Origin of the sequence: Shewanella vesiculosa, assembly GCF_009994065.1 — a bacterium.
GTDB classification, from domain to species: Bacteria; Pseudomonadota; Gammaproteobacteria; order Enterobacterales; family Shewanellaceae; genus Shewanella; species Shewanella vesiculosa.
The window spans coordinates 346,029-403,699 of record NZ_JAACSD010000003.1 but is presented as its reverse complement, the minus strand read 5'-3'; the positions used below and the strand labels follow the sequence as shown (position 1 = coordinate 403,699).

46 protein-coding genes and 3 pseudogenes (2 of these 49 cut by a window edge) are annotated in these 57,671 nt (G+C 40.1%); 41 read left to right on the top strand and 8 right to left on the bottom strand.

Annotated elements, in window-relative coordinates:
• The 29 genes and pseudogenes from tssM to GW828_RS01650 form a co-directional block, all read left to right on the top strand.
• Positions 1–3,060, top strand: partial view of a type VI secretion system membrane subunit TssM gene (tssM, locus tag GW828_RS01790; RefSeq protein ID WP_182757118.1) — the 3' portion only. 489 nt of this gene lie to the left of the window's left edge; only the last 3,060 of its 3,549 coding nucleotides appear in the window; the start codon falls outside the window, past its left edge; its stop codon occupies positions 3,058–3,060.
• A complete protein-coding gene (gene tagF / locus GW828_RS01785) occupies positions 3,042–3,773 on the top strand; it encodes a type VI secretion system-associated protein TagF (protein WP_182722282.1) in 732 nt (243 codons plus the stop codon). The genes tssM and tagF overlap by 19 nt, the downstream gene beginning before the upstream one ends.
• The gene (locus tag GW828_RS01780; protein ID WP_273057008.1) at positions 3,764–4,537 is read left to right on the top strand and encodes a PP2C family protein-serine/threonine phosphatase; all 774 of its coding nucleotides are present in this window, start codon (positions 3,764–3,766) and stop codon (positions 4,535–4,537) included. The genes tagF and GW828_RS01780 overlap by 10 nt, the downstream gene beginning before the upstream one ends.
• Positions 4,538–4,825: 288 nt before the next feature.
• A complete protein-coding gene (gene tssA / locus GW828_RS01775) occupies positions 4,826–5,932 on the top strand; it encodes a type VI secretion system protein TssA (protein ID WP_124015786.1) in 1,107 nt (368 codons plus the stop codon).
• Positions 5,933–5,973: 41 nt separating this feature from the next.
• Entirely contained in the window at positions 5,974–6,474 is a 501-nt protein-coding gene (gene tssB / locus GW828_RS01770) for a type VI secretion system contractile sheath small subunit (RefSeq protein ID WP_124015787.1), read from the top strand.
• Positions 6,474–7,967, top strand: a complete 1,494-nt coding sequence (gene tssC / locus GW828_RS01765) for a type VI secretion system contractile sheath large subunit (protein WP_182697093.1) — start codon at positions 6,474–6,476, stop codon at positions 7,965–7,967. The genes tssB and tssC (GW828_RS01765) overlap by 1 nt, the downstream gene beginning before the upstream one ends.
• Positions 7,968–8,018: 51 nt before the next feature.
• Positions 8,019–9,554, top strand: a complete 1,536-nt coding sequence (gene tssC / locus GW828_RS01760; RefSeq protein WP_182697094.1) for a type VI secretion system contractile sheath large subunit — start codon at positions 8,019–8,021, stop codon at positions 9,552–9,554.
• A 14-nt stretch (positions 9,555–9,568) separates the two neighbouring features.
• A complete protein-coding gene (locus tag GW828_RS01755) occupies positions 9,569–10,357 on the top strand; it encodes a type VI secretion system accessory protein TagJ (protein ID WP_124015789.1) in 789 nt (262 codons plus the stop codon).
• Positions 10,358–10,363: 6 nt separating this feature from the next.
• On the top strand, positions 10,364–10,855 hold the full coding sequence (gene tssE, locus GW828_RS01750; protein ID WP_371697234.1) for a type VI secretion system baseplate subunit TssE: 492 nt from the start codon (positions 10,364–10,366) through the stop codon (positions 10,853–10,855).
• Entirely contained in the window at positions 10,852–12,681 is a 1,830-nt protein-coding gene (gene tssF, locus GW828_RS01745; RefSeq protein ID WP_124015790.1) for a type VI secretion system baseplate subunit TssF, read from the top strand. Before tssE ends, tssF begins: the two co-directional genes overlap by 4 nt.
• On the top strand, positions 12,678–13,685 hold the full coding sequence (gene tssG, locus GW828_RS01740) for a type VI secretion system baseplate subunit TssG (RefSeq protein WP_273057016.1): 1,008 nt from the start codon (positions 12,678–12,680) through the stop codon (positions 13,683–13,685). The genes tssF and tssG overlap by 4 nt, the downstream gene beginning before the upstream one ends.
• 19 nt (positions 13,686–13,704) lie before the next feature.
• Positions 13,705–16,311, top strand: coding sequence for a type VI secretion system ATPase TssH (gene tssH / locus GW828_RS01735; protein ID WP_273057018.1), 2,607 nt, complete (start codon positions 13,705–13,707; stop codon positions 16,309–16,311).
• Between the two features lie 373 nt (positions 16,312–16,684).
• On the top strand, positions 16,685–17,164 hold the full coding sequence (locus tag GW828_RS01730; RefSeq protein WP_124015793.1) for an Hcp family type VI secretion system effector: 480 nt from the start codon (positions 16,685–16,687) through the stop codon (positions 17,162–17,164).
• 74 nt (positions 17,165–17,238) lie between these two features.
• Entirely contained in the window at positions 17,239–19,095 is a 1,857-nt protein-coding gene (tssI, locus tag GW828_RS01725; RefSeq protein WP_273057021.1) for a type VI secretion system tip protein TssI/VgrG, read from the top strand.
• A 2-nt stretch (positions 19,096–19,097) separates the two neighbouring features.
• Positions 19,098–19,451: a hypothetical protein gene (locus GW828_RS01720; RefSeq protein ID WP_124015795.1), complete on the top strand. Its 354-nt coding sequence runs from the start codon at positions 19,098–19,100 to the stop codon at positions 19,449–19,451.
• A 41-nt stretch (positions 19,452–19,492) separates the two neighbouring features.
• A complete protein-coding gene (locus GW828_RS01715; RefSeq protein WP_124015796.1) occupies positions 19,493–19,783 on the top strand; it encodes a PAAR domain-containing protein in 291 nt (96 codons plus the stop codon).
• A gap of 21 nt (positions 19,784–19,804) precedes the next feature.
• A complete protein-coding gene (locus tag GW828_RS01710; RefSeq protein ID WP_273057024.1) occupies positions 19,805–20,905 on the top strand; it encodes a hypothetical protein in 1,101 nt (366 codons plus the stop codon).
• Positions 20,902–21,843 carry a hypothetical protein gene (locus GW828_RS01705; RefSeq protein ID WP_182743013.1) on the top strand — a complete coding sequence of 314 codons (942 nt, stop codon included), beginning with the start codon at positions 20,902–20,904 and terminating at the stop codon, positions 21,841–21,843. The genes GW828_RS01710 and GW828_RS01705 overlap by 4 nt, the downstream gene beginning before the upstream one ends.
• A gap of 6 nt (positions 21,844–21,849) precedes the next feature.
• Positions 21,850–26,304, top strand: a complete 4,455-nt coding sequence (locus GW828_RS01700) for an RHS repeat-associated core domain-containing protein (protein ID WP_273057028.1) — start codon at positions 21,850–21,852, stop codon at positions 26,302–26,304.
• Entirely contained in the window at positions 26,291–26,623 is a 333-nt protein-coding gene (locus GW828_RS01695) for a hypothetical protein (protein ID WP_182722289.1), read from the top strand. The genes GW828_RS01700 and GW828_RS01695 overlap by 14 nt, the downstream gene beginning before the upstream one ends.
• 322 nt (positions 26,624–26,945) lie before the next feature.
• A complete protein-coding gene (locus GW828_RS01690) occupies positions 26,946–27,710 on the top strand; it encodes a peptidoglycan-binding domain-containing protein (RefSeq protein ID WP_273057031.1) in 765 nt (254 codons plus the stop codon).
• On the top strand, positions 27,710–28,240 hold the full coding sequence (locus tag GW828_RS01685; protein WP_273057033.1) for a hypothetical protein: 531 nt from the start codon (positions 27,710–27,712) through the stop codon (positions 28,238–28,240). The genes GW828_RS01690 and GW828_RS01685 overlap by 1 nt, the downstream gene beginning before the upstream one ends.
• A 384-nt stretch (positions 28,241–28,624) precedes the next feature.
• The gene (locus tag GW828_RS01680) at positions 28,625–29,653 is read left to right on the top strand and encodes a hypothetical protein (RefSeq protein ID WP_273057035.1); all 1,029 of its coding nucleotides are present in this window, start codon (positions 28,625–28,627) and stop codon (positions 29,651–29,653) included.
• 497 nt (positions 29,654–30,150) lie between these two features.
• A pseudogene (locus GW828_RS01675) lies at positions 30,151–30,570 on the top strand (hypothetical protein); the annotation flags it as partial.
• Between the two features lie 98 nt (positions 30,571–30,668).
• A pseudogene (locus GW828_RS01670) lies at positions 30,669–30,809 on the top strand (RHS repeat-associated core domain-containing protein); the annotation flags it as partial.
• 42 nt (positions 30,810–30,851) lie between these two features.
• Complete coding sequence (locus tag GW828_RS01665) at positions 30,852–31,232, top strand: hypothetical protein (RefSeq protein WP_273057036.1); 381 nt, start codon at positions 30,852–30,854, stop codon at positions 31,230–31,232.
• A gap of 589 nt (positions 31,233–31,821) precedes the next feature.
• Positions 31,822–32,322, top strand: a complete 501-nt coding sequence (locus tag GW828_RS01660) for a hypothetical protein (RefSeq protein ID WP_182756730.1) — start codon at positions 31,822–31,824, stop codon at positions 32,320–32,322.
• Positions 32,323–33,255: pseudogene (locus GW828_RS01655) on the top strand (N-acetylmuramidase domain-containing protein).
• Positions 33,242–33,679 carry a hypothetical protein gene (locus tag GW828_RS01650; RefSeq protein ID WP_273057038.1) on the top strand — a complete coding sequence of 146 codons (438 nt, stop codon included), beginning with the start codon at positions 33,242–33,244 and terminating at the stop codon, positions 33,677–33,679. The pseudogene GW828_RS01655 and the gene GW828_RS01650 overlap by 14 nt, the downstream one beginning before the upstream one ends.
• Positions 33,680–34,358: 679 nt before the next feature.
• On the opposite strand, the gene GW828_RS01645 is transcribed toward GW828_RS01650, so the two are convergent.
• Positions 34,359–35,645, bottom strand: coding sequence for a citrate synthase (locus GW828_RS01645; RefSeq protein ID WP_124015805.1), 1,287 nt, complete (start codon positions 35,643–35,645; stop codon positions 34,359–34,361).
• A 429-nt stretch (positions 35,646–36,074) separates the two neighbouring features.
• Here GW828_RS01645 and sdhC point away from each other — a divergent pair, with 429 nt between their 5' ends.
• From sdhC to GW828_RS01600, 9 genes are all read left to right on the top strand, one after another.
• Entirely contained in the window at positions 36,075–36,449 is a 375-nt protein-coding gene (sdhC, locus tag GW828_RS01640) for a succinate dehydrogenase cytochrome b556 subunit (RefSeq protein ID WP_124015806.1), read from the top strand.
• On the top strand, positions 36,443–36,790 hold the full coding sequence (sdhD, locus tag GW828_RS01635) for a succinate dehydrogenase, hydrophobic membrane anchor protein (protein WP_124015807.1): 348 nt from the start codon (positions 36,443–36,445) through the stop codon (positions 36,788–36,790). Before sdhC ends, sdhD begins: the two co-directional genes overlap by 7 nt.
• A complete protein-coding gene (gene sdhA / locus GW828_RS01630; protein WP_124015808.1) occupies positions 36,791–38,557 on the top strand; it encodes a succinate dehydrogenase flavoprotein subunit in 1,767 nt (588 codons plus the stop codon). It begins immediately after the preceding gene.
• Between the two features lie 16 nt (positions 38,558–38,573).
• Positions 38,574–39,281 carry a succinate dehydrogenase iron-sulfur subunit gene (locus GW828_RS01625; protein WP_124015809.1) on the top strand — a complete coding sequence of 236 codons (708 nt, stop codon included), beginning with the start codon at positions 38,574–38,576 and terminating at the stop codon, positions 39,279–39,281.
• A gap of 203 nt (positions 39,282–39,484) precedes the next feature.
• Entirely contained in the window at positions 39,485–42,307 is a 2,823-nt protein-coding gene (gene sucA, locus GW828_RS01620; protein ID WP_124015810.1) for a 2-oxoglutarate dehydrogenase E1 component, read from the top strand.
• Between the two features lie 28 nt (positions 42,308–42,335).
• Positions 42,336–43,529 carry a 2-oxoglutarate dehydrogenase complex dihydrolipoyllysine-residue succinyltransferase gene (gene odhB / locus GW828_RS01615; RefSeq protein ID WP_124015811.1) on the top strand — a complete coding sequence of 398 codons (1,194 nt, stop codon included), beginning with the start codon at positions 42,336–42,338 and terminating at the stop codon, positions 43,527–43,529.
• A 75-nt stretch (positions 43,530–43,604) separates the two neighbouring features.
• Entirely contained in the window at positions 43,605–44,771 is a 1,167-nt protein-coding gene (sucC, locus tag GW828_RS01610; RefSeq protein WP_124015812.1) for an ADP-forming succinate--CoA ligase subunit beta, read from the top strand.
• Entirely contained in the window at positions 44,771–45,643 is an 873-nt protein-coding gene (gene sucD / locus GW828_RS01605; RefSeq protein ID WP_124015813.1) for a succinate--CoA ligase subunit alpha, read from the top strand. The genes sucC and sucD overlap by 1 nt, the downstream gene beginning before the upstream one ends.
• Positions 45,644–45,760: 117 nt before the next feature.
• Positions 45,761–46,687, top strand: a complete 927-nt coding sequence (locus tag GW828_RS01600) for an AEC family transporter (protein ID WP_273057043.1) — start codon at positions 45,761–45,763, stop codon at positions 46,685–46,687.
• A gap of 161 nt (positions 46,688–46,848) precedes the next feature.
• On the opposite strand, the gene fur is transcribed toward GW828_RS01600, so the two are convergent.
• Entirely contained in the window at positions 46,849–47,280 is a 432-nt protein-coding gene (gene fur / locus GW828_RS01595; protein ID WP_124015998.1) for a ferric iron uptake transcriptional regulator, read from the bottom strand.
• Between the two features lie 348 nt (positions 47,281–47,628).
• Between fur and cobB the strand changes: the two genes are divergently transcribed.
• Both cobB and GW828_RS01585 read left to right on the top strand, forming a co-directional pair.
• Entirely contained in the window at positions 47,629–48,351 is a 723-nt protein-coding gene (cobB, locus tag GW828_RS01590) for a Sir2 family NAD+-dependent deacetylase (protein ID WP_273057045.1), read from the top strand.
• A gap of 31 nt (positions 48,352–48,382) precedes the next feature.
• A complete protein-coding gene (locus tag GW828_RS01585; RefSeq protein WP_273057369.1) occupies positions 48,383–48,829 on the top strand; it encodes an AAA family ATPase in 447 nt (148 codons plus the stop codon).
• A 112-nt stretch (positions 48,830–48,941) separates the two neighbouring features.
• On the opposite strand, the gene GW828_RS01580 is transcribed toward GW828_RS01585, so the two are convergent.
• The 6 genes from GW828_RS01580 to ggt all read right to left on the bottom strand — a co-directional run bounded on the left by GW828_RS01580 (position 48,942) and on the right by ggt (position 57,151).
• Positions 48,942–51,041 (bottom strand): bifunctional 2',3'-cyclic-nucleotide 2'-phosphodiesterase/3'-nucleotidase, encoded by a 2,100-nt coding sequence (locus tag GW828_RS01580; protein ID WP_273057047.1) that lies wholly within the window; start codon positions 51,039–51,041, stop codon positions 48,942–48,944.
• A 588-nt stretch (positions 51,042–51,629) separates the two neighbouring features.
• Entirely contained in the window at positions 51,630–52,025 is a 396-nt protein-coding gene (locus tag GW828_RS01575) for a type 2 periplasmic-binding domain-containing protein (protein WP_182697112.1), read from the bottom strand.
• Between the two features lie 11 nt (positions 52,026–52,036).
• Entirely contained in the window at positions 52,037–52,360 is a 324-nt protein-coding gene (locus tag GW828_RS01570; protein WP_273057049.1) for a hypothetical protein, read from the bottom strand.
• Between the two features lie 51 nt (positions 52,361–52,411).
• The gene (locus tag GW828_RS01565; protein WP_273057051.1) at positions 52,412–53,260 is read right to left on the bottom strand and encodes a hypothetical protein; all 849 of its coding nucleotides are present in this window, start codon (positions 53,258–53,260) and stop codon (positions 52,412–52,414) included.
• An 83-nt stretch (positions 53,261–53,343) separates the two neighbouring features.
• Positions 53,344–54,960, bottom strand: a complete 1,617-nt coding sequence (locus GW828_RS01560; RefSeq protein ID WP_273057053.1) for a methyl-accepting chemotaxis protein — start codon at positions 54,958–54,960, stop codon at positions 53,344–53,346.
• 439 nt (positions 54,961–55,399) lie between these two features.
• Positions 55,400–57,151, bottom strand: a complete 1,752-nt coding sequence (gene ggt, locus GW828_RS01555; RefSeq protein ID WP_273693294.1) for a gamma-glutamyltransferase — start codon at positions 57,149–57,151, stop codon at positions 55,400–55,402.
• A 112-nt stretch (positions 57,152–57,263) separates the two neighbouring features.
• Between ggt and GW828_RS01550 the strand changes: the two genes are divergently transcribed.
• A protein-coding gene (locus tag GW828_RS01550; RefSeq protein WP_273057056.1) for a GNAT family N-acetyltransferase crosses the window boundary here: on the top strand, positions 57,264–57,671 show its 5' end (the start). It continues 765 nt past the right edge of the window; only the first 408 of its 1,173 coding nucleotides appear in the window; the start codon lies at positions 57,264–57,266; its stop codon lies off the right edge, out of view.

Here is a 57,671-nt window from a genome sequence, read left to right as displayed (position 1 = left end):
GGTGTAGACATGATTGAAGGTGTCGGCGGCACAAGACACTGCGATTGGTGGTTTACTAATAAAGCAGTATTAATTGATACGGCCGGTCGTTATACCACTCAAGATAGCCATGTAAAACAAGACTCTCGTGCATGGCAAGGATTTCTGGGATTATTAAAAAAATACCGTCCAGTTCGCCCCATTAATGGTGTCATCATCAGCATGGGCATGTCTGATCTATTAAACCAAACTAAGACAGAAAGAAACTTACATGCTCGCGCAATCAAACAGCGATTACAAGAGCTGCAAAATCAGCTTGGTATGACTTTTCCTGTGTACGTATTGTTTTCTAAATCTGATTTAGTTGCAGGTTTTAATGAATTTTTTGACGATTTAACTAAAGAAGATTGTGAGCAAATTTGGGGTATTACCTTCCCTCTCAATGCCGATACCGAAGACACTGATATCGTCAGTTCATTTAATAAGGAATTTCACGATTTATTACTTAATTTAAACGCACGACTCAATAGCCGTTTGAAAAATGAGCGAGACCTAGAGCGCCGTGCTGCAATTTATGAATTTCCTAAACAGCTGAGATTATTACAAAGTTCTGCTGATGATTTTTTGAAAGAAATTTTTGCTCCCAATGCCTATGAAGAAGCCCCATTATTACGCGGTGTTTATCTCACCAGTGCGACTCAAGAAGGCACCCCAATAGACCATCTTTCTAGTCATTTATCCAGTGGGATCAAGAGTAAAACAAAAACATTTGCAGCCAATAAACAACGAAGCTACTTTATAAAACGACTGTTAGAAGACGTTATTTTTCCTGAGAAAAACTTAGCATCAACCAATCGTAAACATACCAATCATAACCGACTGTTACGAAAAGTCTCAGTGGGCGTGGCCGCTGGCGTCACCTTGCTTGCAAGTTATTTTTGGTGGCAAAGTTATGATTGGAATCGCAAGTTGATTGATGATACTTATCAAGGTGTTAGTGCCTATAAAACCATTACAAATGGTGGGTTAAATGCTAAGTCAGATGTGATTACATTAACCAAAGGCTTAACCTTAATTCGTGATCTACCTGTGGGGTTTGGAACCGATAAGGCCGAGGACGCACAAACCTTTGGTTTGTACCAAGGCGATAAGCTCAAGCAGCCTGCTACAGCCGCTTACCATCGCGCACTAGAAACGCATTTGATGCCTTTCTTACAAACCGTGCTAAGTGATGAAATGGATGCCAATGGTGATCATCTTAATTATTTATATGAAACATTAAAAACATACTTAATGCTCTATTTCCCTGAGCATTTTGATAAGAGCGATGTTCAAGTGTGGTTTTCCGCTTATATTGATAGAAACCTTGTTGGTGATGTTAATCGTGATGTGCGGGTACAACTCAACCAGCATATTGATACCTTGCTTTCTTTGGGGATTCGAGGTCATCAGTATGACAGTTCGACAGTTGATAGTGCTCGAGTTAATTTAACCATGTTGCCACTGGTTGAACGAGCTTATCAGCGTTTGAAAAGTGATTTTGCAAATAGCAGTATTCCAGACTTTAAGCTGGTCGACATGTTGAGTTTAGACAGTTTAGATGGGCTGATGTTCATCAGTGGCCGTCAATTCAATCAGGGTATCCCAGGGCTTTATACCTTCAATGGTTTTCATGGCATTTTTAATATAGAAAAGAATAAAATAGTTAAGAATCTAACTGCCGACAGCTGGGTTTATGGAGACGATTTAGTTGATTTAGATGAGCAAGCTAAAGCGCTGATAACCCAAGAGTTAGAAAAGAGATATATTCGTGATTATATTTTTTATTGGGAAGATTTCTTAAATGATATCGCGATTAAACCCTATTCTACCCGCGAAGAAGCTGAGCTCGTTACGGCAGCGCTTGCCAGTCCTGATCAACCGATAAAGACCATTATTGCCGCAGTACAGAAAAATGTGAATTTAACCAAACTGCCGGCAGAGTCGAATAATTTAAAGGCTGCAGCTGAAGTGGCAGATAATCTGTCGGATATCGCCTTTCGTTCTAAAAAAGCACGCTTAAATCGCCTGTTACCAGACACTGATATTACATCAGAGGAGGATTTACCTGGCCAAGATGTTGAATATGCTTTTGCTGAGCTACTTAAAATTAATCTTGCAGACATTGATAAGATTCAAACCACCTTACGAGCACTTAATCGAAATTACACTAAGTTATCATTGCAAGCTGATGGGCAAGGTAATGTAATCAATCAAGCCACAGAAGAAAGCTTTGCTCAATTAGGCATGGCTTTATCTGAGCAATTGATTGATTTACCAAGTCCAATCAATAATTTACTTAGTGATGTTGCATCCCGTACACGCTCATTTGCCAAATCAAATCAAAGTCAGCGATTTAACGGTATTTGGCGGTCGCAAGTATTGGCTGAATTTAACCGAGCCATTGCTGGACGATACCCATTTGATCGTAAATCTAAAGAAGATGTCAGGTTAAAAGATTTTAGTAAGTTTTTTGGTTACGGCGGTACTTTAGATAAATTTTGGGATCAATACTTAGCCGCTCATGTGGATACCAGCAAAAAACCTTGGCGTTTTAAGCGTAATATTGGCATTCGTAATGACATCTTGGAAATGTACCAGCGCGCTGAAACCATTAAAGAAGCATTTTTTGAGCCAGGCTCTAGGCAGCCTATTGTCAATTTTTCATTGGAACCTGAATTATTAGATCAGAATGTGAGTATGTTTTTATTTGAATTAGACAGCCAGCAGCTTAAATACCGTCACGGTCCTACTCGCAAAGAGTTATTTGTTTGGCCAGGTCCTGGGGCAAATAACGAAACTCGAATTGCATTTTCACCGCCTAATGGTGGTCGCTCAATCAACAAGAAGTATGAAGGTGAATGGTCATTCTTTAAGTTATTGGATGAGTTAAGTAAAAAGCGTCCACAAACTAAAAAAGATGGCAAATTACTTATTGACCTTAAAGGTTACAGTGCTGTACTTAAATTGACAGCAAACAGTGTTAACAATCCATTTTGGATGGCAAATATGGAGACGTTTAGATGTCCTGCGAACCTTTAACATCAGTAGGTTACTGTGGAAAAGTCCCGTCAAAAGGTGACTTTATTCAGCAGAACTTGAATGTTGATTTTCTAAAAAATTGGAATGACTGGCTACAAGCTGTTATTGCGGTGAGTAAAGAACAAACTGAACATAATTGGTTGGACTATTACCTCACAAGCCCTATATGGCACTTTTCGTTATCTGCAGGTGTTTGCTGTGATCAAGCTGTTGTAGGCACAGTGATTCCTAGTATCGATCATGTTGGGCGCCACTATCCATTTACGCTGGCCGGATTGCACAACCAATCTGCTTTAAGAGGATGGCAAGAAAATCAGTGGGTTGATGTTTTTGAAAAACATATATTGCAAGTTCTTGAAGATGAAACTGTTCTAGAGCATTGGCTCGAAACTATTACTAAAGAGCCTCTTTCTGTTGCTGCTAATAACGACAGATTTGTCGAAAATGAATCTCTAGACCGAAATAAGAAAGCATGGGTATTTCAGGGGGATAACTCACCTGATGTACTGTTATTACTGGATCAGCAATACCGAAAGCGCTTTGATTGTTACAGTATATGGTGGACTGAAGGATCTGATGAAGTAGGGCCATGCACTATCATCACAGAAGGCTTACCGCAAATAAGTCAATTTATCTCTATGTTAAATGGTCAATGGGGACAACGTGGTTGGAATACTGCGGAGCTTATTAAGGAGCAAACTCCATGCACTTAAGTCACGCATTAACTCATAGAGGAACCGTTAGAGAAATTAACGAAGATGCTTACCTTGAGTTACCACATTTAGGTGTCTGGGTCGTTGCTGATGGAATGGGTGGACATGCCGCCGGAGATGTCGCCAGTCAGTTAGTTATCGACGGCATCCAGCAGGCTGTTGAGCACCTTGAAGCAGAAACAATTACTTTAGAGGTGTTAAAAAAATCACTAATTGATAGTAATCGTATATTACAGCAAATGAGTGAACATGATTTTGATGGCAAGGTAGCTGGCACCACAGTCGTTGTGCTGTGGCTATATCAAGATAAATATCATTTGCTATGGGTTGGCGATAGTCGGATTTATTTGATGCGTGATCAGCAAATGAAGCAAATGACTAAAGATCATAGCCAAGTTAATGACATGATTGATGAAGGGCTTCTTTCTCCTGAAGAGGCGGAGACACACCCTTTAGCTAATGTGATCACGCGAGCGGTAGGTGTTGATACTCAATTGGACATAGACTACCGAACCGATAAGGTAAAAGATGGTGATGTTTTTTTACTCTGTAGTGATGGTTTAAACAAAGAACTAAATGATATTGAGATTGAAAGAACAATAAAATCTGGAAATATTATTGATTCAGGATTAGCACTACTTCACGCTTCATTGGTCAGAAATGCAAGAGATAATGTTACGTGTATTTTAGTCAAGAACTCACATAAGAACATTAATATTATCGATGATAGCGATAAAACCATACCGATATTTAGTCACACTTAATAAGTTGTCCTTATAATAGAGAATATAAATGGGTTGTAACGTTAATATTTATTATAAGTGTTATTGTTTTTTGTATGGACAACATTACTTATGATGTAATTCTTTTGGGTGTAATTATTTCGAATGTAATTACATAGGATGTTTTTTGTTTTCTTTATTATCCATTGTGATTAGGTGTGGGCAATATATCTTATTTTAGTTCTATTAAAGACTATTAAGTATTGTTTTTGAAGTTCTATACTTTTATTATTGCACATTAAATCATTTTTATTCAGGGATTGAATTAGATTGAGTAAGCTAAAGAATTTAACTATCGATGAATTAATTCTTCCCATTACCATTGATGCGGAATCTGGAGTTGATCCTCGCGAAGATATTAGTCCAACCTCAACGTATTATTTACTTAAAGACGTGCGCAATATTGCACGCTCTAAAGAACGAAAAGCGTTAACCGATGAAGAAGATGTGTTATCCGTCTCGGTTGAGTGGCGACCGATATTTGAGCAAGTTCCGAATATTTTAAAACAACAATCAAAAGATATCGAATATGTTGCTTGGTTTATCGAGGCTGCATGTCGATTACATGGGTTCAAAGGATTGTATTTTGGTTTTACCCTAGCAGCAGAATTAATCGAGCGCTATTGGGACACGCTTTATCCCACTCCAGAGCCAAATGATTTAGCGGAGCGAATTGCACCGCTGATTGGTTTGAATGGTATCGAAAGTGAAGGTTCCCTAATTCATCCAATAAGAACGATCCCTATCACCGATGGCGGAATTGTTTACTCGACTTGGCAATATGAACAGGCGCTAGATACAAGTCGCTTAGATAAAGATAAGCAAGAAAAGCGCTTCGATTCTGGTTCAGTCTCACTTGAAGACGTCGAGCAGAGCATCAAGGAAACCTCCGACAGTTTCTTTATCGAGCTTGATCGCGATGTACAAAATGCTATGAGTGCATTTAGCCGTTTGTCGGCTTCAATGGATGACGCGATGAGCGGTGATCCACAACCGACGAGTTATATTCGCAAAGCGTTAGAAGCCTGTGCACTGCAAATTAGTTCAATTACAGCACCAATAATTGCAAAGAATAAAGCTAACTTAGCGCAAGAACAACAGATTGACGAACAGCAAGACGGTGATACTACTGCTCATCATTCAACGCCTTCAGGTGTTGAAGGACAACTTAATTCTAGGGCACAAGCTATTAGTCATCTTGAGACGATAGCGGACTTTTTTCGACGTACTGAGCCACATTCGCCAATGTCTTATGCTATTGAGCAAGTCATACGCTGGAGTGACCTAAGTTTGCCCGAGTTATTACAAGAATTAATCCAAGATGGTGAAGCAAGAAATGGCTTTTTCAAGTTATCTGGAATAAAAACGGAAGAATGATCTGTAGTTGATTACTCAACATATTATTGAAAGGAGTTCATATGAGTGTACATGATAAATTAAAGCGAGTAAGAAAACCCCGTGTCCATATTACCTATGATGTCGAAACCGAAGGTGCTGTAGTAAAAAAAGAGCTGCCTTTTGTTATTGGTGTTACGGGTGATTTTGCTGGTCACAACACCGCAGATTTAAAGCCATTAAAAGACCGCCGTTTTGTACAAATCGACCGTGATAACTTTAATGATGTGTTAAAGCGTATGAGCCCTAAGTTAAATATTTTAGTGCCTAATACTCTTGCCGGCGATGATTCTGAAATGAATGTAGCATTAGAGTTTAATAGCATTGAAGACTTTGAACCTGCTGCCATTGTTAATCAGGTTGAACCATTAAGAAAATTAATGGAAACCCGTAACAAACTTCGTGATTTGATGACAAAAGTTGATCGCTCTGAGAATCTCGAAAATATCTTAGAAGAAGTGTTAAATAACACTACCAGCCTAGACAAGTTGGCTGGTGAACTTAACCTCAAAGGAGCGGAATAATGAGCATGGAAGCCGCGTCATTAGATGCTGTATCTGAAGAGCAAGCACAGAGTGTTTCTATTTTAGAGCAAGCTATCGTTGCTACAAAGCAAACCGATTCTTCTCGTGCAGAAGAATTAATTCGTTCGTTAACCGAAGAAGCCCTTAAAGGTACTGTTCAGTGGGATAAAAACCTCACTGTGACATTCAATAAGGCTATTAATCGTTTAGATGACGTTATCTCTAAACAATTAGCTTCAATTATGCACAATGAAGAACTGCAAAAACTTGAAGGTAGCTGGCGTGGTTTGCACCATACCGTTAAAAACTCTGAAACCAACGAAACACTTAAAATTCGTGTAATGAGTTTGTCTAAAAAAGAACTGCATAAAGATTTAAGTAAAGCGGTTGAGTTTGATCAGAGCCAAATGTTTAAAAAGATCTATGAATCAGAGTTTGGTACTCCGGGTGGCGAACCTTATGGTTGTTTAGTGGGTGATTATGAATTTACTAATCATCCAGAAGATGTTGAATCATTGTCATTAATGTCTAATGTTGCCGCTGCTGGTTTCTGTCCATTTATTTCGGCTGCAGGTTCATCTTTATTTGGTTTTGATGAGTGGACTGAACTGAGCAAACCTCGCGATCTTGAAAAGGTATTTGAATCTCTAGAATACACTCAGTGGCGCTCTTTCCGCGACAGTGATGATTCTCGCTTCGTGACTCTAACTATGCCTAGAGTGCTGGCTCGCCTTCCTTATGGCTCAGCGACCAAGCCTGTAGAAGAGTTTTGCTATGAAGAGTTTGAAATAGACTCAGAAAGTGGCCGTTCTAAAGTGGCTGATCATAATGATTATTGTTGGATGAATGCGGCTTACGTTATGGCTACCAATATGGGCCAAGCATTCAGTAAATATGGCTTCTGTACTGCTATTCGCGGCGCCGAGGGCGGTGGTAAGGTTGAAGGCTTGCCTGCACACGTATTTACCAGTGATGACGGTGATCCAGATTTAAAGTGTCCAACGGAAATTGGTATTACTGATCGCCGTGAAGCAGAGTTAAGTAAATTAGGTTTCTTACCTCTTTGTCATTATAAGCATACTGATTATGCCGTGTTCTTTGGTTCTCAGTCATGTCAAAAACCAAAAATAATGACAAGCCATGATGCTACCGCTAATGCTGCAATTTCAGCACGTTTACCTTACTTAATGGCAACGTCTCGTTTTGCTCATTACCTTAAAGTGATGGCCCGCGACAAAATTGGTAGCTTCATGGAAGCAGAAGATGTTGAGTCTTGGTTAAATCGCTGGATTTTATCTTTTGTTAATGCATCTGAAGGTGGCGGACAAGACATTCGCGCTAAGTATCCATTGGCTGACGCTAAAGTTGTGGTGAAAGAGATCCCTGGTCAACCGGGCTCATACAATGCCGTTGCCTGGTTACGTCCTTGGTTGCAGATGGAAGAGCTTACGGCGTCTTTACGTTTAGTCGCAAAAATCCCTAAAGTAGGATAATCACCCGCTAACGCAGTGACCCTCATTTGTTTTCAAGGATAGAAACAAACGATGCCTCAAGAAACCATTTCATTTGTAACAAGTGAAATTTTCAAAGAAGATACTGGAATTAAAAAGCCAGTATCTTCAACGACAAAGGCACTAAAAAATAAACACTTAGTCGAACGATTCTTACGAGAGTCGGATTCGACTAGGTCGTTATTGCTTTGGTTAGAAAACTCGAGCCATTCGCTGACTCAATTTGATAAAACCTCCGTATTACCTTTTCTGCTTAAGGCTATTGATCGTATCGATAGACAGCTAGAACAACAACTCAATGCCATCATTCATCACAATGCTTTTCAAGCTTTAGAGGCTAGTTGGCGTGGGGTATTGTATTTAGTTCAACAGCAAGATTTACATGACAAAGACCAGAAAGTAAAAGTTAAAATGCTCGATTGTTGTTGGACAACACTGTCTAAAGACATTAATCGGGCGATTGAATTTGATCAAAGTGATTTTTTTAAACTGATTTATAACAACGAATATGACATGTCTGGTGGCGAGCCCTTCGGCACGTTAATTGGTGATTATCAAATCACCCATAAGAACCGCCCAGGTGTGTCCACCAACGACATTGATATTTTAAAAGAAATTTCGCGTACTGCTGCGGCCGCATTTGCGCCATTTATCACTTCTGCCAGTCCTTCATTATTTGGTGCAGATGACTTTGCTGATTTATCTGCTCATATGAACATGGGCAAAATTTTTGAGCAGCATGAGTATATTAAGTGGAACTCGTTACGAAAAATGGATGATTCTCGCTTTATTGGCTTAACTATGCCCAACATCCTAATGCGTTCCCCTTATCTTATCGATGGTAGCCGCAGCGAAGGTTTTAAGTTTAAAGAATCGATTAAAAATCCCAAAAAAGACCATTTATGGGGTAATGCTGCTTATGCCTTTGGTGGTGTATTAATCCGCGCATTTAGCGAATCAGGTTGGTTTGGCCATATCCGCGGTTTAGAACCCGGTGCGCGTAAGAAAGGCCTAGTATGTGACCTTGCGGTCAGTCAATACGAGCCAGATTTATATCGAAAACGCAAGAAACCTTCAGTGGATTTGTTAATCAGTGATAGGGCTGAAAAGTCGATTTCTGATCAAGGTTTCATCCCTTTATCTCCAGTATCAGGTTGTGAACACTTAGTGTTTTACAGTAATGCCTCTGTGCAGAAACCACCAAAATATGAACAACTTGAAGATAATATTAATGCAAAACTATCCTCAATGTTGCAGTACATTTTGTGTGTATCTCGTTTTGCCCATTACATTAAAGTGTTAGGCCGTGAAAAAATTGGTTCACTTCATTCTGCCGAAGCTTGCCAGCGCGAACTGCAATTGTGGCTGCACAAATATACCACCGCTTCAGACGTATCTTCAGATGATGTAAGAAGTAAATATCCGCTGCGAAGTGCCCAAGTTCAAGTAAAAGAAATGCGCGGTAAGCCCGGGCACTTCTATTCGATTATTCAGTTACAACCTCATTTTCAGTTAGATCAAATGGTGTCCAGCATTAAATTGGTCACTGAGCTGACATCAAGAAATTAACACAAAGGTATCAAATGAAAAAGATTCAAGAAATGCTGCAAAATGGCCAGCTACAAGAAGCCATTCAGTTAGTTGAGACACAGCTAAAAGACGACCCAATGAACATTGATTTAAAAGGTCAACATATTGAGTTGTTGTGTATTAATGGTGAGCTTGAACGGGCTGACAAACAGTTAAACTTTTTAGTGCAAAAACACCCTGATTTTTTAATCGGTGCAGCTAACTTACGTCAGTTGATCCGAGCAGAACAAGCCAGAATTGATTTTATGGCAGGCAAAGCTGTACCTCAGCTTTTTGCTGAATCTGATGCTTATGTTGCAGCATTAATGAAGTTACGTTTAGCGATGGTCGACTCCCAAGATGATGTGACTCAATGCGCCAATAGTCTTGAAGATTTACGTCCGCAAGTCAGCCTGCTTATAAACGATAAAACCAATCAAGAAATAAGAGATCTTGATGATACCTTAGGCGGTTTTATTGAGATTTTCGGTACTGACGGTAATTTCTATTTAGCTCAGTTATCTGAAATCGATTACATCAACTTTAAGCCGGTGACTTCGCTACTGGAAATGGTTTGGCGTCGAGTTGATCTAGCGATTAAAGATGGACCGTGTGGTGAAGCGCATATACCGATGATATATGCAGGTAGCGAAACTGATGCTCAAAAATTGGGACGAGAAACTGATTGGCATGAAGTTGCTACTGATGTGATTGCTGGCAAGGGCTTAAAAATGTGGCTCGCTGATGATACTGCAGTCGTACTCAATCAAATTACTAAAATATCCACCCCAGTCTTGCAGTAGGCGATAGTGTTGAGTAAAAACCAGCAACCCATAATGGCATCCATTCTTGACCGATTGATAGATGATTCGCCCGGTGAACAGGATGTCAAAGATAGCCATCGAGGCCTTAACTTACGTCAGTTAAGGTCTAATGTTCGTCGTGATTTAGAGAATCTTCTTAATGCTAAATTACAGTGGCAAACTTGGCCGGAACATTTAACTGAACTTGACAATTCATTGATGAATTATGGTTTGCGTGATTTTTCATCCATGCCAGTAGCGAGTTTAGACGGTCGACAGATCCTCTGTAAACAGGTCGCCGATACCATAAAGCGATTTGAACCCCGTTTTATCGAAGTGATGGTTGAGACGGTCGATAATGAACAGCCTTTGGATCGTGTTTTAAGATTAAAAATCAATGCACTGCTTTATGCAGAACCTGAGCCTGAATATATTACATTTGACTCAGAGGTTGAGCCGGTCCATTTAGCGATGATAGTGAATGAGGGAATTGTGTGAATCAGGAATTATTGGAGTATTACAATCGTGAATTGGCTTTCATTCGTCATATGGGGGCCGAATTTGCTGAGCAATATCCTAAGGTTGCAGGTCGTTTACGATTAAGTGATGAGCATGTTGAAGATCCTCATGTATCACGCTTAATTGAAGCATTTTCTCTGCTCACCGCACAAATTAGACAGAAACTTGATGATAGCTTTCCTGAACTCACTGAAGCGCTATTAGGTCAATTGTACCCTGATTATCAAGCGCCTATTCCGTCAATGACGGTGATTAAGGTGACGACTGAAAACTTATCGACCACAGGGGTATTATTGCCCAGGCTAACGCAAGTCGATACTCAAGTTGAGGGGATGAAATCCTGTCATTTCCAAACGTCATACGACATGAAGTTATGGCCTATTGAAGTTCAACAGGCTCAGTTTCAAAATGCACCGTTTAATGCGCCTGAACCTCAGTGGCCAGAACGGGCAAAGGCAATAATCAAGCTGGATATCGCGTGTGAGTTTGACGAAATTAGTATGCCAAGCCTTGGTGTAGATAAATTACGTTTTTTCTTAAATGGCCAAGACCATCAAACTTTTCAACTTTATCAATTACTGTTTGAGCATAGTCTGGGTTTTGCCTTAGTTAACGAGCAGCAAACTGTGTGCAAATTTTTAACTAAACGGCACTTAAAAGCCGTTGGATTTGAAGATGAGCAACAAGTTATTCCTTATAGCCAACGGACCAGTTCTGGTTACCGGTTATTGCTGGAGAATTTTATTTTCCCTGAAAAATTCTTATTTTTTGACATAGATGATTTAGAGGGAAGTTGGCAAGGAATAGACAGTAAGTTCTCACTGTATATTTATTTAAAGGAAGGCTCTCAAGATTTAGAGAAGCAAGTGAGTGCAAATCATTTTCTACTCGGTTGCACTCCAGTAATCAACTTATTTGAGCAAAAATTAGAACCAGTAAGTATCGATGCTTCGCAATACGAATATAAATTAGCTGCTCGTTATTCTGACTCTGAAGTGACTGAGATCATCAATATCCAAGAGGTTATTGCTTATGATCCGAAAGACAATAAAGTTGAAGTCACACCATTTTATGGCGAATCACATCCGCAGTACCTTGGTCACAATAATTTATTTTGGCATGTTAGAAGAGAGTCGGCGAGTTGGTCAGGGGGCTATGCTGAACTAGGAACTGAATCATTTTTATCTTTAGTTGATCATAATTTTAAAGGCTTTAAGTCGGAAGATGATTATGGCGCTTGGATATTAAGTATTACCGCTCAGTGCAGTAATCGAAATTTACCGGCCCATCTTCCGTTTGGCAACAATGAACCGAAAATGTTTGTCCCTGAACGCGCTGATATCATCAAGCATGTAAAATGTTTGCTTGCGCCAACATTACCCGTTCGCGCATCCCTTAGTGACGCTTCTCGATGGCAGTTAGTGACTCATCTATCAATTGACAGTTTTAGTGGAAAAGATGCACTTCATAATTTAAAAGAAACCCTTAAATTATACGATTTTAAGTGTTCACCAGAAAATAAAAATTTAATCGAGAATATTCACTTTGTTGAAGTCACTCCTGATACTGCACGAGTCAACCAACATGGTCGGATTAGCTTTTGCAGTGGCAGCCATATTGAAATAACCTTTATTAAAGATCATTACTCTGGCAGCGGAGTGTTCTTCTTTTGCACAATATTAGATCACTTCTTTGCACAATTTGCTGCAATCAATAGTTTTACCCGTTTAAGTATGCGCTTTAAAGACCATAATTCAGTCGCTTATACCTGGCCTGCACGTTCAGGACAAAGGCCGTTGTTATGACCCAAAATGCGATGCATCATCAGTTGCAGGCCATAATTGAAGCGCCCTCTGAGCATGATTTCTATCAAGCTGTTTATCAGTTTCAACAGCAGTTATCTCAAGGTCGCGAGCAAGGCTTTAAAGTTGGTTACGATACGATTCCAAGCAAAGAGCTGTTGCGGTTTAAATCAGATCAGCACCTTGGTTTTCCGGGGCAAGCCATCAGTAAAGTAGAGGCTAAACATACCAGTCAAAAGGCTAAAGTTGCCGCTGATATGCATATATCATTTATGGGGTTGACTGGGCCAAGCGGGGTATTACCTTCGCACTATACTGAGTTAGTCTTAGAGCGTTTACGTCATAAAGATAGCGGTATGCGTGATTTTTATGATTTATTTAATCATCGAATTATTTCACTATTTTATCGGTCATGGGAAAAGTATCGCTTCTCAGCTAACTATCAATCCCATGAAGATGGCGCTACGGATAGTTTTACTCATGTTTTGAGTTTACTCAGTGGTAATAAATCATTAAACCGCTATTACGCTGGTTTTTATCATAATAAAACTCCTACGGCAGAGTCATTACGAAGCATGTTGAATGACTTTACTGGCTGTAATGTCCAAGTTTGTTCTTTTCAAGGTCGTTGGCAATCTCTGGCTAAGACAGAGCAAACCCGATTGGCTAGTCGAAGCATGCTAGAAGGCCAATATGCGCGTTTAGGTATCGATGCCAGTATTGGCAGCCGAGTATGGGATATCAACTCCAGTATCAGTATTCATATTAAGCCTAAAGAAGGTGCGTTGGTTAATGCATTTATGCCAGGGACAGCAAATTGTAAATCACTTAAAAAACTGGTCTCAAGCTATTTAGGTCAGTCAGTCAAATATAAGATTTTTCTAGAAATAAAACAAAAAGATGCACCGAAAGCACAATTATCCAAGTCTGCAATTGGCTTGGGGCTTGGTTGTGGTTTGATCAGCCGTGCAGAGTATGGTGAGCAAATAAAAAGCTTAATGATTTAATTAATAAAGGACTATGAATATGTCAGCGATGACTTTGAGTAAATTGGTTGGAAAACTTAATCCAGTATGTCGACAATCTTTAGAAACTGCTGCCAGTGTATGCCATAGCCGCAGTCAATTTAGTGTTGAAATTGAGCACTGGTTACTAGCATTATTAGAAAATGGTTCTGGTGATTTAGACATCATCATGGCCAGTTTTTCAGTGCAAAAAGATCAGTTGATCAACGACATTCGTCAGGGATTAGAAAAATTTAAAACGGGTAATAGTGCGGCTCCGAGTCTATCGCCACACATTGTCAGTTTATTACGTCAAACCTGGTTAAATACCAGCATTGAATTTAATGATAATGAGACCAGAACGGCCTATCTTATTTTTACGTTATTGACGGATGATTCGTTAAACTCCTTAGTATCACGCTCTGCTAAACAGTTACTCAAAATCGACCCTGCGCAGCTAAAACATGCTTGGCCACAACTTGCGCGTCAATCTACAGAGCATAAAGTGTCGAGTACCGATATTGAAGAAACTCAGGCAATGCAATCTGCGCCAAGCAAAACACCAAATCTAGATCAATTTACGCAAAACTTAACCGAACAAGCTGAATTAGGCAAGATTGATCCTATCCTTGGTCGTGATAATGAAATAAGGCAAATGATCGATATTTTAACTCGCCGTCGTCAAAATAATCCTATTTTAACCGGTGAGGCCGGCGTCGGTAAAACAGCCGTAGTGGAAGGTTTAGCACTTAAAATTGTTCAAAAAGAAGTGCCAACTGCATTGCAGAATGTCCGTATTCATGTGCTGGACTTGGCTTTATTGCAAGCTGGAGCTGGTGTAAAAGGTGAGTTTGAAAATCGTTTAAAAGCGCTTATTAACGAAGTTAAACAATCGGTTAAACCAATAATTTTATTTATTGATGAAGCACACACTATGATCGGTAGTGGTGGACAAGCAGGGCAAAATGATGCCGCTAATTTATTAAAACCCGCCTTAGCCCGCGGCGAATTACGTACTATTGCGGCAACAACCTGGGCTGAATACAAAAAGTTTTTTGAAAAAGATGCAGCCTTGACTCGTCGTTTTCAGGTTGTAAAAATTGATGAGCCATCTCCTCTACAGGCGATTGCAATGATGCGAGGACTATTACCTGTAATGGAAGGCCATCATAAGATTCTGGTTTCAGATCAAGCGTTATGTGCCGCGGTAAATTTATCTCATCGTTATATTACTGGACGTCAGTTGCCAGACAAAGCCGTGAGTTTATTAGACACAGCTTGTGCCCGTGTGGCTATGAGCCAAGCATCGACACCGGGAATGGTTGAGTCCTTACAGCGACAAATTCAGCAACTCGATACCCAGATTAATATTCTCACTCGCGAACAAAAAACCGGTGCAGATCATAAAAAATCCATTACTGAATTAACCAAGAAGCATAAGTTACTCTCAAAAGCACTTGAGCCATTAATGATCCAGTGGCAGGAAGAGTTGAGCACGGTGAAGAAAATTGCTGATTTAGTGACGCAAATCCAATCATCACAGACTGATACTGTTGCTCAATTACAGGAACTGACAGAGTTGAAGGCTAATTTAGCTGTCAATAAACAGCCTATGGTGCATTGGCAAGTTGATGAACAACTTGTTGCCGAAGTGATTTCCGACTGGACTGGGATTCCTGCAGGAAAAATGCAAAGTGATGAAATTAAAACGATTTTGAACTTGAAAGAAACCATGTCTAAGCGGGTTATCGGGCAAGATCATGCATTAGATTTAATTGCGAAAACGGTACAAACGTCGCGCGCCCAATTAGGTGATGAAAAACGCCCAATCGGTGTGTTTTTGCTGACGGGACCTAGCGGTGTAGGAAAAACTGAGACCGCACTAACCCTAGCAGAGCAAGTTTATGGCAGTGAAGATAATGTCACCGTTATCAATATGTCAGAGTTTAAAGAAGAGCATAAAGTATCCCTACTATTAGGCTCACCTCCTGGTTATGTCGGCTATGGCGAGGGTGGAGTATTAACCGAAGCTGTTCGCCGTAAGCCCTATAGCGTTATTTTATTGGATGAAATGGAAAAAGCGCATCCTGGTGTTCAAGATATTTTTTATCAGGTTTTCGATAAAGGTATGATCAAGGATGGAGAAGGGCGAGATATCGACTTCAAAAATACTATTATCATTATGACCTCAAATGCTGGAACTGAAACCACCATGGGGTTGTTTGAAGATGAACAAATTGCGCCCTCTATTACTGGTTTGCGTAAGGCGCTTCAAGATGATTTATTGGGCTACTTTAAACCCGCATTTTTAGGCCGCTTGAATGTGATTCCTTATATTCCTCTTACTCAATATATGCTTAATGAGATCACGAAATTACAATTACAGCGAGTTGCCCATCGCTTAGCAGAGCATTATCAAGCTAAGTTCACTTACAGTGATGATGTCGTTAGCCAAATCGTGTCTATGTGCCAAGATGCCGGTTCTGGCGCTCGAAATGTGCACAATATTTTACAGAATACAATGTTGCCAGATCTTTCTGTTAAGATTTTAAACAATATGGCGAATAATAAAAAAACAACTAATGTAAAAGTTAATGTCGTAAAAGAAGAATTTGTATATAAAATTTAGGTAAACATAAAGGGTATATAACCGGAAATATAAATAATCATTTAGTATTATTAATTAGATTTTCAACATTACATTTGAGGTCTATATAATAAGGTATATACCCTTTGTGATGTTATGTAGTTATTACTGATGTGATAATAACTATATAATATTTATATTTTTTATTTATCTAAACGATTAGTTGATTATCAAAGAACCTTTGATATAATCCTCATGCTTAATAATGAGGACTCACTATATTTAAATGAATAATACAGTTATGTATTATTTGTCGATATGTGCATTTTTAATAAATTGAAATATTAAGTTTGAATTGTTGAACTTATAAAACTGTCCATTAATGGATGACATCCACGCAAAAGGAGCATTAATAATGCAAGCGAATACATATTTAAACTATGAAGGGATTAAAGGCGAAACCACTGCTGAAGAATTCAAAGACATGATTACTGTGTTATCAGTCGATTGGAATATTAGCCGTGAGATCAGTTCTTTCACTGGTACTGCTAAAGACCGTGAAGCAAGCTCTACTCGTTTAGGTGACGTTACCATTACTAAATTGCAAGATAATTCTTCAACTGACTTGTTCAAAGAAGCAACTATCGGTAAAGGTAAAAAAGCGGTTTTTCACATCACTAAACAAGGTGACAAAATCGAAGAAATCATGCAAATCGAATTAACCGATGCAATGATTTCTAGCTACAGCGTTTCAGTTCATGGTGACCGTCCAGTTGAGACTATCACTATCAGTTACACTGAAATGATGATGGCTGTTACACCTACTGATGACAAAAACAACATTACTGCAGCGCTACGTTATGGCTACAGCGGTGTTAAAGGTCAACAAATGTAAGTTGTTTGTGATCTTAAATCTTGGGGGGAACTTGTTTCCCCCAAGATCTTTATTCTTAACGACTGAGGCAAGGAATGCTTAAGGCCACTCAAAAAAATAATATCATCAGTATCACTACGCCATTAGGTAAGGATGTTCTGTACCTAACGCATTTTACTGCCACTGAAGCTATTTCACAGTTATTTTCAATCAGTGTATCAATGTTTACTGTTGGTACTCAGATTAGTCTCGATAGTTTAGTGGGTAAAAACGTCTGTATTACATTACGTAATGCCGAAAGTGATGGTGCTGCTCGGTACTTTCATGGGGTCATAAGTCATCTCGAGTCTGCAGGTATGCGGACGGCTGCTTCAGATGATGCGCAAAATTATATTGATTATCAAGCTGTTATTGTGCCTCAAATGGCACTAATGAAAAAACGCAGCAACTGTAGAATTTTTCAAAATAAGTCTGTAATTGACATTATTAAAGACTTATTTGGTCAACATAAAGTCGAATTTCAAAATAAAACTACCAATACTTATCCTCAGTATGAATACTGCGTGCAGTATCTAGAATCAGATTTAGATTTTGTTTGTCGCTTATTGCAACAAGAGGGTATTTTCTTCTTCTTCGAGCACAGTCTTAGTGCCCATACCCTTGTACTTGCTGATGATATTAACGCCTATAAACCTTGCGCAGAAGAGAAAGTCCGATGTTTTTCAGGACATTTAGCTGAGTCACATGTATCAAACTGGCAAGGTGGAATGAGCATGGTCAGCGGTGGCTTTATTCAAAAAGGCTATGACTATGAACAACCTAAGCTTTATCCATCAGGTAATCATAATAAAGCGGATCTCCCAGAACAAAGTGCCCTTGAAGTGTATGACTATCTAGGTGAATCAGAATTTAATAAACGTGCTCAGCCCTTTGCCAATAATCAGCTTGAAGCCCTGCAAAAAGATATGAACAAATGCAGTGGTCAAGGTGATTGCCGCAGTTTCATGATAGGCAAATTTTTTACATTTAAAGATCACGAAAACGTCAGCTATAAAGGTAAGAGCTTTGTTATAAGTTCTTTAAGAACCTCAGCGACACAACCTAATCAGTCTGGCGCAGGTCAATCTATGTCTGGGTGCGTGTATCAAAATGATTTTGAATGTGTTCCAAAAAGTACCCCATACCGTTCACAACTTCATTTGCGCAAACCATTAATTAATGGTGTGCAAACTGCTGTGGTTACTGGTGAGCCTGGTGACGAGCAACATATTGATAAATTTGGCCGCGTTAAAGTGCAGTTTCACTGGGATCGTGAAGGTGAATTTAACAGTAAAAGCTCGTGTTGGATCCGTGTCGCACAGAGTTGGGCGGGTAATAAATGGGGCGCATTTTTCTTTCCTCGCGTTGGTCAAGAAGTGCTGGTTGAATTTATTAATGGTGATCCGGATCAACCAATTATTAGTGGTGCTGTGTATAACGCAGACTTAATGCCACCTTATGCCTTACCAGCTAAAAAGACCCAGTCTGGTATTAAAACACACAGTACTAAAGACGGTGGTGCAGACAATTTTAATGAATTACGTTTTGATGATGAAAAGGGTAAAGAGTTACTATTTTTTCAAGCAGAAAAAGATCACCATCTCAATGTTAAACATGATCAAAAAGATACCATAGGTAATGACCGTTTTACTGAAGTGGTTAATAACGATAACGTTAAAATTGGCAACGATCGCTTAGAAGATATTGGTAATAATGACAGTTTAAACGTTGGCAAAGTGCTCAATATTGAAGCTGGCAAAGAGATTGTGATTAAAACGGGCAGTGCATCTATCAAAATGAGCAGTGATGGTTCTATTTCTATCGAAGGGACAAACATCACCATAAAAGGCACCAATGTTAAGGTTAACGGCACCAGCATTGCCTTAAAAGCTGCTCAAATTAAGTTGAATTAGTCATGTCATCATCTCGTTATCCTGGAGTCGGCCTGTTAGGGCCTTTTTGTCGAGGCCATGAAATTACCTGTCAATTTGGGTATCGACACTTAATCTGTAAACCGGTCGATAAACCGCAAGATCCACTGCTTAATACACCGAATATGACCTTGTGGGTTAGTGCAACATTTGGAGAACAGTTTTTAGTAAATCGACACAGCTGGAAGAATTCACCAGATTTGTTGTATCTAATTTATTGCTATTTACACAATGATACCTATTTGGCTGTTCAACAATCTGAAGCGCAAATTATCAGTATCATTGCATTGGCGTTGGAACAGCGTGCTTTATTGGTTATCCCTTTAGATAACGAATAAACCTCTGGAACAACACATTACAACAAATAAAGGAATATTTGATGGGAATGCCCGCAGCAACGCTTACATGCATGCATCTTTGTCCTAAAACCAATCCCGGTCCTGTACCTCATGTTGGCGGTCCTATTGTAATGGGGTCTGGCAATGTTCTTATTGGTTCATTACCCGCAGCACGTAAAGGTGACAAGTTAATTTGTGTTGGGCCGCCTGATACGATTAATGCAGGTTCAAGTTCGGTATTGATTAATGGCAAACCCGCAGCCCGAATGGGAGATGGTACCGCTCACGGTGGGAAGATTATTGTAGGTAATCCTACAGTGATGATTGGCTAGAACGAACAAGGATTGTGGTAAATGAATTTGATTGAGAGTTTTAATCTTCTGCTGGCGCAACGACAAGTTATGTTGTCGTCGTTTCAGTGCATGCCAAAAAACATTGAAGATAATACTCAATCGTTAACGGTCATTTTAAAGATGATCCAGCAAAAAAAAGATCCTAATTGGCCGTTACTCTGTGCCAATACTCAGGAGCAAATTGTTGATGCTTTTGAAACTGATGTGCAGTTTAGCCCAACTGACAAGGTAGTCATTTTATCTCTGTTGTTACAACTGCACTACAAGGCTCAGCCTACAGCGCAATCACATATCGTTGAGGCATTATTTGCCAGTAGTCTTGTTGATGCTAGCCAATATAGCCCTGCATTTGCATTAATGGCCAGCCAACTTCAATTTGATAAGGTCAGTTTTACTGCAAGCAATAAGACTCCTGAGCAAATTCAGCAATATATCTTGTTGTGCATCTATCGTGGTAAACGCTTAAAGCGTAACGATGGCATTAATTCACTGAACATCCCTCGGTCGTCACTGACGTCTTTATACATTGAAATGCTGATGTCTAGCATTAATGAACCAATAGAGCTCTATGGCTTATTCAGTCAATTAGATTATTGCCACAGTGCTCTTTTTGAAGTGTTTATTATTTCATTAGACGAAGCCATATTAACCAAAGTGTTCAATTTAATGAGTCAGAATGTTGATTTGACATTAAGGGTCATCGAGCTAATGGGCTATTCAGGTTTTAGTAAATTTGTGCCTTTTTTAGCTCGAGCTATGCAGCAACCAAATCAAACTTTAGTGGCTTTTAGCGCATTGAGAACTATTTTAGGCCCCGAGTTAGATCAATCGGTCCCTTATCAATGGCAGTTTGAGGAAGATGAAGCCGAACGTTGTGAATATTTACAATTTTACAGTGCTAAATTATTGCATCGTTGGATGCTATTAGCCCTTAAAATGCCTGAAGTTAGATTGATTAATGGTATTGAAGTCAATCCTGCTAGTATCGATAAAATCATTCGTTACTCTAGTCCTGTTCACCAACGAATCGCTTATTTACACAAGCTTAGGCTCAATAATGTAGTCAATCACAGCCCACAACGAGTGAAAGTCGCCTTATGATTATGCATGCAGAGGCCATTGAAATCGTTGTGGGGACCTATCAAAATCCACTACAGTTGCTCAACCTACCTTTATCTGAGGCGGTTGATTTCGAGTATCAATTTGATGGTCAACACATCGCTGCGGTAATGGCTCAAGGCCTGGCTACTGAGTCTCAATTAAGCCGTATCATCGATATGTTACACAAGTTGCCGATCCATGACGAAGCTCAGTGGCAGCCTTACCGAACTCAGCCGATTTTTTGGATTTTACCCCATTTAGAAAAACAACAACTTGTGGATTGGGTAAGTCGTTTACATGCACTTTTCCCACATTGCTTTGAACATCCTCATAGCCGATTTTTTCCTATGGGAAGTGCTGGGTTTTTCTCTGCATTGAGCGCATTAAAGGCATTACCAGTCGATAGTCAAAGTGCGATATTTATTGCTGTAGACAGCCTGTATTTTGCGCTTTCAGATTTGCAAAATGAGCAAGAGCTGATTACCCAGCAACAAGATAGTGGTCGTTGTCCTGCTGAAGCGGTCATCATGGCCAACATCAATGTTGCAACTGATGGTATGCACGTTTTGGATTTATTCCAAGAGTCATGCAGCTTGGTTCAGCAAACTCAGGCCATAAAAACCTTATTTAACCGAGCTTGCCAAGTCGATGATATTGATCAACTGTCGCAGCTTTATTTACCCGGTAACCATTCGACAGTGACAGACAATTGGCTTAATGCTTACGAGCAATTAGCGGGCAAAATTAATCAAGACACACAAATTACCCAATCCAGCTATTTTACTGGCGACATAGGTTGCGTGGTAGGATTATATAACTTTTTACACATCTATAATCGCTATCAACAACAGACAGTTACAGGAATAAGTTTACAACTTGAAGTGTCTCAACAACTTCATCTTGGTGTGGCAATGTACTCATGGATAGAGAAGGCATAAACGAACATGGCGGTCAGTAATTTCTATTTTAAAGGTCATAACCGTTACATTGTTATCGCGCCTGCCAGCGCGTCAACCCCTGCTGGGTTTCAATTATCTACGTTTGAACAAAATAATAATATTAGTACCATTATTAATGAAATCTCGCCTCATTTAGTCCGCGACCGTAACGCTTTAATTCATGCCCGAAGTTTGGTGATGAACGCCGGCGTAAACGTGACTTTATCTGCCAGAGATATTACTCATAAACTCAGTGACATTATTGGGCGTAATTTACTCCGAGTGTATCTCGAAATGCCCAAACAACAGATTCAATCCTCAACAGAAATCGCTAGCGTTGGGGCGACTTCGACGAATAAAAAATCCCCCAAAGCCAGCAAGGGTAAACAAACCTCTGTATCAGTTCAGTCTGGTACTGTGACCAATCATTCTCCGACGGAAGTGAGCATCGATAAACAAGAGTGCCGCAGCGATCCGGTGTCGATGCTAAGTGGCGAAGAAATTTTACCATTAGTCGATTTTGAGCTTAATGGCTTAATGCCGCTAACATGGCGCCGTTTGTATCGTTCGAGTAAAGTTGGTACTAACGTTGGTATGGGGTACGGCTGGCGTCATAACTTTTGTGTACAGCTAGATCATCAATATCAAGCACCTGCGAAAGTAGGGCCTAAAAAACCGGGTAAATATTGGTTTGAATTAACCGACGATGAAGGCCGAGTGCATGTTTTTGATTCGGTCAAACGTGGCCAGACCAGCATTCAACTTTCAACAGGTTGGTCGTTAGTTCATCAAGCCGATGGTCGTCAAGTACTCATCAAGCCAGATGACAGTCATTGGGCTTTTGTAAAGCAACAGGTTGGAGGCAAAGATGTTTGGCAATTAGAAAGCATTAGTAATCATCAAGGCCAATATTTTCAGCTGTATTATGATCATCAAGGTCGTTTAACCCAAATAACCACAGGCCCAAAACGTGGCGTATTGTTATTTTATAATGCACAGAGCAACTTATTAAAAGTGGCTTCGTACATGTTAGATAACCAAGGTAACAAACAAGTTCATCAAAATTTGTTAGCCAGTTATCAATATGACGACGCTCAAGCACTTATTGCCGCCACTGATATTAATGGCCGAGTAGAGCGCTACAGTTATGTCAAGGTCAAGTCAGCCGACATCACATCTGACAGTGATCATCAATATAACCCTAAAAGTACCACTTATTTATTGCAGCGCCGAACACGCGCATCTGGCTTTAGCCATCACTTTGCATGGGACGGACAAGATCACCAAGCCAAGTGCATTGAGCAATGGGGTGATGATGATATCTATCATTATCATTTTGAATATACAGCACTCGTTCACGGCGTAAAAAGCCGTTGTACTGACTCTTTAGGTCATAGCGAAACTTTTATTCACAATACACAAGGGCTGTTGACTGAACACCACAACCCGAATGGCAGCATAATACGTCATCAATATGATGCAGTTGGTCGTAAAGTGGCCACCATTGATGCCTGTGATAATAAAATACAATATAACTATAACCATCAAGGACAGTTACTGGCTGTTATTCAAGCCGATGGCGGCACTACGCGGTTTGAATATAATCGTTTAGGTCAAAGAATTGTTACCCGAGACGCCATCGGCCGAACAGCTAAAAGACATTATGATGCCACTGGGCGATTACTGTCTGAAACAGGTTTTGATGGTCGTCCAAGTCATTATCAATACAATGATGCTGGGCAGTTAACCCAAAAAATCGATGTTAATGGTGTAACACATCGCTACCATTGGGACCGCGACGGTGAGTTACTTGCTACACAAGTCGGTGATGCGCTTACCCGTTTTAGTCATGACAGACTCGGGCGTGTTAATGCCACTATTAATCCCCAAGGCTTAGTCACTGAATTTATTCGTGACAATAAAGGTCAGATTATCGAAAGTAAATCTTACCCACAAGATAATCAAGACAAGCCTGAAGAAGCCATTAGTCATTATTATCAGTACGATGATGCCGGACGTATTATTCGTCAGCGTCAACAGGCTGATCTGGCAGGCGATCACGAACTTAGTAACGATAGTGAGTACATTGAAAACATCATCGACTATGACGGTTTAGCCCAACCGCGCCAGCAAACGTTTGCCGATGGTAGTTGGCTGAAGTTTTTTTATGATAAAGAACGTAACTTAAACCGCATCGAGCGCAGTGATGGGGCGCAATACCGTATTGAATACACGCCAACAGAGCAACCTAGAACCTTAATTGGTTTTGATGGCCGCGAGCAACATTATCAATATGACGCTAATGACAAATTAGTTGCCGTGAACGACAGTGATATTCGGTTTGTTGAGCTTAAACGTGATGCCATGGGGCGAATTTGTCAGCAAAGTAGCCATGTCAAACTTGAGCCAAGTGCCACATCAGCGCTACTGAACACTCAGAACTTTTATCAATATAATCCTATAGGGCAAATCACTCGTGCCCATAACCAACACCGTACTGTGCAGCGACACCTTGACCCACAAGGGCGAATAAAACGGGTATTGCAAAGCCAGTGGCAACTTGACTATCAATATGATGACTCAGGTAACCGCAGTGGCTTAACCTTACCTGACGGGCAACAGATTGACTATCAATACAATAAAAACAGTCAATTAAGTGGCATTAGCGTTACAGGCAATGGCCCATCAAAGCAGTGTGTACAGCTGGCTCATTATCACTATCTGCCATCAGGTTTATTGCATAAAACGATACAGGGTAATCAGCTTGAACTCAGTCATGCCTATGATAGCCATTCAAGATTAATTGAGCAGACATGGCGACATGCGAGCTCAGATAGCGCAGCACCAGAGCTTGCCTCATCAGAGTCAGCACTATTTGCATCAAGACGTTATCAATACGATAAACAACATCAATTACTTCATTGTGAGAGCGAAGTAGTCGAGCAGGGCGCAACTAGTGAGGTTCAAACCACCCAAGGGCCTGAAACCAAAAGCGCGCCAGATGTTAAGCAATTTCGCTATAACAACATCAGCCAACTCGTCAGTGACAGTCATACTCGTGTATCGGATAACCCTACTGGTAACAAAATCCGTGTTCAGCAACAATACCAATGGGATGGATTCGGTAATCCTACCCATTCACTTCGTGCTGACAATAACAGTGCAGATGCCAGTGTTAACAGCCCAACAGCTGGCTTAGAGCGTGCAGAACACATTCAACACTCAGCGTCATCGGCTTTATCATCCGATACTCTAAGGCCCAATAAAAACAATCATGATGTAGTGGTAAACAATGACCGCTTAATGAGCATGGCTGGTGTCGATTACCGCTATGATGCCAGTGGCAACCAAATCAGCCAAATTGGCACTGGCGATAAACAACAGCGCAGTTTTAATGGCTTAAACCAACTGGTGCAAATCAACGTTAATGGCAAGCTGACACAATACGAATATGATGCATTAGGCCGTCGCAGCGCAAAAATCACTGAGCTTGGTCGCACCGACTTTATTTGGGATAATCACCAGCTAATTGGCGAATGCACCTTAGGTGAATACAGCTGGTATATCTATCAGCCCGACACTTTTACACCAGTAGCACTGATTAAAGCAGGGCAGGTTTATTATTATCACCTAGACCAACTCGGCACCCCAATTTGCTTAACCGATGAAAACGCTAAAATTGTCTGGCGCAGCCAACAAGACGTGTTTGGCCAAAGCATTGATCATGTGGATAGCGAGCATCAAATTGTTAACCCAATCCGTTTTCAAGGCCAGTACTTTGATGACGAATCAGGGTTACACTACAATCGTTTTAGGTACTATAGTCCTCAGCAAGCACGATTTATACATCAAGACCCTATCGGATTAGTGGGTGGGATAAACCATTATCAATATGCGCCTAATCCAGTGAATTGGGTGGATCCATTTGGGTTGAGTTGTAAAGAAATATCTTCAGAAGATACAGCGCATTTAAAAGAGTTAATAGAGAATAGTCCTGAGCGAGCTTTTTATGAGATTAGAGCTTTAATTCGTAATGGAACCTTTGATTTTTCAACAAGTAAAAATGGTGCTGTATTCTGGGGAACTTCTATGCATAAAAATATTAATAATATGGAGATAGCCCAGAATTGGGCTCGACGCTGTGGTAAAACTACTTTAGAACAAACAACTGGAGGTCAAGTACTAGAGTTACTTGATTTATTTTCGCCTAATCATAAATTTGAAGCTTGGAGGGCTGCAAAAATATGGAATATGGCATCAACCAAGTTTGCTGAAGGTGCTAGTGGTGATATCAATGTCTTTAATACAGGCGCGAATAGATTTGGACCTTGGGGTGAGCGTACATGGTGGCGTATAGAAAAACCTATACTTCAAAATAACGATTCAGTAAGCTTAATTACTAGGCGGAAAAAAGATGGTAACCCAGCTAAAACAGGACATATAAAAAATGGAAAGAGTTAACCCTGATTTATTTGTTAAGGTTGTGATCAATCGATATATAAATAAAAATAAAACTATAGAGGTACTTCGTAAATTTACTCATAGTTCTATTGGTACAATTATTGAAAACCTTGAAAATAAGGATTCAATTTTTGAAGTAAACCTTGTTAGCACAGATATTTATCGAGGCTCAACAGAATTGTCTTTAATTATTGACGCTTTGCAAGCAATAGGAGCGATTTTGTTAGTCTCAGTTAATGGGGAGTATGTTGAAACTAAATGCTTTCTATCTGAACTTAATACAAAACTTAAAAATGTAGAAAGAAAGGATATTTATTAGAATTAGCTATAGATTTATACGAAGAACTATGTGTTTTATTGAAACAGAATTGAACTGAAAAATAATAAACTACCTAATACTAGGGCAACCACATGAGTGTGCGTTTTTTGAACACTACGAATGATTTCAGTACGTTATCACTTCCAATCATTCATGAAGTGATAACGTACTGAACAAATATAGCTCTAAAAACATACTCAATCTGTATGGAAAACGTTCAAGATCTTGCCCTATACCTAATTACAGTCATGATTATTCATAATTTTAAAGTTAATGATCTTATTTTTTTAGATCTAAATATAACAAAAACAGGGAAGTTACGATGTCATCTATAAAAATAACTCAAGCTGTCGGGCTGGGTGGCGCTAACAATTTAAACGATGTAAAAGCTGTACAAACGACATTAAACAAATTACTCAAACTCATTCCTCCTACAAAATCATTAATTGTTGATGGCCGTTTAGGCTCTAGCCCTGAAAGCTCTAAAACCGTTGCAGCGATTAAGTTATTTCAAAGCAAAGTACTTAATATGCTACGTCCAGATGGCAAAATTGATTTAAATGGTCGAACTCTTCGAAAGATGAATGAAATGTTGATAGTAAAGAGCATTCAGATCGCGGGCATGCAAGACCCTAAACTTTTCATGACAAATGTAATAAAGCCGGCTCTTTTGAAAATAGATTTAGCCTCCAGAAAAGCAGAAATGTTACTACTAGGAACCGCCATCCAAGAGAGCCGTTTAAAATACCGACAACAATTAGGTGGCGGGCCTGCTTTAAGTTATTTTCAAATAGAACCAGCCACACACGATGATATTTGGGATAATTATCTAGCATACAGACCTGAGCTTGCAAAGAAAGTCAGCGAATTGTTGAACAATGATGACAAATTACAAGAGCTAAAAGATAATGATCTATATGCATGTGCTATGGCAAGAGTGCATTATTTAAGGGCTCAAGCAGGGTTACCATCAGAGGATGATCTTCATGGTCAGGCAGCGTATTGGAAATCCTATTACAATACGCCGTTAGGTAAGGGAACGATTCAAGAGTATGTTCATAATTGGCAAACCTATGGGGTTAAGTAATGAAGTTATATAAATCTATTTTTGCAGTCTTATTATTGACCGGTAGCCATTTTGCTGCAGCGTCAGATTGTATTCAAATAAAAGTGATAAAGCCGATAGTAGTGCAATTTAGTAGTGATGATGTTAAGTCAAAAAGATTTGATCAAGTTAAACTTTTACATGAAGATAAATCGGGCATTTGTTTACCGACTCTTGACACCTATGTTTTAGCATATAATGAAGGTGTTCCATTTATTGCTGCTCGTTTGAAGGGACACACGCCAAATATCACATTGATAAAAAAAGATGATATTGAGTATGCCTTGATTAAATATCATACGGGGAACAAGCTTCAGGTATTGAAAGGGTACCAATATGTAGACTCTGATTTAATTGAACTTCCAAACTTTACCTTAAGTAGTAATTTAAGCCAAATCAATATCGTTAATGGAAGTATTGAAGTTAACAATACCGAATTAGTTAAAAATAAGGTAATAAGCCAATTAGCATACTATGATTTTGACCTAACGGGTATACATAAAAAGCGTTAAAATAATATCATTGGCATTCATCTCAGTTGCTGTACTGTCAGCCGATAAGGCTACTGAATTGAATAGTATTTTCAGACCCAAAGGCACCATCGTTAGCGTAGAATATATTCCTTATTATCACCGTTTTTCGCGAGTGGTGGTTAACGCTTTTCTGTGTGGCATTTAACTCGAAGAATAACGTTGACACACATAGGGTTCTATAAAGAATGGTAAATTTAACAAAGATTTTCTTTTATCTTTTCAACTATTAATTATTTCATTGTCTTGGTGATTAGTGGTCTTATTACCCACATTAAATAATAAACTTATCACCGTAATATCTGACGCCTAGTTTCCTACAGAAATTAGGTGGAATTAACATCATTAACAAAGTAAAGGAATACTATGCACGATATATTTGGCGAGATTAGACGCGAATTTTACACTCAAACAATCAAGGAGTGGTTAGGTTGGATTGTGGGGACATTTTTACTGGTCGTGTTGATTAAATGGTTTGCTCAACAATATGACGTCCCAGAATTTGAATTCCATGTTTGGGTATCAGCAACTCTCTATCTTTGGTATGTCTCTACCATTAGCTTATTAATCGGTAGCACCTATTTTATCGCCCGTAATGCCCAAACCATGTTAGAGAGGCGAGCAACACATCCGCAAAAGCCTGACAGTATTGATTTAACCAATGACTTAGTCCGAGTTAAAAAAATTAAGATTAAAGCCGGAGTAATTGCAGTTGTTGCGCATATTATCAATGCTGGCGTTGTTTACTTTGTTACCGGTCACGTACCTGGCATGACGTCAGAATATCAATTGTATGCTGTTATAGGAGTATTTTCGATAGCCGCCATTAAACCTGCGATGTTAGCGGTAAACGCTATTCGTATGGAGATTTTTGGCATGATTGAAGAGGCGGATTATCCGCAGAAATCGGTTGCTGATTTATGGCGAGTGGTGAATGACTTTAACGACTATGAAGAACGATTAGAAAAAGTATTCGAGCGTATAGATGACGCTAAGCAGGAGTTCAGCCGTGAAAAAGAGATGACTATTGCTGATATTGTTGAAAAATTAGCACTGTATAAAGCAGAATTACACTCTGCATTTGATGAAAAAATAACACTTTTCTCATCATCAGACAGCGCAAGGGAAGCGTCTTATAACGCGTTAAAAGAAGCACAAGCACCATTAAGTAAAGAAGTCAGTAAAATATTGGCTGAACTGCAAAATTTACAAAGCTTTGTGATTGATTTACGTGATAAAAATATCAAGGGAGAGCAATTGATGTCAGCATTAAAAGAATTTGGTATTGAGTCATTAGCTGATTTAAATGTGAGTTTTCAAAAATCGATTGTGACGCATAATCCACCCTTACGAAGTGTGCTATCGCCAATTGTAGATGAAGGAATACGCAGCTAAATGTCGTTTTGGGGTCAAGATTATCAATTTAGTGATTGATGGACCCACGGCACTGTACTTTAAAGATTGAATCATTCCTTTAGTGTGAAACCCTGTTTAGTTCTTTAAAAATGGATAGCCAAAATATAGGTGCATTACTGGTTAACGCACCTGCTTTTAATTGGGGGTAAAGTCTTGGCTATACCTTAGATGATACGCCTGTCGAAGGTTGTTGTTTAGTCGTTAAAGAGGGCAATATTCTACCTCATGCCTATGGTTTATGTATGAAAGCTCATAGTTACTGGCAGTAGTATTTCAACAATAAAACTGTCAATTAAGTGGCATTACATTAATAGACAGTCGCTTTACAGGCCATGGCCCATCGAAGCCGATTGTGCAGCTGGCTCATTATCACTATCTGTCATCAGGCTTATTGCATAAAACGATACAGGGTAATCAACTTGAACTCAGTCATGCCTATGATAGCTATTCAAGATTAATTGAGCAGACATGGCGACATGTACAAAAAGAGACTCAATTATTTGTGTCCAGACGTTATCTATATGATAAGCAACATCAATTACTTCGATTATCGTTACGACGCTAGTGGCAATCAAATCAGCCAAATTGGCACTGTCGATAAACAACAGCGCAGCTTTAATGGCTTAAATCAACTGGTGCAAATCAACGTTAACGGCAAGCTGACGCAATACGAATATGATGCCTTAGGCCGTCGCAGTGCAAAAATCACCGAACTCGGTCGAACCGACTTTATTTGGGATAATCATCAGCTGATTGGCGAATGCACCTTAGCTGAATACACCTGGTTTATTTATCAGCCTGATACTTTCACACCTGTAGCACTAATTAAGTCCGGGCAGGTTTATTATTACCATTTAGTCCAACTCGGCACGCCGATTTGCTTGACCGATGAAAACAACCAAATTGTCTGGCGCAGCCAACAAGACGTGTTTGGTCAAACTATTGAAGGCTTAGATTTTGAGGTGGGGATAATGAGCATGTTGATTATTCAGCTCTGCAAGACAAAATTACTAACCCAATCCGTTTTCAAGGCCAATACTTTGATGACGAATCAGGGTTACACTACAATCGTTTTAGGTACTACAGCCCTCAGCAAGCTCGATTTATACACCAAGACCCTATTCGTTTGGTGGGCGGTATAAACCATTATCAATATGCCCCAAATTCAGTGAATTGGGTGGATCCGTTTGGTTTAAGCTGTAAAGAGTTTACTGCTTCTGAAGAATCAGCATCTTACCAAGGGCAAGAGCCATATATCGGAGTTGATAATCTCGAAAACATCGCTATTCCAAAAGGAATGTTACTAGCGCATATAACTTGGAAAGAGCAAGGTGGGATCACTGGAAATTATTTTACAACTCAAGGTGCTGTTGAAATAGCAAGGGCTAAAGATGGTTTTGTTAGCTCTAAAGCGTTGAATCAGGGAGTGCAAGTTTATGCGGGTGATGGTCGTGATGAGTATAAAAAATATGTACAGATATTTGAAGTTAAAGAAGATATTCCTCTCGGGGCTGCCGCTGTTGGGTCGATAAAAGCAAACCCACAATTTAACCCATGACGTTATTAAACACACGAACAGTACTTTATTCAAGATAGTCAGTTGAGTAAATTGGCTCCGGTTCGAAACTCACTAGAAAAAATGAAAGATATTAATGCTCCAGATATAAGTCAAAAATTAAATATACTAAGAGCAAAGGGTAATAAATAATGAATAAAACAAAAGTTTTGCCTTATCCTAGAGATGGGGAACCTAGCTGTTCTCACTTGCAGCCTGTAGTTGATTACTTAATTAACAATGGTAATAAGTCAGTAAATACATATGTTTGGGGTAATAATAGAACGGGATATTTTTGTCATTTACGATATGACATCGATTTTAATGAATTAAAAAAAGTATTCGACTTTCCTGAGAGTATTAAACTAAATGAAAAAAATCAGACGATCGATTGTTTTAACACCTACTCTTCAATAAATATAACATAAAAGTCAATTAAAAAATGAGGAGATAACTGATAAATAATCATATTTAGTCAAGTTCTGGTGGTTTTTCTAAAATATTTGGTCTGTTAGGGGAAATAATTCGCCAACCATTGCTGAAATGAAAAATGTGACCACTATTCATTTAACATCGATTAAAGGATAAACACTTGAGCAATGTAATATGTAAACCATTGGGATTAATAGATCATCGTAATCTTAAAAGTGATGAGGAAGTATTGTTAATGGTTGATTATGAGATGTTTTCTGATGAGACAACTTTACTCATTAAAAAGGGTAGCCACTTGGTTATATCGACTGATTTTTATTCAAAAATGAAAAAGAAAAGAAGATATTCACAGTCCGAATATCCGTTAACCGCATTGCCGTGGATTATTGACCGAATAGAAAATGGTTTTTTTAAAAATCCGGATGCAGGAGGTTTTTCAGACTTTGAACGCAATACTACTGCGGAATTTGAAACCGAAACCATTGGCATTAATGCCATGGCACATTGTTGCACTGAAAACTTACCTGGCTTAAATATTTGGAATGGTAATAGGAAAAGTTATATTTCTAATATAACACCTCACGAGTGGAATATTCCTAATTATATGTTGAAAGATGGTTTGTTAGATAAACTAAAAATAATAGCCGATAAATACTCATGAATGTATTACTGTAGCTATTATACTAATGACAAGGATAATACGATGTCATCGATAAAAATAACTCAAGCTGTCGGGCTGGGTGGAGCTAACAATGTAAACGATGTAAAAACAGTTCAAAGCGGTTTAAACAAACTACTTAAATTCATTCCTCCTACAAAATCATTAATTGCTGATGGCCGTTTAGGCTCTAGGCCTGAAAGCTCTAAAACCGTTGCAGCGATTAAGTTATTTCAAAGCAAAGTACTTAATATGCTACGTCCAGATGGCAAAATTGACGCGAATGGTCGAACTCATCGAAAGATAAATGAAAAGTTAATAGCCGTATCAAGCAAGTTTAACTATAAGTTACCGATAGCATCTATTGATATTCCAACATTATCAGAGTCTGATTATCTAGATATTGCGAATCAACTTGGCTGTAAAGTCGCTGCAGTCAAAGCTGTTGCGGACGTTGAGTCTTCTGGTGATGCATTTTTTTCAAACGGAAAGCCAAAAATTTTATATGAAGCCCATATTTTTTCTCATTTGACAAATCACAAGTATGATCAGAGTAACCCATCTGTATCCAGCAGAACTTGGAATCGAAGCTTATATAACGGTGGCTCCCAGGAGTATGCAAGGCTTGAAATTGCCATGACGTTAGATTCTTCAGAGGCTTTGAAGTCGACTTCATGGGGGCGCTTTCAAATTATGGGCTTTAATTATAGTGAGTCAGGTTTTACTAGCGTAGAAGCATTTGTTAAAGCAATGTTCAGCTGAGAAAGAAAACAGCTTGATGCTTTCGTTAGCTTTGTAAAGAATAAAGGGCTAGAAAAGTACCTAATAACGCTAGACTGGGCTTCATTTGCTAAAGGTTATAACGGGTCGCAGTACGAACAGAATAAGTATGATGTTAAATTACAGAAGGCATTTGAAAAATATGACAAAAAGTAAACTCTCTAACGCTTTGCGGGTTTTACCCTTATTTTTAGTTGCATCGTGTAGTGCCTCTCAGCGTGATGAGGCAGAGATTATATTTAAATGCCACGCTGAGCAGCCCAAATCGATTGATGTTGTTATTAGTAAAATGGATAACACGTTTAAATTAGAGCAATTTAACATTGCAAGTTCAAAGCTTGCTAATGCAGAGCTAATTAGTGATGTGAGTAAATCGAGCTTCCACCGCTCTTTAGTCACTGAGCACAGTATGACTTTTACACACGGCGATAGTGAATTCATCGTGAGTGACTACTACAGCGAAGAACTTAATATGATTACTAAAGAAACATCAGTAACAATACAAAAAATTGCTAAAAAAGAATATTGGCTTTGTGATGATTCAGGTTTTAGTAAGTTGGGCTCTGTTGAAGATTTCTAGTAAATTAAAAATGTTCATTATCTTGCTAAAATCAAAGTGGTTAAATTGGAATAAATGTACAAAGATGATGAAGTAGAAAAGCAGGTCTATTTTGCTGAACAGGCTCATTCATACCTTCGCCTATGCTTTCTTTTACAGTTTATATTTCTCAAAAAAGAGTTCTTCAGAAGAGACTTTGGCATGGGGTGGGGGAAACATTTTTGTTTGCTTTGTCATTGTTATATCTTTCACCAACGCAGCAGGTCCGAGGTGGAATAATTCAATTGATATAGATGATCACAACTTAACAATTAATGTTGCAGTTCAACAGTGCCAAAAAAACTTAATTAATGCTCCTAAAAGCTGGAGCTATTGTGTAAAAAAAGCCATTAATATGGGTTCTTGGAGAGGTTTAGTACCTCTTAGCTTGCACACAGGTGATCTGGATTGTAATAGAGTCATCAACAAAGACTAGTTTGAGTTTAATTACCACCAACTCAAACTGATTACGGTAATACGACTTTGATCTGTTAACACTTGTAATATATAGGTTCTAATAAACATAGCTTCTAACAGATTATAAATTTTCAGAAGGTGTTTAGTGTTGATTTATACAATGCGTTGAATAGTAGCTGATGTTTAAATCTAGATAACAAAAAAGCGCCTTTCGGCGCTTTTTTCTGTTTGGTTAATCAGATGATTAACGCTTATCAACGCTCACAAAATCACGCGCAGATTCACCAGTGTATAACTGACGAGGACGGCTGATTTTATGGCCTGGTTGATCTAACATTTCTTTCCAATGTGAAATCCAACCAACAGTACGAGACAATGCAAATAGCACTGTGAACATATCGTTAGGGATACCAATGGCTTTCATGATGATACCAGAGTAGAAATCAACGTTCGGGTATAGCTTCTTAGAGATGAAGTACTCATCTTCAAGAGCGATACGCTCAAGTTCCATTGCCACGTCTAATAATGGATCAACCACTTTCAGTTCTTTAAGCACTTCATGACAGGTTTCACGCATCACTTTAGCGCGAGGGTCGAAGTTCTTATAAACACGATGGCCAAAGCCCATTAGACGAAATGGATCGTTTTTGTCTTTCGCTTTCTCGATAAACTCAGGAATACGATCAACGCTGCCGATTTCTTCTAACATTTCTAAGCAAGCTTCGTTAGCACCACCATGAGCTGGGCCCCACAACGAAGCAATACCCGCTGCAATACATGCAAATGGGTTAGCGCCTGAAGAACCGGCTAAACGGACGGTAGATGTAGATGCATTTTGCTCGTGATCAGCATGTAATACAAAAATACGGTCCATTGCTTTTTCAACAACTGGGTTGACTTTGTACTCTTCACAAGGAGTAGCAAACATCATCGACAAGAAGTTACCTGCGTAACTTAAATCGTTACGTGGGTAAACAAAAGGTTGCCCCATTGAGTACTTGTAGCACATCGCTGCGATTGTCGGCATTTTCGACACTAAGCGGTAAGCTGCAATTTCACGATGCTTTGGATTGTTAACATCAAGAGAATCTTGATAGAAAGCAGATAATGCACCCGTTACACCACATAGCATTGCCATTGGGTGTGCGTCACGGCGGAAACCTCTGAAAAAGAATGCAATTTGCTCGTGAACCATAGTGTGTTCTTTCACTGTGGAAACAAATTGTTCGTAATCAGCTTTAGACGGTAATTCACCATACAATAGCAAGTAGCATAAATCTAAGTATGTCGATTCAGTAGCAAGTTGGTCAATTGGATAACCACGATGCAACAAGATACCTTGCTCACCGTCGATATAAGTAATTGCTGACTCACAAGATGCAGTAGCTAAAAAGCCTGGATCGAAGGTGAAATACCCTTTTTTTCCAAGTGTACTGATGTCGATAACGTCAAAACCTTCAGTACCTTTCTTAATAGGTAGGTCGATTGAATCGTTTCCTGGTAACTCTAATTTGGCTATATTATCAGCCATACCCCGTTCTCCTTACTTCATTCTTCTATATGAGTGCGGCATGTTAAGCGGTCATTACTTTACAGTGGATCGGGATCACAGATCAATTTAAATAAGCGTTTAAATTCGTTAGACCAAGGTATATGTCTGCTGTAAACCGCTCTAGGCTTGAATTAAATTAAAAAAACAGTAAAAAAACTTATTTTGCATAATGTGATGTTTGTATTTGACAATTCCCGCGAGTATACTTGCCTGCGTCCCTAAGGGAGACTAACGTCACAGTTTAGAAACGATTAATTTACGCACTAAATAGTGGTTTCTCAACTGATTAGATGTTTTAGAGTGATCTGTTATTTGTTTTAAAACGTAAGCTAAGTGTTAGCGTTAGTGGTTAAACAAATAACAGATATATAACAAAAATAATGCTCGACGGAGCTGAGTGAGCAGAACGTGAAAAAGCAAAGACCTGTCCATCTAGACCTGCAGACGATTCGCTTTCCTGCAACAGCGATCGCGTCAATCCTACACCGTGTTTCCGGTGTTATCATGCTATTTGCTATTGGTATTCTTCTATGGTTGTTAAATTCGACTTTAACATCAGCAGAAGGGTTCGCTAGCGTACAATCCTTGTTCGATGGTTTCGTGATGAAGTTCATCCTTTGGGGCATTCTAACCGCGTTAGGTTATCACTTGTTAGGTGGCATTCGTCATCTGATTATGGATACTGGTCGCTGGGAAGAGTTAGCTTCGGGTACAGCATCAGCTAAAGCTACGTTTGCTTTAGCAGCGGTTCTATCAATCATAGCGGGGATTTGGGTATGGTAACAAATGCAGCAAGTTTTGGACGTAGTGGTGTTCATGACTATATTCTATTACGCGCAAGTGCAGTGATCCTCGCTTGTTATACTATTTTCTTAGTAGGTTTTATCGCGTGTAGTGCCCCGTTAACTTTCGAAATTTGGAGTGGCTTATTCAGTTCACTTCCAATGAAAGTCTTTACTCTTATAACGTTGGTTGCTTTGCTTATCCATGCTTGGATTGGTGTATGGCAAGTGTTGACTGATTATGTCAAAAATACAGCGTTGCGTGGTGTACTACAGTTTACTTTTGTTGTTATCGCATTGAGTTATTTAGCTTCAGGCATAGTAATAGTGTGGGGTGTTTAAGTGAGTATTCCAGTACGCGAATTTGATGCAATTGTGATCGGCGCCGGTGGCGCAGGTATGCGAGCAGCATTACAGATTTCTAAAGAAGGTAAGAGCTGCGCGCTGTTATCTAAAGTATTCCCTACTCGTTCACATACCGTTTCTGCTCAAGGTGGTATCACCGTAGCATTAGGTAATGCACACGAAGATCATTGGGAACAACACATGTATGACACGGTTAAAGGTTCCGATTTTATCGGTGACCAAGAAGCCATCGAATTTATGTGTAAAACAGGTCCTGAAGCCATCATCGAACTTGAGCAAATGGGTTTACCTTTCTCTCGTTTTGAAAACGGCACCATTTACCAACGTCCGTTTGGTGGTCAGTCTAGAAACTTTGGTGGCGAGCAAGCCGCTCGAACTGCCGCTGCTGCTGACCGAACAGGCCATGCACTGCTTCATTGTTTATATCAACAAAACGTTAAACATAAAACTGACGTTTATTCTGAGTGGTATGCCTTAGATTTGGTTAAAAATGAAGATGATGTTGTTGTCGGTTGTACAGCGATTGAAATCGAAACCGGTGATATTGTTTATTTCAAAGCCAAAGCTACTATTTTAGCCACCGGCGGTGCAGGGCGTATTTACGCTTCTACCACCAATGCTCATATCAATACCGGTGACGGCGTTGGTATTGCAGCTCGCGCTGGTGTTCAGTTACAAGATATGGAAATGTGGCAGTTCCACCCTACGGGTATTGCTGGTGCAGGCACATTGGTGACTGAGGGGTGTCGTGGTGAAGGTGGATATCTTTTAAATAAAGATGGCGAACGTTTCATGGAACGCTATGCTCCTAATGCGAAAGATTTGGCATCTCGTGACGTGGTAGCACGTTCAATGATGACTGAAATTCGTGAAGGCCGTGGTTTAGACGGTCCATTAGGTCCGCATTTGTTGCTTAAACTTGATCATTTAGGTAAAGAAACCCTTGAAGCACGTCTTCCTGGTGTATGTGAATTATCCCGTACTTTTGCCCACATTGATCCAGCTGATGGTCCAATTCCTGTGATCCCGACTTGTCATTATATGATGGGCGGTTTACCGACTAAAGTGAGTGGACAAGTTATTCGCCAGAATAACGATGGCACCGAGCAAGATGTATTAGGTTTGTTTGCTGTGGGTGAGATTGCCTGTGTATCAGTACATGGTGCAAACCGTTTAGGTGGTAACTCACTACTTGATTTAGTGGTGTTTGGACGTGCTGCCGGTCAGCATTTAGGTAAAGCGTTAGACGAAACACCTGAGCCTAAAGCGGCGACAGACGAAGAAATAAGTGCATCACTTACACGTCTTAATCGTTGGGAAAGCAACAAAGACGGTGAAGATCCTTCGGTTATCCGTAAAGACCTTCAATTGTGCATGCAGTTAAATTTCTCTGTTTTCCGCAGTGGCGAAGCCATGGCAGAAGGTTTAGAACAGCTTCAAGCAATTCAAAAGCGTCTTGAAAATGCCAAGTTATCTGATAATTCAACAGAATTTAACACTCAACGTATTGAATGCTTAGAATTAGACAACTTGATGGCCACCGCGCTGGCAACGGCTTATGCAGCTAACTTCCGTACTGAAAGCCGTGGTGCGCATTCTCGTGAAGATTATTTAGATCGTGATGATGATAATTGGTTATGTCATAGCATATTTGACCCAGTCACTACCGCTATGAGTAAACGTGATGTCAACATGACACCTAAATTGCGCGATGCGTTTCCACCAGTAAAACGTACCTATTAGGCAGGAGTTGCAAAAGATGAAATTAACATTTGCATTGTATCGTTATAATCCTGATGTAGATACCAAGCCTTATATGAAGGATTACACCCTAGAAGTGCCAGATGGCTCTGATATGATGGTGTTAGATGCGTTAATTAAACTGAAAGAACAAGACCCAACGCTTGCGTTCCGTCGTTCATGCCGTGAAGGTGTGTGTGGTTCTGACGGTGTTAACATGAATGGTAAAAATGGATTGGCGTGTATTACACCAATTTCAACCTTTAAAGGGAAGAAAATTGAAGTCCGTCCATTACCAGGCATGCCAGTAGTTCGAGATTTAGTCGTCGACTTGACTCAGTTCTACAAGCAATATGAAAAGATTAAGCCTTTCCTGATTAATGATGAAAAGGCACCTGTTCGCGAACATTTACAATCACCTGAAGAGCGCGCTCATTTAGATGGTTTATACGAATGTATTTTGTGCGCATGTTGTTCAACTGCTTGTCCATCATTCTGGTGGAATCCGGATAAATTTATCGGACCAAGTGGCTTATTACATGCTTATCGTTTCTTAATTGACAGCCGCGACACGGCAACTGAAGAGCGTTTATCTGATCTAGATGATGCGTACAGTGTGTTCCGTTGTCATGGCATCATGAACTGTGTTGATGTTTGTCCTAAAGGATTAAACCCAACGAAAGCGATTGGTCATATTAAGTCGATGCTGCTAAAGCGGGCAGTTTAATGCACCAAGAAGAGCAAAATAGTCTGACTTATTAGCTCTATTAAGAGTCATCTCCAATAACGGGGATGGCTCTTTTGTGTGTTTATGCAATACCTCCTGAAATTAGGTTTTTTAAGATAGTTTCAGTCTACGTGTGATGTAACTTATGTTACTCACTGTTATGTTTATGGCTAGCACGTGTATCAAGTTTGAAAGGAATAACAATGCACCAAGGCATCATGAAAGCTTGGCTCGAGTCGTCGTATTTAAGTGGTTCGAACTCGACCTACGTAGAAGAGATGTATGAAGCCTATCAAGAAGATCCGCAATCAGTTACTGCTGATTGGCAGCTTGTTTTTGATAATCTCCCTCCCGTTAACGGTGCTTCAGTAGACGTACCCGAAACAGCCCACTCTAAAGTCCGTGACTATTTCCGTAGCTTAGCCCTAGAAGGTCGTTTTAAAAACGCAAACAGCGTAACCGATCCAGAGCTAGACGCGAAGCAAGTTAAAGTCCTGCAATTGATCAATGCCCATCGTTTCCGTGGCCATCAAAATGCCAATTTAGATCCATTAGGATTGTGGAAGCGTGAGGTTGTTCAGGAGTTAGATCCTGCTTATCACGGCTTAACTGTAGAAGACATGCAGCGTCAGTTTAATACTGGTTCATTCGCCCTCGGCGGTGAAACCATGAAGCTTGCTGATATTATTCATGCATTAAAGAGCACCTACTGTGGCTCTATTGGTGCTGAATACATGCATATTACTGATACCGATGAAAAACGTTGGATCCAACAACGTCTTGAACCGACATTAGGTAAAGCCCAATACGGTAACGATGTTAAAAAGCGTATTCTTGAAGGGTTGAATGCTGCAGAAGGTATCGAAAAATACCTTGGTGCTAAATTCCCTGGAGCTAAACGTTTCTCCTTAGAAGGTGGTGATTCGCTCGTTCCTATGATGCGTGAAATCATTTACCGTGCCGGTGAAGCTGGTACCAAAGAAATCGTTGTTGGCATGGCTCACCGTGGTCGTTTAAACCTGCTTATTAACGTGTTAGGTAAACGTCCTGCTGAATTGTTTGACGAATTTGCTGGTAAACACGCTGATACCCATGGTTCAGGTGATGTTAAATATCATCAGGGTTTCTCATCAGATTTTGAAACGCCAGGTGGTAATGTCCATTTAGCGTTAGCCTTTAACCCATCTCACTTAGAGATCGTTAATCCAGTGGTTATTGGTTCAGTTCGCGCTCGTCAAGATCGTCGTGGTTGTAAAGATGGCCTGCAAGTGATGCCAATTACTATTCATGGTGACTCTGCTATAACGGGTCAAGGCATTGTGCAAGAGACGTTTAACATGTCTCAAACACGTGGTTTTACCATTGGTGGTAGCATTCGGATTGTGGTCAATAACCAAGTTGGTTTTACCACATCTAACCATGCCGACACTCGTTCAACCGAATATTGTACTGATATTGCTAAGATGGTTCAGGCGCCAATTTTCCATGTCAACTCTGACGATCCAGAAGCGGTGGCGTTTATTTCGCAACTTGCAGTTGATTATCGTAATGAGTTTAAACGCGATGTGGTTATTGATTTAGTGTGTTATCGCCGTCATGGCCATAACGAAGCTGATGAGCCTAGTGCTACACAGCCGCTAATGTACGCTAAAATCAAAAAACATCCAACGCCACGTAAAATCTATGCAGATAAGTTAATCGCTGAAAATAGTATTCCAGCCGATGAAGTGACTGGTTTGATTAATCATTATCGTGATGCATTAGATGCCGGTGATTGTGTTGTTAAAGAGTGGCGTCCAATGACGCTGCATACGGTTGATTGGACACCTTATCTCAATCGTGAATGGGATGAAGATTATGCCGGTGCGATGTCGATGGACCGTCTACAAAACTTAGCCAATAAGTTAGTCGATATTCCTGATAATCATCCGCTGCAATCTCGCGTTGCCAAAATTTATGGCGACAGAACTGCGATGGCAAAAGGCGAGAAGTTACTTGATTGGGGTTTCGCAGAAACGCTAGCTTATGCTTCTATCCTTGAAGACAACAAGCGTGTGCGGATTACCGGTCAAGACTCTGGTCGTGGCACATTCTTCCATCGTCATGCGGTATTGCATAGCCAAAAAGACGGCACTACCTATTTACCTTTGCGTAATGTGGCAGATGAGCAAGGGCCAATTGATATTATTGACTCGGTATTGTCTGAAGCTTCAGTGTTGGCATTTGAATACGGTTACGCCACAGCTGAACCAGGTGGTTTAACCATTTGGGAAGCGCAATTTGGCGATTTCGTTAACTGTGCCCAAGTGGTAATTGATCAATTCTTATCATCTGGTGAGCAAAAATGGGGCCGTTTATGTGGTCTCACTATGCTGCTACCTCATGGTTACGAAGGTCAAGGCCCTGAGCATTCAAGTGCCCGTTTAGAGCGCTTCTTGCAATTATGTGCTAACCACAATATGCAAGTGTGTGTGCCATCAACTCCGGCGCAAGTTTATCACATGCTGCGTCGTCAAGTTGTTCGTCCGATGCGTCGTCCATTAGTGGTAATGTCGCCTAAATCTTTATTGCGTCATCCATTAGCTGTGTCTAGCTTAGAAGAGCTTGCTGAAGGTACTTTCCAAAATATCATCGGTGAGGTTGATACCTTAGACGCAAGTAAAGTTGACCGTGTTGTATTCTGTAGTGGCAAGGTGTATTTCGAGTTACTTGAAAAACGTCGCAAAGAGAATGTCACTAACGTTGCCATCGTGCGTGTTGAGCAGTTGTATCCGTTCCCTGATGTGGAACTTCGTGCAGCATTAGAAACTTATCAACATGTTACTGATTTTGTTTGGTGTCAGGAAGAACCGCAAAACCAAGGTGCATGGTACTGTAGTCAGCATCATTTCTGGGCTAATATTCCTGCAGGTGGTCAATTAACTTATGCCGGTCGTGAAGCGTCTGCTGCACCAGCATGTGGTTATCCTGGCTTGCACGTACAGCAGCAAGAATCATTAGTTAATAGCGCATTAAAACTGTCGTAATAGATAATTTATATAAGGGAAGCTTTCCATGAGTATCGAAATTAAGGTACCCGTATTACCAGAATCTGTTGCTGATGCAACTATTGCTACTTGGCATGTTAAACCTGGTGAGCAGGTGACTCGTGATCAAAACTTAGTTGATATCGAGACTGATAAAGTTGTTTTAGAAGTGGTTGCACCTGAAGACGGTTCAATCTCTGAATTGTTATTCCAAGAAGGTGACACCGTTTTAGGCGAGCAAGTGATTGCTAATTTTGTCGCTGGTGCAGTTTCTGGCCAAGAAGTGACTAAAGCTGAAGCGTCAGCGCCTTCTGCTGCGGCATCTACTGAAGCGGCTACTGATGAATCTAACGATGCATTGAGTCCTTCAGTACGTCGTGTGATTGCAGAGCACAATCTTGATGCCAGCAAAATTAAAGGTTCTGGTGTTGGCGGACGTGTGACTAAGGATGATGTTGATGCATTTCTTAAGTCTGCACCAGCTAAAACCGCGCCAGCTGCACCTGTTGCACCACTTGAAGGTCGTAGTGAGAAGCGTGTTCCGATGTCACGTCTTCGTAAAACCATTGCTAAACGTCTTTTAGAAGCGAAAAATTCAACGGCAATGTTGACCACGTTTAACGAAGTCAACATGAAGCCAATCATGGATATTCGTAAACAGTATCAAGACATTTTTGAAAAACGCCATGGTATTCGTTTAGGCTTTATGTCTTTCTATATCAAAGCAGTAACAGAAGCGTTAAAGCGTTTTCCAGAAGTGAATGCGTCTATTGACGGTGATGATATTGTGTATCACAACTATTTTGATATCAGCATTGCAGTATCGACACCTCGTGGTCTGGTAACACCAGTATTACGTGATACCGATACCATGAGTCTTGCTGAAATTGAAAAAGCAGTTCGTGAATTGGCTATCAAAGGCCGTGACGGAAAGCTATCTGTTGCAGATATGACTGGCGGTAACTTCACAGTCACCAACGGTGGTGTGTTCGGTTCGTTAATGTCGACTCCAATTTTGAACCTGCCACAAAGCGCAATCTTAGGCATGCATGCTATTAAAGATCGCCCAATGGCAGTAAATGGTCAGGTTGAAATCCTGCCTATGATGTACCTAGCACTCTCTTACGATCATCGTATTGTTGATGGTCGTGAGTCAGTTGGCTTCTTAGTTGCGATTAAAGACTTCTTAGAAGATCCAACTCGTCTGCTGCTTGATCTATAAGTCAGTAGATAAACCCTCGTCGCTGGCTCATATTGAGCCAGTTGGATTTGATTAGAAGTATATGGATAGATCATCATGAATTTGCATGAGTATCAGGCAAAATCTTTATTTGCCGAATATGGTTTACCAGTCTCTGAAGGCTTTGCATGTGATACTGCTCAAGAAGCAGTTGAAGCAGCTGGCCACATTGGCGGAAATTTATGGGTTGTTAAGTGTCAAGTACACGCAGGCGGCCGTGGTAAAGCAGGTGGCGTTAAAGTTACCGGTAGTAAAGACGAAATCAGAGCATTCGCTGAAAACTGGTTAGGCAAGAACTTAGTAACGTACCAGACTGATGCTAAAGGTCAGCCAGTTGCTAAAATTCTAGTTGAAAGCTGTACTGATATCGCCAACGAATTGTACTTAGGTGCAGTTGTTGACCGTAGCACTCGTCGCGTTGTGTTCATGGCGTCGACTGAAGGTGGTGTTGAAATTGAAAAAGTGGCTGAAGAAACGCCAGAACTTATTCATACAGCAATCATCGATCCGTTAACGGGTCCGCAAGCTTTCCAAGCTCGCGATCTTGGCTTCAAGTTAGGTTTAAACCCAACACAAATGAAGCAGTTCACTAAGATCTTTATGGGTCTTGCGAACATGTTTAACGACCATGATTTTGCATTATTAGAAATCAATCCACTTGTTATCACTACTGAAGGCAACCTTCACTGTTTAGATGGCAAAATTGGTATTGATGGCAACGCATTATATCGCCAGCCAAAAATCAAAGCGATGCATGACCCATCACAAGATGATGCTCGTGAAGCACATGCTGCTAAATTTGAATTAAACTATGTTGCTTTAGACGGTAACGTAGGTTGTATGGTGAATGGTGCAGGCCTAGCAATGGGTACAATGGACATCGTAAACCTACACGGCGGCAAACCAGCTAACTTCTTAGACGTTGGCGGTGGAGCAACTAAAGAACGTGTTGCTGAAGCCTTTAAAATCATTCTTTCTGACAGCAATGTTAAAGCAGTATTGGTTAACATCTTCGGTGGTATCGTACGTTGCGATATGATCGCTGAAGGTATTATCGGTGCAGTTAAAGAAGTTGGCGTTAAAGTGCCAGTAGTTGTTCGTCTTGAAGGTACTAACGCCGAATTAGGTCGTGAAGTATTGGCTAAGTCTGGTCTTGATATCATCGCGGCAACAAGTCTAACTGACGCGGCTGAGCAAGTTGTTAAAGCTGCGGAGGGCAAATAATGTCTGTTTTAATTAACAAAGATACCAAGGTGATCTGTCAAGGTTTCACTGGTGGTCAGGGTACTTTTCACTCTGAGCAGGCGATTGCTTATGGCACGCAAATGGTTGGCGGTGTTTCTCCTGGAAAAGGTGGTCAAGTTCACCTTGGTCTTCCAGTATTTAACACAGTTAAAGATGCAGTAGCACAAACTGGTGCAACAGCATCTGTTATCTACGTTCCTGCACCATTTTGTAAAGATGCAATTCTTGAAGCAATCGATGCTGGCATTCAGCTAATCGTTTGTATCACTGAAGGTATTCCTACACTTGATATGCTGCAAGTGAAAGTGAAGCTTGAAGAAACTGGCGTTCGCATGATCGGTCCTAACTGTCCAGGCGTAATCACTCCTGGTGAATGTAAGATTGGTATTATGCCTGGTCACATTCACAAGCCAGGTAAAGTTGGTATTGTTTCTCGCTCTGGTACATTAACGTACGAAGCGGTTAAGCAAACGACTGACGAAGGTTTCGGCCAATCTACTTGTGTAGGTATCGGTGGCGACCCAATTCCTGGTACTAACTTCATCGACGTATTGGAAATGTTCCAAAACGATCCACAGACTGAAGCGATTGTAATGATCGGTGAAATCGGTGGTAACGCTGAAGAAGAAGCGGCTGAATATATCAAAGCACACGTAACTAAGCCTGTTGTGTCTTACATTGCTGGTGTTACTGCACCAGAAGGTAAGCGTATGGGTCATGCTGGCGCAATTATCGCTGGTGGTAAAGGTACTGCTGCTGATAAATTTGCTGCTTTAGAAGCTGCTGGTGTTACGACTGTTCGCTCTTTAGCTGATATCGGTAAAGCATTACGTATTCGTACTGGCTGGTAATATTTACTCGGCTTAAAAAGGCGCTTAGGCGCCTTTTTTATTGCTTTTTTCTCAGTACGGTTGAGATTGTTATCGCCTATTATAAGTTTAGGTTACCTCAGCGTTAATAAGGTTGTTATGCATATAGTGAGTATTATTTTCCCGTTAATGTTTATGGTCACCCTAGGCTATGGCTTAACCCGAGTGGGCTTTTTTACTCAAGAGCATATTGCAGGCATCAGCAAATTCACTTTTTATGTCAGCATTCCGGCATTTTTATTTATCAATATGTTAGCTGCGCCACTGGCACAAAGTATTGATCCACTTGCGTTGCTGGCTTTTTATATACCGGTCGTGGTGGTATTTACCATTGGTTATCTAATTAATCGATATTGTAGTCCCGTAGCACAACAAAGCCGAGATGCCAGTGCCGTTTTTGCCCTAGGCAGCAGTTATTCTAATACTGTATTGGTCGGATTACCGATCATTACCGCCGCCTTGGGCGACACGATGATCGGGCAGGTATTTATGATCATTACTTTTCATAGTGCTACCTTGTTTGCGTTGACATTTATCTTAGCGGCACGCGCGCAAGAACAAGGCTTTTCGTGGCGTCGATTTACTCGCTCTATGCTACTCAATCCGGTGGTGATGAGCATTAGCTTGGGCATTTTAGCTAATGCGATAAGTATTAACTTGGGGGAACAGCTTAGTGCAGGGCTAGCATTACTCGCAAAACCGGCATTAGCCTGTGCATTATTTGTTCTAGGCGCTAATTTAAGTTTCTATCGAATTGGCGATCATTGGCGTTTAGCATTAGTGGCAAGTAGCTTGAAAATTATCTTGTTACCCGCATTAGTGTATGTGATGGCGCATTTTGTGTTTCAGTTAACATTACAAAATACGGCCATGTTAGTGTTACTTAGCGCCTCGCCATTAGGTGTTAATGCTTATTTAATTGCTACAGAGCTTAAACAGCATGAATCAACCTTGGGCAGCACAGTGGTATTATCGACCTTGTTAGCTGTGCTGAGTTTCAGTCTATGGTTAACACTGCTAATTTAACCGTATTTATTTAATAAGACTTTTTACAATGCCATCCGCACTTGTGTGCTATACACGACTCCCGGTTTTATACTTTTTATCCCAAAAAGTGATGCAGATGATAAATTTCAAGCAATAAAAAACCAGCAAATTTGCTGGTTTATTTGTTGCTCACACATAGACTATTCGTCAGCGTGATCACATGTGTCGTTGGTGCAACGACCATAAAGGTACAAGCTATGGTGAGTTAACTTGATGTTATGACGCATGGCGATTTCGTCTTGACGACGCTCAATTACATCATCAGAAAACTCAATGACTTTATCACAGGTCAGACAAACCAAATGGTCGTGGTGTTGTTGAGTCGATAATTCAAACACCGCTTTGCCACTTTCAAAATGATGACGATTAAGAATGCCAGCATCATCAAACTGGTTTAATACTCTATACACAGTAGCAAGGCCAATTTCCTCACCAATTTCGAGTAACTTTTTGTATAAGTCTTCTGCACTGATATGCTGATTATTTGGTTCTTGCATCAGTTCTAGAATTTTAACTCGCGGCAGGGTTATTTTTAATCCGGCTTTTTTGAGCGCTTGATTTCCATCTGTCATTGCTAATCTCTTGATTGCAGAACCAATCGGTTCATCGGTGGATATTCTGATCATTATATGTCTTGAGTTTAAAAACATAAACCTCTTAAGGTGCTTAATCAACCTATATGGAGCATATTTAGCAAAACACTCGCTGAAGTTGATATTATTTGTTACTAATCTCTCAATAAACTTACTTATACTAAGGGATTATTGTGCCAATTGGCTAATTCGATATGATTATATTATCGATAAAATGGCTTTTTAGGCCGTCAAGTCACAACATTTTGAAACGTAAGGGCGTATTTTTGATATCGTATTGAAAGTATATGGCATTATATTTTACATCATCACACTAAAGGATAAACAATGTACCGGCAAATTGTAGTGCTAACCGGCGCGGGTATATCTGCTGAGTCGGGTATGAGCACATTTAGAGATCAGCATGGCTTATGGGAACAGCATCATATTGAAGATGTTGCCACTCCAGAAGGCTATACCAGAGATATTGAACTCGTTGAGCGTTTTTATAATAGTCGCTGGCAACAATTACACAGTGATGATGTTGTTCCCAATGCTGCGCATTTAGCATTAGCCAAGCTTGAGACCGAATTTACGGGGGAGTTGTTAGTTATAACCCAAAATGTTGATGATTTGCATGAGCGGGCAGGCTCTAAACGATTGCTGCATATGCACGGTGAACTTGCTAAAGGTCGCTGTCCACAATCATTACAAACATTTATTTTACGTGAGCCATTTGGCGCTGACAATTGCTGTACCTGTTGTATTCCAGGTAAGCGTTTAAGACCACATATTGTGTGGTTTGGCGAAATGCCCTTTGGTATGGATAGAATTCATGATGCCTTAGATAATTGTGATTTGTTTATAGCCATCGGCACCTCTGGTACCGTTTATCCTGCAGCCGGTTTTGTCGATAGCGCTAATCATCACGGTGCACAGACGGTAGAAGTTAATCTCGATCCTGCTGATCGCCACAGTCAGTTCCAATATCATTTTACCGGTAAAGCAGGTGATATTTTACCAAGTTTAGTGGCAGATATTTTAGCGGGTAAGGTGATTGGTAGTGAGTAAAGTGTTAGTTGATGGGACGAACAATGAGGTGATAGTGCCAAAGTTAGCCATTATCATGCGTGGCTTACCTGGTAGTGGTAAGTCTTATTGGGCTGAACAATTTATTATATCTCAAGGTATTGAGCAGGCGATTCAAATTCGACAACACGGTTACTTTTCAACAGATCGCTATTTTTATTATCAAGGTGAATATCGCTTTAATCCGCAAAAAATTGCGCAGTATCATCAGGCTAATTTAACAGCATTTATCCAAGCATTAGCCCGAAGTGAACCGATTGTGATTTGCGATAATACCAATATCGCCAAGTGGGAATTTATGGCTTATGAGGCAGCGGCTAAAGCACTAGGTTATAAAGTTAATGTAGTATTAGTTGGACAACCTAAAGATGAGCCGCATCAACAGCTTTGTGCTCAACGAAACCAGCATCATGTTCCATTAGTACAGATTCAAAAAATGGCCCAGTTGTTTGAAGAGTAGTGATTTGAACAATAATTGTCTGACTATACAGTTGATGTGATAACGTTATGCTTATATCTTGCAATGGTATTAAGAAAAAGGCGCATATAGCGCCTTTTTTATTGGATAATTATTACTTAGCAGCAACCGGCGTTGTTAGGTCGATGCTGTAAATAGCAAATCCTGACACTACATCAGCTGTTTTAGGTAACTTGACCATTTTACGTTGTTGGTTATCAGCAACGAACTTGTCGGCAACATCGCTGTCTTGAGTTTCAAAACGAATGTCTAATGCCACGGTGGCATTATCTATGGTTTTAAAGTCCCAGTTGTAATCAGCTGATGGATCAACCTTAGCATCATATCCGCCAGTAGCATTAGGCTTTGATTGCTCAGTAATATAAGCAGACAATGCATCACGGTTGGTATCTGGTAGCTCAAGTACTACATGATCAGAACCAGTACCTGCAAATGCCCCACCAAATGCACGGTAGTTATTTGATGCTACAACAAATGACATAGCAGCCAAATCATCACCGGTGATAACCTTTGAGTCTGCATCTGTATAAGCCAAGTCAACAATTCTATTTGCATCTGGGTTAACGACTTTACAATCCCGATCAAACTTACTCGGTTGGGTCACATCAATTTTGTAAGTTAAGCCATCAATTACGTCAAAGTTATAGGTTGGGTGACCGGCGCGGTTAATCAAGTTTTGAGGTGCACTCACGGTTGGATCAATTTGATTAAACTGATTTGCTGAGCATTCCAACCAGTCTTTTAACTCAGCCCCAGTCGCTTTAACTGCTACCATGGTATTTGGGTACAGATATAAGTCAGCGGCATTTTTATAAGATAAATTACCTTCATCAACCTGCACATACTGGCTAGCATCACCTTCAGCATAGCGTCCACCGGCTTTAAATGGTGCAGAAGCAGACAAAATAGGTAAATCTTTTAGATCATCGGTAATTAATGTTTTAACGCGGGCAATTTGGGCATCTGAAACAATTTGCACAGTTGGATCATCTTGCACCAGTGTTAAGAAACTGTACATATTGGCGGCAGCAACACCGATAGGTTGGCTGACGTATTCAATCGTACCTTGGTGTTCAATTTCAATCGCATTACGTAAGCTTGCTTCACCTTCAACCAAGGCAATTTTATTGGCATTGTCGTAAATAGGGCGTGCTTTAGCCGTTGATTCTTCATGGATTACGGTCCATTTACCTTCAACTTGACGCACCACTAAGTCAACAACGCCTAAGTTATCTCCCCAACGACCAGGCATCACTGCAGGGATACCATTTAATAAACCTTTTTCTACGTCGGTATTAGGTAAATCACTGTAGGTTGCAGCAGGGAACACCGAGTGGCTGTGACCAAAGAAGATAGCATCGATGCCAGCAACATTGGTGAGTGCATAAGTTGCGTTTTCAGCCCATGGATCACCAGGGTTTTCACTTGATCCAATTCCTGAATGCGGAATGGCTAAAATAATGTCAGCACCTTCAGCTTTCATTTGCGGAATAAATTTATTAGCCGCTTGAACTATGCCTAATACTTCAACTTTACCTTCTAAGTTAGCTTTATCCCATTGTAAAACCTGTGGTGGTACAAAACCGATATAGCCTATTTTTATTGTGTGCTCATTACCGTCGACATCAAGGACCACTTTGTCTTTAATAATATACGGTGTGAACATATTCTCATTAAATAATACATTATCCCAGCAGCCGTCTTTATCAGCACAAATGACATTTGAGTTAATATAAGGGAAGTTTGCACCGGATATAGATTGCTCAAGAAACGATAAACCGTAGTTAAATTCGTGGTTACCAATATTGCCGACTTCATAGTCTAAAGTATTCATTGCTTTGTAGACGGGATGGGTCTCGGTAAGCGTGTTACTGTCAGTTTTAAATTTATTGGCAATATAGTCTCCCATCGGACTACCTTGTAATAAATCGCCATTGTCGACTAACACTGAGTTCGTTACTTCAGCGCGAGCGGCATTGATCAAACTGGCAGTACGAACAAGACCAATAGTCTTGTCTTCTTTATCTGAGTAGTAGTTATAATCCATCATATTAGTATGAAGATCAGTTGTTTCCATCACTCGTAAATTAATATCTGCAGCAACAGTACTTGTTTTATCGTCGTTATTTGAGTTGCAACCGCCTAGTCCTAGTGCACCCGCGATAACGACAGCAAGTAGTTTTTTATTTAACATATTTTACTCTCTATTTTTATTTGACCCTGAGGTATATTTGTTATTTTTACCTCTTACGTAGTGTTAACTTCTTTTTATCTAATTGATAATAAGATGAAAATACAGCGGTGATTATAAGCATAGTAAATGAATAAATTGTGATACAAGGCTAAATAAAATCTATTCGTGAGTGAGATTGCGCAATTAATCATCATCAGAAATGATAACAGGCTACGCAATGTTAATGTTACGGTGTCAATGTTAATAAGTGGTGTTATTTTACTTCGGAAAAATGTGGCGAAATAACGCAACGAATAATTGAGTATTTTATATTCGCCAGAATTTACTTAATATTGAATTGTTAAATTTAACTCGATAAGCTATTAAGGATAGAGTGCGATATATTGCTTTTGCTCGTCATCATCTAATTCGACGTTATAAATGATGGTTATAAACCAAACAAGTTTTGGTGCTGATTTTTTATTAGGTTAGTCATAAAAAAACCGGGCAATAAATATCATTACTCGGTTTATATTTCATCTTCCAATTAACTAACATCGGTGATTATGTGCTCACGTTTATGGTGAGTTAATCACAGTAGTAATCAATCTATGGCTTCAGTATGACTTTTACTGTGGCATCAACATCAGCTTCATCAATGTAGCCAATGGCATTTGGATTGCTTGCAATCGCAGATTTCATTGCACCCGCACCAGAAACCGCTGGTGGTGGCGTACCTTTACCAGTAAAGACTTGCTTAGACCAAAATGCTTTGAGTTGTGCATCTGTCTTACCGGTTACTGCTTGATGAAACTCACTGCGTACAGGATTGCCTTCTTCTAATTCGTAAACGACGACTGAAGAATCCCCTTTACCCAAAAACGCTTTTTTAACATCATTAATTGCAATATCTGCAGCAGCAGGATTGCCAATGACAACAACCGCTGCATTAGCTGAGGTAACGGCTGTTAAACTTAGCGCTAAAATAGTCAGTAACTTGTTCATTATCATACCCCTTAAAATACTGCGTCGAATTTAACGGTGTAAATCAAGGTGTCATCATAGGCAAATTTACCTGTTGATGCGTCGAAGCTATTGGTATCTAATCCACCTGATGTATTGCCAAAGTCATCAGCGTAGGTGACATCAAATTTTATCGCGACATTATCAATTGCATCCCAACGTAAACCTAAGCTATAAGCCATACGCTCAGCATTGAATGCGATCATTTGTGTTGCCGCAGCAGTTGATAGCGGTAAACGATCTTCATTGTCTTGAGTTTTCGAGTAAGCAACGGTGATATAAGGCGTGAATGCCTTAATACGATAGCCTAATGTCAAGTAACCTGAATCAATATCAGGGTAGGCATTATCAATTTCTGAACGAGTCCATTAAGATATTGCAATAACTTCACCGTTGTCATAACTGGCACCCACACCAACAAAAGAGCCTTTATCATCGTTAAGCTCTAATAGGGTATAGTTAGCTTGAGTATTCACCCCTGGCGCTAAAGGAACGGTTACTTCTGTCACAACGGGTCCGTCTAATTGGGCTTGTGCGTATACGGCACGTAAAGTCCATATTTCGTCGGTCCAACTCACGTTAGCACCCATAAGATTACTGAGTTCAACCGCTGTGTTTTTAACTTTTGATTCACCACCAAATGCTTGCATTGTTAGGGTTGAGTCATCGTATTCAACATCATAAGATACACCAGCACCTGTGTAAGATGAAAACGGAATGGCACCGTAAACTTCTTGTGGCGGACGAGCAAAAGGTTGTGCATATCCTACATCGAGGTAATCAGAATACATGAACAAAGGTACACGCAGTTTACCGCCACGAACCTTGATACCGTTTTCAAAGCGGTGAGATAAATAAGCCCATTCAGCTTCAACTTCCCAGTCATATTTACCGCGCATCATTAACTGCAATACCGCTTGAGTGTTGTCAGAAATGTTGAAGGTACCTTGTAGACCTAATTTACTGTCTTCACTAAAGTCAGCGCTTGAGTCTGCACCGTTATAACCCGCATCATTATCAGAGCTAATATAGGCTCCGCTAATAAAGCCATTAAATTTGACCTTGTCTGCTAAGCTCGCATTTTGTTGCGCCTGCAAGGTTTGTACTTGTTGCTCTAGTTTAGCAATTTTAGCATCAGCAGCTTCATCAGCTGTTGCCAGGCTAGGGACCATTGCCATCGATATCGCAACAGATAACACTTTTAAATTAAATTGCATGGTTTTACTCCTTGAACATCACTCATCAATACGCCATTAAGGCTTATATTTTTTGGTTTTTAATACTAGCAATGCAATCAATCTCAAACCTTAAATTGATTGGTAATTGATTGCAGTCTTTCGCTAATATTTTGAATATCAACACTGATACCTCCCATATCAGCAGTCGTTACTCTTACTTTTTGCGAACCGGTTTCCATTTCAGTTATATATTGCTGGATTAACACCGAAGTGGTGTGTTGTTCTTCTGTCGCAGTAGCAATTTGATCATTAACTTCAGAGATTGCACTGACTTTACCTGTGATACGTTGTAATGCTTCACCGGCTAAAGAGGTTGATTGCACCCCTTTGGCCGCTGTGTGAATACCGCGATCCATAGCGTCAACCGCTTGTTTAGAAGTAGAACGTAATTCTTGTAATACTTGCTGGATCTCTTGGGTCGACGTTTGTGTTCTAGAAGCCAATGTTCTGACTTCATCAGCTACTACCGCAAAACCACGACCATGTTCCCCCGCACGAGCGGCTTCAATTGCAGCGTTGAGAGCCAGTAAATTAGTTTGATCTGCAATACTGCGGATTGTGTCTAATATGTCATTAACATTATGGGTAAATGCGTCGAGTTGATTTACCACGACGGCTGTTTGCTGCACTTCGTCAGCCAAGGTGTTAATGGTAGAAACGGCATCATTAACTATGACTAGGCCTTGTTTCGCCTCTGTGTTGGCATCTTCAGCCTCTAATGCTGCACTGGATGCATACTCGGCAATGTGAGTCACACTAACAAACATCTCTTTCATCGCTTGTGATATCTGCTCTATAGCCTCATTTTGCTGCTTTACGTTGAGTTCACTGTACTGACTGCCGCTGAGTAAGGTTGCAGCCACTTCAGTTAAGTTTTCTGTGGTGTTCTTTGTATCGGCAATAGACGATTGAAGTTTAGAGACAAATTGGTTAAACCAGTAAACAAGCTGTGCTATTTCGTCTTTGCCCGCATAGTGGATCCGTGCGCGAAGATCGCCTTCACCTTGTGAAATATTTCGCAAAGATTGAGTGACATTGTCTATGGTATTAATGATTGAGCGATTAACCAGTAATCCCATAATGATCATCAGTGCAGTAGCAATCACGCCAATAAGCAGAACACTATTTTCCGCATTTTTTGAACTGGTAATCGTCGTTTGAATACTTTGTTGAAATTGTTCTGCCAAAAGTGATTTTTTTTCAGCAAATTGTTTGACCAATGTTTGGTATCGCTTTGCATTTTCAGCAGCTTGCAGCTGTATTTTGCTAAAATCGACATCATCTTTAATAAACTCCGCGGCTAAACTGCTAGCGTTATCATAGTAGATGTTCATATCGCGGTTCATTTTTTGCGCCGCAGCTGCCTCGTCTGGCAGTAGATCGATAAGTTGGCGTAAATTAGCTGAGATTTGCAATACCATGTTATTGGCCACATCTAACGCATCTTCTTCACCTGTAGTAATTGCTGATTGGATTGTTTGATCCAATTGTAATATTAAGCCTTGGTTGATCGTTGCAAGATTTAAGGCTGGATAAAGTTGATTTTGGAGTCCATTTAAGCGTTGTTCATTATTCTTACCCGTTTGATTATTGATGATAATCGAAATGACAAACGACACGATAGCGACAAAGGTGAGTAGGGTAATTCTATGTTTGATTTTTAAATTAATGAGTTGCATGAGGCCTTTTGTTAATTTAGTTGAGCTAAAAAAGATAATAACAACTTAGATTGTGACTTATAAATATTAACGTTTGGTTAACTCGAGATATATAATTATTAACAATAATAACAGATGCAGCAAAGAGGTTCATTAATCTTAATAATATTTAAACAGTTTGAGGATTAGCATGAGTCTGACTAAATAACATTCAAGCTTATATTTAATTATTGCCATTGTTTATCCTGCGGAGCAGGGAAGAGCTTTGCAGGGGAGTGGTTTCGAGTTTATTGGACATGAGGTTTGGAATTTGTGAACAAATTTTGCTCACCAGTACAGTGGTAGAATATTAAGCGTAAAATGATAGTCGATATCAATGCATATCTTGGTATTAATTATATGTAATAGCGGCTTTAGATGGTGTAAAGCCGCTGCCTTTTTATACTTGCAGATTAACGCTCTAGTAGCCGATGGCGGCAGAGCCTGCACGTCTTGGATCTGATGCGCCAAAAAGACCTTGTTCTGTCATCATTATTGATTGAGTACTGCCAATTGATTCTTGAATTTTGACTTTATGACCTTTAGCTTCAAGTAATGAAATCGTATCTTTATTCAAGGTGTGCTCTACCCAAATAAAATCCGGTAACCATTGATGATGAATACGTGCTGCTGCAGTGGCTTCGGCAATATTTAAATTATGATCAATAACATTCATAATAATTTGCAAAGTAATATTAATAATACGCGAGCCACCAGGGCTGCCGGTCACAATGAATGGTTTACCATCTTTCATTACAATGGTTGGACTCATTGAACTCAGAGGGCGCTTATTCCCTTGAACAGAGTTTGCTTCACCACCAATTAAACCATAACCGTTAGGTGTACCAGGTTTAACCGAAAAGTCATCCATTTCATTGTTTAATAAAATACCAGTGCCTTTAGCGACTAAGCCAGAACCATAACTGAAGTTAAGGGTGTAAGTGTTGGCAACTGCATTGCCCCATTTATCGATAACAGAGAAGTGGGTAGTTTGATCGCTCTCATATGGCGCCAATTTTCCTGGCAGTATTTCGCTGCTCGGGGTGGTTTTATTAATGGAGATCTTACTGGCAATACTCTTAGCATATTCTTTGCTGATCAATTGTTTAACCGGAACGTCAACAAAATCAGGGTCGCCTAAAAATTTACTCCGATCGGCATAAGCATATTTCATGGTTTCAGCCATAAGATGCAAGGTATCAGCGGTATTGTGACCTAATTTGTCAATTGGGAACTGCTCAAGCACATTCAGCATTTCAATAATATGAATGCCACCAGAAGAAGGCGGCGGCATTGATACCACTTCATAACCGCGATATTGACCACGAACCGGTTGGCGCTCAATCACTTTATAGTTTGCAAGATCGTTTAGGCTCATCACCCCACCAGCATTCTGGACCGCAGAAACAATTTTTTCAGCGGTTTCACCTTGATAAAACCCTTTACTGCCTTTCTCTGCTATTAACGATAACGATTGTGCTAATTCCGGTTGTTTGAATAATTCATTGACCTGATAATTACTGCCATCAGCATGATAGAAAACCTCTGCTGAACTTGGCCATTGTGTAATGCGCGATTTAAGGCCAGCAAGAGAGTTAGACAAATCTGAGGTGACTAAAATACCGTCTTTAGCCAGTTTAATAGCAGGTTTTATGACTTGTTCCATGCTCATGGTGCCATATTTTGTCAGGGCCAGTTCCATTCCCATGACGGTACCAGGAACGCCAACAGCTAAACCGTGCTCACGGCTGAGCTTATCGACAGCATTACCTTGTTCATCAAGAAAGATGTCTTTGTGTGCTTTAGCTGGCGCTGTTTCACGGTAATCGATAGCGATAGTTTTATGTTGCTCGGCTAAATGCACCAACATAAAACCACCGCCACCAACATTACCCGCGCGAGGTAATGTCACGGCAAGTGCATATGCTACCGCGACAGCAGCATCGACCGCATTACCGCCTTGTTTTAAGATATCTACGCCAATTTTACTTGCTAATGCTTCTTGGCTTGAAACCATGCCATGCTTAGCATAGATTGGCTGAGCCGTTGCCATTTCACTAAAAATTGAGGCTTCGTTTGCTTGGCTGTTAGCAATATGAATGGCGGGATAACAAAGTGTTAGTGTTAAGGCTGAGCTCAACAGAAGCGGTGTTAATTTAGGGAATAGTGTCACGATTAATCCTTGGCGTGAATGGAAAAGATATTGTGATAGAACATGCCACATGATAACAATAATTGGTATGTGTTTTAACTTTACAACGTTAATTATTATAGGGTAGGTGTGGGTGGAACAAGTACAAAAGCAAAGTTATCAATATAAATTTGTTAATAGTATTAATACTATAGATCCTTCGGTATGGAATGAAATGTTTGGGGTGTCCCATCCTTTTACCCGTCATGAATATTTATCCGCACTCGAAATGAGCGGTTGTGTTAGTGCTGAAACGGGCTGGACTCCCATGCATCTTGTGGTGATGGATATTGATAATGTTATCGCCTTAATGCCTTTATATCTTAAAACGCATTCTTGGGGCGAGTATGTGTTCGACTGGGCTTGGGCAGAGGCTTATAAGCGTAATCACATTGAATACTATCCTAAACTTGTCGCGAGTATTCCTTTTACGCCTACCACTGGTCAGCGTATAGGTTTTAGTGCTGCTTTGTCGATCACGGCACAGCAAACTTTAATCGAG

Bases quoted from the DNA above. Each gene is read 5' to 3' on its own strand.
- GW828_RS01780 (WP_273057008.1), top strand. From the start codon at position 3,764: ATGCACTTAAGTCACGCATTAACTCATAGAGGAACCGTTAGAGAAATT.
- tssH (WP_273057018.1), top strand. From the start codon at position 13,705: ATGTCAGCGATGACTTTGAGTAAATTGGTTGGAAAACTTAATCCAGTA.
- GW828_RS01685 (WP_273057033.1), top strand. From the start codon at position 27,710: ATGAAGTTATATAAATCTATTTTTGCAGTCTTATTATTGACCGGTAGC.
- GW828_RS01645 (WP_124015805.1), bottom strand. From the start codon at position 35,645: ATGGCTGATAATATAGCCAAATTAGAGTTACCAGGAAACGATTCAATC.
- GW828_RS01560 (WP_273057053.1), bottom strand. From the start codon at position 54,960: ATGCAACTCATTAATTTAAAAATCAAACATAGAATTACCCTACTCACC.
- GW828_RS01600 (WP_273057043.1), top strand. From the start codon at position 45,761: ATGCATATAGTGAGTATTATTTTCCCGTTAATGTTTATGGTCACCCTA.
- tagF (WP_182722282.1), top strand. From the start codon at position 3,042: ATGTCCTGCGAACCTTTAACATCAGTAGGTTACTGTGGAAAAGTCCCG.
- GW828_RS01650 (WP_273057038.1), top strand. From the start codon at position 33,242: ATGACAAAAAGTAAACTCTCTAACGCTTTGCGGGTTTTACCCTTATTT.
- odhB (WP_124015811.1), top strand. From the start codon at position 42,336: ATGAGTATCGAAATTAAGGTACCCGTATTACCAGAATCTGTTGCTGAT.
- GW828_RS01710 (WP_273057024.1), top strand. From the start codon at position 19,805: ATGAATTTGATTGAGAGTTTTAATCTTCTGCTGGCGCAACGACAAGTT.
- tssG (WP_273057016.1), top strand. From the start codon at position 12,678: ATGACCCAAAATGCGATGCATCATCAGTTGCAGGCCATAATTGAAGCG.
- GW828_RS01720 (WP_124015795.1), top strand. From the start codon at position 19,098: ATGTCATCATCTCGTTATCCTGGAGTCGGCCTGTTAGGGCCTTTTTGT.
- sucC (WP_124015812.1), top strand. From the start codon at position 43,605: ATGAATTTGCATGAGTATCAGGCAAAATCTTTATTTGCCGAATATGGT.
- GW828_RS01755 (WP_124015789.1), top strand. From the start codon at position 9,569: ATGAAAAAGATTCAAGAAATGCTGCAAAATGGCCAGCTACAAGAAGCC.
- GW828_RS01715 (WP_124015796.1), top strand. From the start codon at position 19,493: ATGGGAATGCCCGCAGCAACGCTTACATGCATGCATCTTTGTCCTAAA.
- GW828_RS01700 (WP_273057028.1), top strand. From the start codon at position 21,850: ATGGCGGTCAGTAATTTCTATTTTAAAGGTCATAACCGTTACATTGTT.
- GW828_RS01580 (WP_273057047.1), bottom strand. From the start codon at position 51,041: ATGTTAAATAAAAAACTACTTGCTGTCGTTATCGCGGGTGCACTAGGA.
- GW828_RS01695 (WP_182722289.1), top strand. From the start codon at position 26,291: ATGGAAAGAGTTAACCCTGATTTATTTGTTAAGGTTGTGATCAATCGA.
- GW828_RS01690 (WP_273057031.1), top strand. From the start codon at position 26,946: ATGTCATCTATAAAAATAACTCAAGCTGTCGGGCTGGGTGGCGCTAAC.
- tssI (WP_273057021.1), top strand. From the start codon at position 17,239: ATGCTTAAGGCCACTCAAAAAAATAATATCATCAGTATCACTACGCCA.
- GW828_RS01705 (WP_182743013.1), top strand. From the start codon at position 20,902: ATGATTATGCATGCAGAGGCCATTGAAATCGTTGTGGGGACCTATCAA.
- tssB (WP_124015787.1), top strand. From the start codon at position 5,974: ATGAGTGTACATGATAAATTAAAGCGAGTAAGAAAACCCCGTGTCCAT.
- GW828_RS01680 (WP_273057035.1), top strand. From the start codon at position 28,625: ATGCACGATATATTTGGCGAGATTAGACGCGAATTTTACACTCAAACA.
- fur (WP_124015998.1), bottom strand. From the start codon at position 47,280: ATGACAGATGGAAATCAAGCGCTCAAAAAAGCCGGATTAAAAATAACC.
- sucA (WP_124015810.1), top strand. From the start codon at position 39,485: ATGCACCAAGGCATCATGAAAGCTTGGCTCGAGTCGTCGTATTTAAGT.
- GW828_RS01730 (WP_124015793.1), top strand. From the start codon at position 16,685: ATGCAAGCGAATACATATTTAAACTATGAAGGGATTAAAGGCGAAACC.
- tssC (WP_182697094.1), top strand. From the start codon at position 8,019: ATGCCTCAAGAAACCATTTCATTTGTAACAAGTGAAATTTTCAAAGAA.
- GW828_RS01625 (WP_124015809.1), top strand. From the start codon at position 38,574: ATGAAATTAACATTTGCATTGTATCGTTATAATCCTGATGTAGATACC.
- cobB (WP_273057045.1), top strand. From the start codon at position 47,629: ATGTACCGGCAAATTGTAGTGCTAACCGGCGCGGGTATATCTGCTGAG.
- sdhD (WP_124015807.1), top strand. From the start codon at position 36,443: ATGGTAACAAATGCAGCAAGTTTTGGACGTAGTGGTGTTCATGACTAT.
- sucD (WP_124015813.1), top strand. From the start codon at position 44,771: ATGTCTGTTTTAATTAACAAAGATACCAAGGTGATCTGTCAAGGTTTC.
- GW828_RS01575 (WP_182697112.1), bottom strand. From the start codon at position 52,025: ATGAACAAGTTACTGACTATTTTAGCGCTAAGTTTAACAGCCGTTACC.
- tssC (WP_182697093.1), top strand. From the start codon at position 6,474: ATGAGCATGGAAGCCGCGTCATTAGATGCTGTATCTGAAGAGCAAGCA.
- GW828_RS01565 (WP_273057051.1), bottom strand. From the start codon at position 53,260: ATGCAATTTAATTTAAAAGTGTTATCTGTTGCGATATCGATGGCAATG.